Source organism: Thalassotalea litorea, from assembly GCF_005843925.1.
Lineage (GTDB): Bacteria > Pseudomonadota > Gammaproteobacteria > Enterobacterales > Alteromonadaceae > Thalassotalea_A > Thalassotalea_A litorea_A.
The window spans coordinates 1-57,671 of record NZ_VCBC01000016.1; the positions used below are offsets into that span (position 1 = coordinate 1).

Consider the following 57,671-nt stretch of genomic DNA (forward strand, 5'->3'; position numbering starts at 1 on the left):
GCGCATTTTAGGGATTTTCAGCGCTGCGTCAACACCTAATTCAATAAAAATCGCAAAACAATGTTTGTTTGTTCAAAAATTCCCCAGCGCTAACTTTTTAGCAACAGTGGCGCGTTATTCTATCTACATTTCACAGCGATGATGGTGTCAAATTAGCAATATCTTGTTGTATTAGCTTAGGGCTGCATTAGAAATCTTCTTGTAAATAGCGGGTGTTCTTATATAAGCCGCAGGGTTTTATTCTTGGCTTATCGTTTAATTGTTCTGGTTTCATCGTTTTGTTTAGATCGTTTTAACTGATGCGATGATTTAACGGCTTTGGTGTTTTTGATAAAACTTTGGTATAAAAGGAGGGTAAAATTTTTGTGGCCTGTGACCAGGTCTTGAGTAAATAAGAAGAAGCCTTCCTATGGATAGAAGAATTGTATTAATACCGGCATTGATGCTATTGGGTTCGATAGCGATACAAGCCAACGCAAAAGATGTGACTGTATATCGGTGGGTCGATGAAAATGGCAATATTCATTACACCCAACATGAGCCTATCGATAATGAATATGCCGAAGTAAAAATAGAAACGCCTTATAATAAAGCGAAACCGTCCTTGATGGATAAATCCATTGACACAAGCGTTAGCCAGAAAGTTGCCTCTGCTAAGCTCGCGAATCAGGCCGCGGAAAAATGTGCGAATGCGAAAAATAACCTTCGCGTATTAAACGATTTCCCGAAAGTGAAAGTAACCGAAGAAGATGGTAGCACTCGATTACTCACACCTGTGGAAAAACAACAACAACTTCGCATTGCAGAAAACGAAGTTGAAGTTTACTGCGATTAGTCAAATCTAATCACTTTAGTGAATTGAGATTTCGCCCCCACTAACGTCAACAGTAATGCTCGCCCCCGGAGCAAACTTACCTGCTAATATTTCCTGTGCTAACGGATTTTCAACGTTTTGTTGAATAGCCCGTTTTAAAGGTCGTGCGCCGAATACCGGATCAAAACCGGCTTGTGCTATTTTGGCAATTGCATCAGGCGTAACCACAAGCGTTAACTGACGCTCTTCCAGACGCTTGGTCAACCGCTGTAATTGGATAGCAGCTATCTGCGCTATTTGTTCAGCATCCAGTGGATGGAACACCACAGTTTCGTCAATTCGATTAATGAATTCAGGTTTAAAGTGTTGCCCCACGACCGCCATTACGGTTGCTCGCAACTGTTCATAACTCGATTCGGTCGCCATTTCCTGAATCAGATCTGACCCCATATTCGACGTCATAATGATCACAGTATTACGAAAATCCACAGTTCGCCCTTGGCCATCGGTCAGTCGGCCGTCATCCAGCACCTGTAGCAATATGTTGAAAACTTCTGGGTGCGCTTTTTCTATTTCATCCAACAAAATGACCGAATAAGGCTTGCGTCTGACCGCTTCCGTAAGATAACCGCCTTCCTCATACCCCACATACCCCGGAGGCGCGCCGATCAAACGGGCGACACTGTGCTTTTCCATAAACTCGGACATATCGATTCGAACCAACGCATCTTCGCTATCAAACATGAAGTTTGCTAACGCTTTGGTTAATTCCGTTTTACCGACACCGGTAGGTCCAAGAAACATAAAAGATCCAATAGGTTTATCGGGATCGGATAACCCGGCTCTTGAACGACGAATCGCATTGGATACTGCCGTCACCGCTTGCGTCTGACCAATGACTCGCTGTTGGATTTCTTCTTCCATCCTTAGCAACTTGTCCCGTTCGCCTTCCAGCATTTTAGCGATAGGGATACCCGTGGCCTTCGAAAGCACCTGCGCGATTTCAACATCGGTCACTTTATTTTTTAATAGTTGCATATCGACAACCGGATTTTCTTCTGCGTTTTCCAGTTGTTTGCTAAGGTCCGGGATCACACCATATTGCAGCTCAGCCATTCGTTCAAAATCGCCACTGCGTTGTGCTACCTCGAAATCTAATTTTGCTTGTTCTAGTTCGGCTTTGATATTTTGGGTTCCATAGAGTGCAGCTTTTTCATTCTTCCAAACCTGCTCCAGTTCGTCATACTGAGTCTGATTTTCCTGAATCTCTTCCTCCAGTAACTGCAAACGTTTTAATGATGCATCATCCGTTTCTTTCTCAACAACTTTCTGTTCCAGCTTAAGTTGGATCAAGCGCCTTTCAATACGGTCTAAATCTTCCGGTTTAGAATCCATTTGCATACGGATACTCGATGCAGCCTCATCAATCAAATCGATGGCTTTATCTGGCAATTGACGGTCACTGATATAACGGTGCGATAGCGTTGCCGCAGAAACAATTGCAGGATCGGTTATTTCTACACTGTGGTGCAATTCATAACGCTCTTTCAGGCCACGCAAAATCGCCACGGTATCTTCGACGCTGGGTTCATCAACCAACACTTTTTGGAAACGGCGTTCCAGAGCAGCATCTTTTTCGATGTACTGACGATATTCATCTAATGTTGTTGCGCCAACGCAATGTAGATCGCCACGTGCCAGCGCCGGTTTGAGCATATTACCAGCATCCATCGCGCCGTCTGTTTTACCCGCACCAACCATGGTATGCAGCTCATCGATAAATAGAATGACCTGGCCTTCTTCTTTGGCTAGTTCGTTAAGCACCGCTTTTAAACGTTCTTCAAATTCACCCCGATATTTGGCGCCGGCAATTAGCGCCCCCATATCAAGCGATAAGACTTGTTTATTCTTGAGACCTTCTGGCACTTCACCATTGATAATGCGTTGTGCCAACCCTTCAACGATCGCAGTTTTACCGACACCGGGCTGGCCAATCAACACGGGGTTATTCTTAGTTCGGCGCTGTAACACCTGCACGGTACGACGAATTTCCTCATCGCGGCCAATCACTGGATCCAGTTTGCCCTGCTCTGCTCGTTCAGTCAGGTTTACCGTATATTTGTCAAGCGCCTGACGGGTATCTTCCGCATTCGGATCGTTAACATTTTGACCACCACGCACTTGCTCTATCGCTTGCTTTAATAGTTTCTCTTTTAATCCCGACGATTTTAATAAACTTCCTAACGGGCCTTTATCTTCCAGCGCCGCCAATAAGAATGTTTCCGATGAAATAAATTTATCTTTTTGCTTTTGCGCAAGTTTGTCACAGAGGTTTAGCAAGCTTGCCAGTTGATTCGAGACCTGAACATCACCACCACTGCCTTCCACTTTTGGCAGCTCTGCTAGCATTTGATTTAGCTTGCTGCGCAGCGCGGTGACTTCTATCTGACACTGTTTAAGTATTGACGTTACAGAGCCATCACTTTGATTTAACAGTGCCAACATCAAGTGTATCGGCTCAATAAATTGATTGTCGTGACCAAGCGCCAATGATTGAGCATCGGCTAATGCTTGCTGAAATTTCTGAGTTAATTTATCCACTCGCATTTATCAATCCTCTTTGAAATTCTCGTTATCCACACTCATTATGTGGTTTTGTTACGTTATATTGTTTAAATAAGAACCACAGACGGAAAATTCAATAGTAAGTTAAAAAATAATTAGCAGCATTTTACTAAAATGCTGCTGCCACAGAGGTAGACGGCGTCGAGGAAGAAAACGATTTTGTTGCGACTCGTTTTCGGTGGGAGCTACCGCGGTGGATACTGACCTGCACTTTATTGCTTATGCACTCAAACCTACAAAACATTCACTATCATTGTCGCATTTTACCAAAATGCTGCTGCCACAGAGGTAGACGGCGTCGAGGAAGAAAACGATTTTGTTGCGACTCGTTTTCGGTGGGAGCTCTCGCGAAGAGGAAACGTGGCTATTGCGTTACGCTACCCGCAAGCGAATTTTTCATGATCACCGTTGCCATGCGGCCCGTTCGGCCATCTCGGCGGTAAGAGAAAAACTCATTTGGATTAGAGACTGTGCAATAAGAGCTTTGGTAAATATTCACAACACCCAATTGTCGCAAGGCGTTTGTCGCCAACCGCGGTAAATCGGCGATAAATTTACCTGGCGCTGAGTTTTTGAAACAAGCACCATTATCGGCACTGAGTTCCATAAACTGCTCGCGTACCTCGCTACCCACTTCAAACGCTTGATTACCGATGCAAGGACCTAACCAAGCATGGATATTTCGTGATTGGCAGGAAAACTTCGTCACGGTATTTTCGACAATACCGGATGCTAATGGGCGCCAGCCGGCATGAATGGCGGCAATTTCAGTCTCATATTCGGAACTATGTTCTGAAGCTAATAGAATGGGTAAGCAATCGGCGGTTAGAACGGCGATGGGTTGATTGGCCATCCGTGTAAAGACAGCATCCGCAGTAATCGCGTTAGGGCTATATGACGTGAGCTCATGAACATGGTTACCATGCACCTGATTTAACCATTGAATCGGCTGTTCATCAAAATACCCGGACAGTTGCTGACGGTTTTGTTCGACATGAGAGGGGTGATCGCCAACATGGTCGCCGCAATTAAAAGACCCAAAGGGAGCATCGCTGTGCCCCCCTAGTCGTGTTGTGCTGACCGCTTTAATTAAGCGTTGTTGACCATCATTAACCGAAAATACCGGCTCAAGATTATGTTCTTTAACAAACACCACCCGCTCCCTCTAGCAGTGACTAATAGTCTTCCACCATATTCTGCTGCGCGTCTAAATGCAACGCATCGGCAATCGCCTGCATATCATCGGGAACCGGCGCATGCCAGGTCATCAACTCACCACTAACCGGATGATACAAAGATAGCATCGTCGCATGGAGTGCCTGACGTTTGAAATTGCGGAGCATATCCCTTAATTCATCGCTGGCATTTTTCGGTGGTCTTGGACGCCCGCCGTATACCGGATCACCAACCAATGGATGGGTAATATGCGCCATATGCACACGAATTTGATGGGTACGACCGGTTTCCAGTCGCAATCGTAAACGGGTATGTAAACGATACTTTTCGGCGACACGGTAATGAGTCACCGATGGACGCCCTGAGTGGGTCACTGCCATATGTGTACGTTTCGTGGCATGGCGACCTATCGGCTCATCAACAATACCACCTGCGGTCATAATGCCATTGGCAATCGCTTCATATTCGCGGGTAATTTCCCGGTGCTGCAAAGCGTCGACTAAATTCGTTTGCGCAGCTATCGACTTAGCGACAACCATTAGACCCGTGGTGTCTTTGTCCAAACGGTGCACAATTCCGGCCCGAGGTAAATTTTCCTGATCTGGGTTGTGATGCAGCAAGGCATTTAAGACGGTACCATCCGGATTTCCTGCACCGGGATGTACCACTAGACCCGCGGGTTTATTGATTACCAGGATATCGTCATCTTCGTAAACAATATTTAACTCGATGTCTTGTGGCTCATAATGAACTTCAGCCTCAACTTCCGCGTCAAGGTTTATCACCTCTCCACCATACATTTTTTCTCGAGCTTTTGTGGTAACCTGCCCGTTAACACTGACATTTCCAGACAGGATCCAATCTTTTAGTCGGGATCTGGAAAAATCCGGGAACATTTGGGCAATTGTTTGATCTAAACGTTTACCTAAGCAGGAATCGGGAACCGTTTCCTCTATTTGTATTTTCTCAGCCATTAAGGTCTCTATGAATTAGCACTGTGCAATACAGATAAGCTGGGTTAGAATGCAATAACCTTTATTTTACCCGCTTTGTGTCGGGCTTTCATAATTATTTTAACTGGGTATTAGCCAGACGCGGAAAACCTATGCAGAAGTTAGCTTTAAAAACAATATTATTAACAGTAGTCGTTGGAGTGGCCGGTTGCTCATCGGCACCTAAAGAAATTCAAAAAGTTCCAGACAAATCCGCTCAGGCACTTTATCTTGATGCAAAAGGTGCTCTTGATAACGGTTTATATCAAAAAGCCATTCCGATTTTATCGGCAATCGATTCTCGTTACCCCTTTGGTGCAGTATCGCATCAGGTACAACTGGATTTGATTTACAGTTACTACAAGACTGGCGATTCGGCTCAGGGCATTGCCCTAGTGGATCGTTTTTTGCGATTAAACCCCGGACACCAGAACGTTGATTATGTGCATTATATGCGCGGCTTAATTAACTTGTCTGAAGAAGAAAACCTATTCCAGCAAATGGCTGGCATTAACCGAAGTGACCGCGATCCAAGCCATGCTCGCGACGCGTTTAAAGATTTCAAAACAGTAATGACTCAGTATCCTGACAGTAAATATGCTGCGGATTCTCGAGCGCGAATGATTGCTATTAAAGGTCGCCTTGCGGATTATGAATTGTCGGCAGCGAAATTCTTTATGGAACGTCAAGCCTACGCAGCAGCCGCTAATCGTGGTCGTTACATCGTTGAATATTTTGCACCGAGCGCCCAGGTTGAAGATGCTTTGGTGATCATGATTGAATGTTATCAGAAGTTAGGGTTATCGGATTTAGAACGTAATGCAAAACAGGTTCTTGCGTTAAACTATCCAAACAATGCAATGGTGAAGAATCTATAACTGAATAGCCTTTAGCAGGTGTTGAGTATTTAAAGTACCACCTTGCGTGATTGAACAAAAAAGCCGGGATATCCCGGCTTTTCTTTATGCAAAATTAACACAGCATTAAATTGCCGATTGCCCTTCTTCTCCGGTGCGAATACGAATAACACGTTCGATATCGGTTACGAAAATTTTTCCGTCGCCAATTTTACCGGTTTGAGCGGTTTCAATAATTGCATCAATACAACGCTGCAGGTCTTCTTCTGCGACAACAATTTCAAGTTTTACTTTGGGGAGAAAATCCACCATGTACTCTGCACCACGGTACAGTTCGGTGTGCCCTTTCTGACGACCAAAACCTCTTACTTCTGATACGGTCATGCCGTTAATGTTCACCCCTGCCAGAGCTTCTCTGACATCGTCCATTTTAAAAGGCTTAATTATGGCTTCAATTTTTTTCATTGCAGATCCTTTCAATTTTTCAAAACAGCAGACATAACCATTGCCAATGATTTACGACCTGTTGAGCAATATACGTCACAAATCGCAAAGATGCATGTTAGCTTGCCAATAGCGGCATCTAATGAAATGGCTGTCCAAACAATTTTTACATGTGTTTATCGAGTTAACTAAAGGTTATCTGTAATTCCCTGTCAGGTAAAGCAAAGGTGCATCGCAAATGCCATAAAATGGCTTCGCCGATCCCCCCCGAACAGCAGTGTTAAGTGCCTGTTTGGCTTTTACCCGTTTGCCCGTTTGGCCGATAAGGACATTAATACATAAGTTTCGTTGCCCCACATAAAATTTTATTGAAGATTTTGGCAAGCGAAATAGGACTTTGCTGGATTTATAGGACGTAACGAACTAGCGTTTTATTAGGTACATTCGTTACTCGCGCCCGGAGGCAAACCAGTATGTTAAGTAAAGTTACCTTAATCCTTGTTCTTTTATTTTCAGTTTCGGCATGCAGCTATTTTGAAGGCAGCGAGCGAAAATCCGATGATTTCAATTTTGATCAAGATATGGTCACCGGAATACGGTTGGTTGAGTGCACGGAGCAAGATGACGCTGGTTTTTGCGTTTCGGCACAATGCGATGCCGACGATCTCGACAATTGTGAACAATGGCTGCAACAGTGCAAAGACCAAGACTTACAAAGCAAAGGCAATAAAGAGTCGGCAAATTGCATGAGTCGTTAAATGCAATGCACATATAGTCACTGGCCAATAACATTGATAAACTAGAGTTTTTACTGCATTTTTTGAGGTTTACCATGGATCGCCAGGCAATCATTGATGAGATGAAAGTGTTACCAGAAATCGACACACAATTTGAAATCACTCGACGAGTGAACTTTATCAAGGAACAATTGGTTAAATCTGGCCTTAATCATTTGATCCTTGGAATTAGTGGTGGCGTTGATTCATCAACCTGTGGACGGCTCGCACAACTTGCCGTTAACGAGCTAAATCAAGAGCATGGTGGTGGTTATAAATTTATCGCCGTAAGATTGCCTTATAACGTACAAGCTGATGAAGACGATGCGCAACTGGCGCTAACCTTTATTGAGCCAAGCGAAACCTTAACCACAAATATTATGGCAGGTGCTGAAGGTATCCATGAAGAAGCCGTCACTGTGTTAGAGCAATCGGGTTTGTTAAATGCGGATAATAATCGCCTGGATTTTTCAAAAGGCAATGTCAAAGCCCGGGCTCGCATGGTAATGCAGTATCATCTGGCGGGGATTTTAGGTGGATTAGTGATTGGTACTGATCACAGCGCCGAAAACATTACTGGGTTTTTCACCAAGTGGGGTGATGGTGCTTGTGACTTAATCCCATTATTTGGTTTGAGCAAACGCCAGGTTAGACAATTGGCCACAGCACTGGGTGCTCCCGAGAAGTTAATTGTTAAGGCCCCAACCGCGGATTTAGAAGAACTGGAACCGGGTAAAACCGATGAAGACGCACTGGGTCTGACCTATGACAATATCGATGATTTTCTTGAAGGCCGAGCCGTTTCGCCCGAAATAGAAAAAACGCTGATTGATATCTATTTGCGCACCCAACATAAGCGTCAACCTATCCCCTGCATCTACGATTAATGCACCGTTAACCAAAAAAAGCCGCGTTTATCGCGGCTTTTTTACTTATAAAGTGACCTAATCACTAGGTTCCCGGGCAGCTAGCATTGTGTGCTACAACATGCAGATCCAACTGATAATCCCCTAATACCAGCGAAGACAAGACTACTGCAGTAGAGCCCCTGTTTACATCAACAATCACGTTATCTGCCGCAGCGTTAACCGCACTGACATCTGTTAAGCAAACTTGAGGCTGATTCCCGCCATTGCCAGAGGCAATGTTGATGCTCAGGTTGCCAGTAAAACTTTCGGTTAAATCAACAGGACTCGTTCTACAGGTATAGGTATCAAAACCAGACGAGATGCTACAAGTACCATTAGTTGAGTCCGCAAACACCGCTTCGAGGTAACTAAAGCTCGTGGCGGTGGTAATATTGCCACTAAATGTCACCTCACCATAAACTGAATAATCCACAGCAGAACAATCAAAGCTATCCAAGTTGCTGTCAGAGCTAACACTCGTTAAAAACTGACGGTTGCGATCGCAGGTAAATACGCCGGCATTGTCATCGAACTCAATATAACCATCCCAACCATTGCCCCAGTCATAAACATCACAGCTGTATTGAAGCTGATACCCATCGAGAACCGTTGTAAAGCCTTGATAATGGCAATTATCGGCACCGTCAGAGGTATTGGCATCGGGGTTGAACTTAGTTAACGGGTGTGTCGTGTCAATATTCGCGATAAAACTGACTTCATGACGCATCGCCGGTGGATCACTGGGGTCAAATGGGCAATACGGATCCATTTGATATCCAAATGCATTCATTTTGGTTGCATCAATAAAGCTGGAGTTGGTATTTAAACAGAAAAAATCTGTCGGAACACCGGCAAATAATTTTCCTGGCTCGCCATTGATGTAACTATCTGCTCGCACCATAATATTTTCAAGCATGCACAATTCACCCTGGTTACTTCCCGGTGCCATGTCTGAAACCACAAAGTCATGAGATGCTTGTCCCTCTGCAGGTAACTTCAAAGCATCGGAGACGCCAACTGAATAGTATATGGTGTCACCGCTTAAATCCGTGATCGGGTTACCATTAGAAGTTGCAAAAGCCATGCCCCGATAGACGCGTCGCGCGGCAATTCTCGGGTCGGCAAACGCATCTAGGGAAGTGGGATCCCCCTGACATATTTTGTCGCGCTGGCTAATACCATCCGCTAACATCACACCAATATTGCCGTGCCATCCACCACCAAGATAGCAGGTGTAATCAAAATAATGATAATCACCATTCGCGGTTAGGGTTGCAGTTGCCGTTGAGTCATCAATTTGCAATGCTTGCGGGTTGCCATCTGCATCCAATCCATTTGTATAGTACCGCTGACAGTAAGCGGCATCCGAGGCTTTTATGTAAACATCACCCGGTTTCAAATTATTTTGTGTAGAAGTATCAATGTACACTTTGCCGGATATTTCAACAAAACCTGTGCAAGGCAAGGTCGAGCGTTGACCATCGCTATCTAGTTCACAAGCATCTTCTAAAGTGAGAACCACATCATCTCCAGCTTTGTCACCGTTGGTCAGACGCAAATCACCATCGCCTCGATCTAATAATCCGGTTAGATCGCCATTACTGCTAGTGTCTACCTGATCACCGGCTTCAACTTGGCCGGCACCTAAAACGGCTCGTCCAGTCGCCGAGCGCACCAAAGGATCATTGCTTAAGTCCATACCAAGCTGACCGGTCAATGATGGGGATTCAAACCCGAGTTCCGTCTCCAGAACAACCTGTTCGGTCTCACCGGCACTGCTCTCCCAGCTGACCATCACCGTAATGTTTTTTGTATCAGCACTTTCACTGATGTCTTCTTGACGGGTAAATTGCGCATTATTACCGGTAATATTGGTCTGATTACTGTAACCAGTGGTGGCCGTGAATAAGGTATTAAATTCATCAGCATCGCTGGCTAACGTCGTGTAATTTCGCATCTGCTCAAGGCGCTGCTGCGCTAACGCGATCGCTTCTGCTCGCGCTTTATTGTCATTGCTATCTTCAATGATTTCAGATTGAAACGCCGCTACGGCTAATAACCCTACTGCTAAGATCGCCAATGCAATCAGAACTTCAACTAAGCCAAATCCTTTAATTCTTTTCACCGCTCTCTCCTAGAAATCTTTCCAGCTACCTGCAGCCACTGTGCGAGGTCCATTACTGCGAGTCTTTTGCAAAAGCCCGGTATTAAAATGAATATCAAGGCTGCCGCTGGTGGAATTAAATGTACCACCCGAGATAACCGCGCCGTGGAATGTTGAATTACCGGAGGCTGTTGCCGTACCCATGATAAATACCACACCATAAAAATGCGGTGAACCTTTAAACTCGACATCACCATTTATGATTAAAATGGATGGCGCTTCATCAGCCGTTGCACATACATTCGAGCCATTTACGGCACTTCGACACCCTACGGTACCACCATTGATTTCGACATTTCCTTCATACCAAATGACTTTATTCGTGGAGCCCTGCACACATGATGCATAAGTATTGGCAGCGCACTCTCGTGTTTCCGAGGGGTTTGCAGGGTCAACAACAACCGTTGCCATTAATTCCCGATAAGCATCCGGTGCCATGCCAAAAAAATTTTCGAAAATACCTGCAGGACTTAAGTTGGATAAATCACTGTCATGTTCGAGAATATCCAGCCCTACAGTCTCTTTGTTTGAAGTCTGAATTTCACCACAAGCTCTCGGTACATCCATACAAGCGGGATAAGTTAAATCGGTGGGGTCGGCAACATACGTTGCGGTAGAGTTATTTGAACCAATATCTACATCGCCGCCACTCCAAATCGTCGAGTGTCCTTCTGGATTGTGAATTGTCGCGGAACCGTTAACATCCAATGCGCCACGAGTTGTAAGCGGGTTATCGGGATGATTGGGCAATGGATCTAGCGATTGCATGGTTACGGTAACGGTTTTGGTGGATGAGCGATCATCACTTACGGCCTGAGATACAACCCTTAAAGAAGAGATATCATCGGCGGTTATATCATTGACTGTCACCGTGACTAGCGCTGAGCCTACCAATCCACTCGGAGAATCACCAATGCCATCGGTATCGGTATCAAATACCGGATCAATAACACCGTCATTATTGCGATCAATTCCGTCGGCTAAATACTCAAGCGCAATCGCAAGTCCGCCTTCGGCCGCTTCAAATGTGGTTTTACCACGAAAATCGTTATTAACAATTTTTTGTTCAAACAACACGCTACGTGCCAGATACAAAGACACCATAGTGATCAACACCATCAAGACAATGGATATTGTCAAAACGGCCATTCCCTGTTGATACTTTTTAAATTTATACGAGGGGCTTACACTATCCATACTACCTTACCCTAATTAAGTCATTACGGACTCTTACGCTTTGCGTAATTTCCATGGTTACGTCCTTATCATTGTTCAAAGCCCCAGATACGGTAATTTCGATATCACGAGTTTCCACGGTAATATCACCACTACCGTTTGTCGGTATCTGGTTATAACAATTTGCTTCTGCTGCATCATCAATGCCATTCATGCCATCATCATCGACCCTATTCGGCTCCGATGAGTCCACACATTGAGAATTCTTTGGATTAAAAGTCAGCTTATCGATGGTATACAGATCACCATCGCTGAGTGCCATCCAATTGCCATTCGTACAACTATCACCATCGGTAACTGTCCCCGCGACTCGCATTTCAATCACACCGGACACCAGTCTAAATCCGAAATATTCTGTATCTTCGTCCACTGCGCCGTTCTCATTTTCATCATAAGAAAACAAAATACAGGAACCGTTGGCATCGGTATTTTCACTTAATAGAGCGTTTGAGTTAACGCTATTGATAACGGCAAGCGCCGTATCACCGAACTGATTAAAAGGGTTAATCGTGGGTGCTGAGGTAAAATCTCCCCAGTAACCGGCTCTGCGAATATCGTTACTCATCACTGACATTAACGACATTAACTGGGTATTTAACTTACTCGACTTTAACGTGTCGGCACTGGATTTCACGACAGCAACATAAATACTCAACACGCCGCCCAAGACCACCATCGACAACGCCATCGATAGGATCAAATCGATAAGAGTCACACCTTGTTGTTGATGCAACCTCATCACTTACATTCCTGATAGTCGTTCAAATCAGGTGAGCAGATACTGATATTGCCAAGTTTGGTTAACATGATCTGGGTTGATAAATTCGATGGCGAGGACAGAGTCAATATCAAGGGAGCACTGGCAAACCCTCTTTTTGGATCAAATATGGTTGTGGCTGAGGAAGACGTGGCGCTGGTGAGCGTTAAAATAACTTGTTCATATTGGCTGGATTGCAGGCGATTAAGAACATTGTCGTCTGCGGCGATAAAACTATCATCGCCATTGTCTATCATAAGCACACATGCCTGGGCGTCGGCATTACTGGAAATACTCGGGTCACAGCTACTATCGGCATTTAAACCATAGGCCCAATCGTTGGACCCCAAGCCGGTAAAATTCACGAAAATTGACTGAGAACGACTAAGAGATTCAACCCGAGCCTGTTGTAAAGAACTGTATAAATCTTCGGTTGCGGCAACCAGATGACGAGATTCGATACTGCGAACAAACGAAGGTGTCGCGATCGCGGCAATGATCGATATTATCGCGATAGTGATGATAAGCTCGAGCAGGTTAAACCCGAGCGCGATTGTTTGCGGCCGAAGTCGAAGGCCTTTTTCGCCGTTAGAAAGTGGTCGAAAAGTGAAGTCACTTGTTCGATAGTCGTTGTGGCGCGACCGAAAAGACGCATGGTCTGCGTTAAATTTATTAGCCATTTACCCTACCCCTTATTCAGGGTTACATCCAATGTATCAGCGAGTTACCGTGACAGGCACCTCTGCTATTCCTTTCATTTTTATTAGGAGTTAAACGACGACTACTGACTGTCTATTTTTTAATCTACCACCTTTCCCATGGGAATCGCAATATCTTTGTTTATATCTTAAACGCTTGATATATAAGTAAAGGGCCAATAAAAAAGGCCCAAACAGGGCCTTTTTTAAATAAGATTGAGCGTTACCAGCACCCGGTTGGTGCCTTAAGTCCTTTCGGATCAGATGCGTTCACCGTTAAGGTTATGCTGGTACAACCGGTGTCCTGTGCTTGTGGGCCAAGTGCGGTTGCAGTAATGGTATAGCTATTGCCACTGGCATTACTTAATGCAAATGAATAATACCCTTCCTGACTGGCGCTACTGCCTTTTACCGTTGTTGCACTGCCTGATGCTCCGCAGGTGTTTGCACTGCCCAAAGCCTGACCATAAAACGGACAGTTACCTCTCAGCTTTTGTTGTGCCAGCATCATCGACATCATGCCACTATGGGCATCGGTACGTCGGGCTTTTCTGACACTGTCTTGATAGGCTGGATACGCAATCATAGATAAAATACTAATAATTGCAACGACTACCATTAACTCAATCAGTGTAAAGCCCTGTAACTTTCCTTTTATCGTTCTCACTATCTATTACTCCCTAAAGTGCACAACCGGTACTACGGCCAATAACTTCAATATCAACATTGATAGTACCGCGGCCTACATCTGTAAATTCAATGCTGGCGGTTTTACCCGGAATAATATTTGGAGTGATGGCAGGAGCCGGAATTGCGGCACTCACGCAAACATCATTTTTATTCTTCGCCGCGGAATACATAATCTTACCAGACCATTGGTTTACCGCGTCAAATTCAGCACTAGTACAAGAGTAACCAGTTCCATCGGAGTTAGTCAAACAACTTCCTGTCGCATCAGAGATGGTAATTGCGCCAATCGCACCATCAGTTTTGGTGATATTACCCACGATGGTAACCGTACCTTTACCGGTATCATCATTGGCACAACTAAAGTCATTAATCGTAGTATCAGTGATCACATCGGAAAAATTTTGTTTCAGTGTGGTACAGGAGAATAAGGAGGTATCCGGGGTTATCTGCACAAATCCCGTCCAGCCATTGCCCCAGTCATAAATATCACAGGTATAGTGGAGCGAATAAAGATCATCCGCAGGTTTCGTCCAGTAATCTCTGCGACAATTACCAAGACCATCGGACGTATTAATTCGGGTCGCATAGACGTTATTTTCCCAGAAACTGGTTGACGCTAAGTTAACGACACCGCTAATTTCATGACGTTCCGAAGGCGGATCCGACGGATTAAACGGACAAAAATCTTCTATCCCATAGCCAAAGATATCGAGTTTTAGTTGATCGACATAGGAACTATCAATGTTTAAGCAAAAGAAATCCGTTGGTACCCCAGAGAAAAGACTTCCAGGGGTTCCAGAGACGTTAGCATCCGTTCGCACCATGATCCCTTCAGAGGTACAAAGCTCACCGTCATTATCCCCTGGTCCCATTCCTGCCAAAACAAAATCATGGCCTGCATCGCCTTCCGCCGGAAGAACCAAGGCATCGGAAACGCCGATGGAGTAATAAATAATATCATCGTTGGCATCGCGCAATTTCGTGGTATTGGTGTCATCAGTAAAGTCATGAGCCATACCTCGATAGACTCGACGACCGGCTATTTGCGTATCTTCCCATGGATTTACAGAAGTAGGATCTCCAACACAGACCTTATCTGTTCGGGTGATACCACCCTCCAATACTAAGCCAATGTTGCCATGCCAGCCACCACCAAGATAACAGGTATAGTCGAAATATTTATAGTCGGAGTTAGCCGTAATGTGGGCGTTAGTTGTAGAAGAATCAACGGCAATAGGTTCAGCATCCGCGTTGTAATAATAGCGCTGACAATAGGCGGCATCGGATGCTTTTACATAAATATCCCCCGGAGTCACTCGACTTTGGCTTGCGGTATCAATATACACTCGACCTGATATTTCGACAAAGCCAGTACAAGGCAACGTCGTACGATCCCCATTAGTATCCAGCTCACAGGCATCTTTTAAGGTTAAAACGACATCATCACCTGTCTCACCACCGTTGGTCAGGCGTAAATCACCATCGCCACGATCCAGTATTCCTGTATTATCACCGTTTTGCGTCATATCAACGGTATCGGTGACTTTTACTTCACCTTCACCCAATTCTGCTCGACCGGTTGCCGAACGAACCAATGGACCATTGGCGTCAAAGTCATCTAATTCACCGACTAAAGATGGTGATTTAAATCCAAGTTCGCTTTGAATAATCACTTCCTCGGTTTGACCCGAACCATCTTGCCAGCTGACTTTAATCGCGATTTCTTTGGTTTCACTACTTTGGGTAATGGCTTCTTGTCGAGAAAATACCGCGTTTACGCCATTGTGAGCTGTTGTACTCCCGAACCCTGTTGTTACGGTAAACAGAGTATCGAATTCACTGACATTTTTTACCGTATCGGTGTAATTTCGCATTTCTTCGAGCCGAGCCTGAGCAAGCGCCAACGCTTCTGCACGGGCCTTATTACTGGCACTGGAATTGATCAGCTCACCTTGAAATACCGCAACCCCTAACAGGCCTACCGATAATATTGCCACCGCAATCAAGACTTCGATTAAGCTGAATCCAAATGATTTTTTATTATTTTTCATCGTGCTTCCTTATTTGCAATCCTGTCCATTAGAAATCATGCCAGCTACCTGCTGCCACGGTTCGTGGGCCATTCTCGCGCGTTTTTTTCAATAGTCCGGTATTAAAATGAATATCCAAACTACCACTTGTTGAGTTCAAACTGCCGCCGGTGATTACCGCTCCGTGGAATGTAGAGTTACCACTGGCACTGGCATCGCCCATAATAAAGACCACCCCATAAAAATGCGGGCTTCCTTTAAATGTGGCGTTACCGTCAATAATTAAGATTGTTGGCGCTTCATCACTATCTGCACATAAATTACTACCGGTAACGCTTGAACGACAACCGACAGTACCACCATTAATTTCGACATCGCCTTCAAACCACACCACTTCATTGGTAGAACCGGCGACACAGGCATCATAGGTATTGGCCGCACAACCAACCGACTCAGCAGGTGAGCTAGGATCGACCACGATCGAAGCCATCATTTCTTTATAAGCGTCAGGCGACATACCAAAAAAGTTTTCGAAAATCCCTGCTGGGGTGAGATTGATCAAATCCGAGTCATGTTCGAGAATATCCAAACCGACGGTTTCTTTATTGGATGTCTGAATTTCAGCGCAGCCTCTAGGAATATCCATACAACCGGGGTACGTGACATCGGTGGGATCGGCGATATAGGTTGCGGTTGAGTTATTTGAACCAATATCGACATCGCCACCACTCCAGATGGTACTGTGACCTTCGGGGTTATGGACTGTCGCCGAACCGTTGACATCAAGACTGCCTCGAGTCGTTAACGGGTTATCGGGGTGATTCGGTAGTGGATCTAAAGACTGCATGGTAGTGGTAACACTTTTTTCCGATGCTGCATCAAAACTTGTTGCCTGAGATAACACACGTAACGACGTAATATCGCCAGCAACAATCTCGCTAACCGTGACCAGAACATTGGCTTGCCCAACCACGCCTGTCGCTGAATCGCCAATTCCATCGCTATCCGAATCAAAAACAGGATCAATCACGCCGTCATTATCACGATCCAGACCATTGGCTAAATACTCCAATGCAATCGCTAACCCCGCCTCTGCGCTTTCAAACGTTGTTTTTGATTTAAAATCGTTATTCACCATTTTCTGCTCAAACAAAATGGTTCTTGAAAGATACAGGGAAACCAGGGTTACCAGAATGATTAAGATAATGGATACCGTAAGCACGGCCATACCGGCCTGCTTTTTAGGATGTTGAATGTTGGTGGGGGACTTTACTGTGTATTTACTGCGACACATGAAAATCTACCTTATTCTTATCCAGTCATTTCTAACTCTGACTGATTGAGTTATCGACATTGTCACTTCCGGATCTGCAACGAGTGCAGCACGCATGGTAATTTCAATGTCTCGGGTTTCGACTGTGGTGTCACCGCTGCCTGCGGTTGGGACCTGCGAGTAACAATCTCGTTCATCGTCATCGTCTTCGCCATTGGCACCATCATTATCCTGGCCATCGGGCTCGCGAGTATTAACACAGGCAGAGTCGCCACTGTTAAATGACAACTGCGTTATCGTATAAAGATCAGAGTCGCTGAAAACGGTCCAAGTGCCGTTATTACAGCTGTCGCCGTCGGTAACTGTTCCGACCGTGCGCATTTCAACATTACCGTTGTTTAAGCGATAACCGAAATATTCAGTGTCCGCGTCAACGATACCATTTTCGTTTTCATCATAGGAATAAGTGATGCACTGCCCACTCGTCGTGCTTCCCAGCGTTAATTCCGTATCGCCGGACATCGAGTTAATTACTTCGATTGCAGTATCATCTTGCTGACTAAAAGGGTTGGAAGAAGGTGTTTCGGTAAACGTAGACCAATATCCTGCCCGACGAATATCGTTGACCATAATACTCATCATGCTCATCATCTGCGTGTTGAGCTTACTGGACTTTAAAGTTGCCGCACTACTTGAAACAACGGTGACATAAATATACGTCGCACCGGATAAGACAATCATACCGAACACCATGCCGAGCAATAGTTCGATGATGGTGAATCCTTTGACCTTACCAATTTTATTCATTAACTACAGCTCCTGTATTCACTCAGGTCGTTTGAGCACAGCTTGACATTGCCGATTAAAGATAAAGAAACACTGACATTGACGCCGGACTTATTCGTTAAGGTATAAAGACGAGCACCATCGGTTGTGCCCCGGGCGGGATCAAAGGTGATGGAATTTCCTGCCGTTCCACTGACGGTAGAGGCCTGCATGGTGATATTGTCAAAATCGCTGGCACTAAACTGATGCAATACATTGTCATTCGCCGCGACAAACGCACCATCGCCATCATCGATTTGTAGCACACAGGCGCTAGCCGACGTGTTATCGGTAACTGTAGGATCACATGCGGTTTCTTGATTGATGCCAAATGCCCAGGAAGTTGAACCCATACCAGAAACAGAAAAGACAACATCATCAGAACGCAGTAAAGATTCAGAACGCGCTAACTGCAATTGCGAATACAGAGCTTCTGCAGCACTGGTTAAGTGGCGGTTCTCAATACTGCGGACAAAACTTGGGGCAGCGACAAGCGCAAGAATCGACATGATTGCCAGCGTTATCATTAATTCTATGAAGGTGATACCACGTATTTTTTTCATTATTATTAACGTCTTAGATCCCAAAAATGGAAATCAATTTAGGTATTAATGTTTATTGCGTTGTGACAGAAACGACTTAGTTTATGCAGTTTCTATCAACCAAAAGTCGTGGAATTATCGAAAGTACAGAGGGGGGGTTTACTATCTTAATGCACGTATTCTGACCATTGTTGTTACAGCATTCGCTACAAAACCTCAGTGAAAATATGTTATTAACCAAGATGATAATAAACAATTTACCAACAACTCTCGCTAATTCCAACTAAAAATCGCGAATAGTTTCAATTTTGTTATTTGAAAGTCGCTCCTCCATTGTCACCATTTACGGTTTTGAGCTCAAGAGTTTTATGAAAATCTTGCTGAAAATCTACTACAAAGATTAAACAGGTATCCGGAGCGCTAAATCGCTCGTTTTGTAAACCACGCCTCGCCCCTTTAATAGAGTGCGTTTGTCGCATTCAATGGCGTTATTTTTACGATGTTGATTAAAAACATATTGGGTGCACTACATTTTGAATGGTTGGTGATGCGATTACCACGGTAAATTAAAAATGGGATGAGATCCTAAATCCTGGAAAGTGCAGTATTGGGCGGATTATCAATACGTCGTTTAGGTTAAAAGCGTGTAAATCCGCGCTTTTACAATCTCTAGACTCAAATACATCGCTTAATTTACATCCATTATTTTGAAACGGGTAATTAAGAACACTGAAATAAAACACGGACGTTTGTATGAAAAGTACTGACAAATTACATGACGAATACACCAACAGCTACCATGCCAGAGGGCGAGTTCGCGGGTTTAGCCTATTAGAATTGCTAATCGCTCTGGCCATTTTTTCCTATGTATTTTTAGGCATCGCCAAGTTGCAATTGCTATTAGCGCATAACACTCAAAGTAACTATCGACAATTATACGCCGCGCAAATTGCCGACGACTTGCTCAATCGTATCGACCGTAACTATGTCGCCATCAATGATTACGTCACTCTGGCAACAAGTAATATCAACACCAGTTACGATTGCGAATCGTCTACCTGTAGCAGTGCCGACATCGCCAGAAACGATCTGTTTACCACTCAAAAGCAATTAAAGTCATTACCCTTTGCCTTGTTAAAAGTCGAAAGCAATAGCAATGGTACAAATGTCAGTATCTATTGGCACCCCAACCCTCCAGTGGGCGCAAACATCTCATGTCCACAACAGTCTGAAGCCGATTACCACTGCTTGGTAATGCACCGATTTATGACCCCACAATCTTTGGAGGTGAACCCGTGACTCTGCATAATCGTCGCCTCCACAAAATGAATCCGTTAAAGTTTAAGTCATATCAAAATGGGTTAACACTGATAGAAGTGATCATATCCTTAGCCATCGCATTACTGGTTCTGTCGTTAGTTATCAACTCATTACTTTCCTTAAACCGAGCATTCGTGATGACAGAGCAGCAAGTGCGCATTCAAGAAAGCTTAAGGTTTTCGCAGCATCAGTTGCAATTCGCACTCAATCAAAGTCAGTTTTGGTTTCACCTGCAATCTTCAATCGCTTATGCCGGTAGTGTTACCTTGAACCAAGAGCAAAGCCCGAGTTGCCATAAAGATCAAAGCCTATGGGCATATCAGGTCTGGCAACCAATCGTCGCTCAAAACAATAAGCGAACGAATTATGATTGCATCAGTGCAAGTAGCTACCGGAACTCGGATATATTAACGATCCGTTATTTACAACCGGCCACCTCAATTGACACTGCGGTGAACCCTTACATCCGATTACATCAGACTCAGGCTAAGGTGTTTCGCGGCGAAGACGAGCGCTATGAGATTAATCAGTTCCCCGGAATTGACGCTAAAACCTATGCGGTTATTTCTCAGACGTTTTACATCGCCAGTACCGGACGAACATGTAACGGTGCCGCGATACCTGCGCTCTATCGAAAATACCTGGTCAATGGATTGCCAAAAACTGAAGAAATAGTCAGTGGCATAGAGCACCTTGAATTGCTGTTTGATATCGACCAGAACCTTGATGGAATAATAGATAACCAGCTGCCCGCTGATCATATTAGCAACTGGAATTTCATTAAAAGCGTCAGTATTCACCTGATTGCCCGCAGTGAATGTGAACTTGCCGGCCCTGCCACCACCAGGAAATTCAATGTTGCCGACACCCAATTCGAATTCTCGGACTCGTTTTTACGGGAGTCATTGGTGTTTACAGTAGCGCTATAGATAAGGGTAAGGAAAACGAATGCAACTTCAAACGTCGGCGTTCCATATAACGAGCATAAGTACAGTTAGCTTAAATACTCTTAACGTAAATACTGCTAACGTAAATACTAATAAATCATCAACGTCTGCTGGCAAACAACCTTCGCCACAAAAAGGCTTTATTTTGATCACCACCCTGGTATTTCTCCTTATTTTAGGCGTGGTCAGTGGCGCTTTATTTACGCAAATAGTCGCCACACAACAACAAGCCAATTTATCTATCAGGCACATTCACCAACTCAATACTCAAAGGAATCTATTTAATCGTGCAAAGCAACACGCACAACAGCTTATTATTCAAGGCCATGATTTAACGCAACGAACCACAGGCTATACGCCAGCGGCGTTACAAGCACAACATGACATTTCGCAATGGATCCAAATTCAGTCTAATCACTGGCAACATCAGGATGAAATCAGCTATCGCCTTGTCTATATGGGGATGGTCACAAACAGTCAGGCTCAGATCGTGCATTGGTTTACCGTCGAGCAATCTCATCCATACTGGCAGTCAACGTCTTTACCGGCCTATTCCGTATCAGTAGTCACTCCGAGTATCTAACAACATTTTTCAGGTTTACATATGACAAGGCACTTACCACACAGACATCTACCACACAGACATCTAGCACAAAGACATCTAACCCAAAGACATCTATCCCTTAGCAAGATACAGAAACAACCAGTAACTTCACCGCCCTTAGTCGCTCAGAAAATACTTAGTGGGATGTTTAAAGCAAAGCCCCCTTTGAAGGCAACATCTTTAGGATTTAATCTGATAGAGCTGATGATATGTTTGTTAATCATGGCGATTATTTTTCTTATCGCACAAGCAAACTTTAATCAGTTATGGCTAAAAAGTCAGCGCCAGCAGGCATTACAATCCTTGTACTCACTCGCCGCGATTGAACATGAACTGCTACTTCGAACTGGCCAGTATCAGCAAGATTTAAGCTCACATTTAAGCCAGGCTAGTACCAGGAGTTATCAGTTTGAGATTGCAGTGAAAACGAAACAATCCCATGGTCACGATCAGTTCATTATCAATGCGATGGCGATAAACGGTCAGCAAAAAGATACCGAGTGTTTACGATTTAGCCTGGATTCAAGCAATGCCCGGCAAGCTTTTAACAGTGAAGGTTCACTCAATATGGCATGCTGGCAACCTTGATAATAACCTACGGGGTCAATGGCATTGAATGGGACTGCCGGGGCTTGTTTCGTAAATACCGTCGGCATCATAATCTCTGGCGATACGCACTCGCCCTGAACGACTAATGACAATTGCCCGGTGATATTTTGATGAAATGCTTGAGCACAAATACAAGGAGCCATTATGAGCATGAGTAAAACCACTGGCTTCAAATTGCAGGTAATCGGTGCCCTGAAAAGAACGCCAATTCACAGAAAACACCGGTGGGGATTGATGTACGGTTCTTATTAAGGTGTCACCCTCGGTAAACTGATGATCTAAGTCTTTATCAACGAAGAGCAAACCACCGTGCTGCCATGGACCGGAACAACTCATTTTATCGGCGCTCGGGCACAAGGTCACTCGCTGTTGGTAACTCATCGCGCTTTGTCTGGCGAGCTGTAAAATGCTTCGCCACCGTTCCATCTCGGTTCTCGATAATTGACTTTGATAGATGCCTTTAACACTGGGTACGACAATCATCGATAAAATCATTACCAGAGCAATGACCACCATAAGCTCAACCAGATTGACGCCTTTGATGTTGCCACGATTCGTTTTCATCCAGCAAATCCTATTCCTAAGGGTTTCTAACTAACTTAGCCCAAGGAAATAAATTCGTTGTAAAAACACAAAACCACGCAGTTTTGCGTGGTTTTAGAGAAGACTCCGGAGCCTCGGCACCTTGTCTAATGAGGTTTTTGATTTTGGTTTTGGTCTGTTAGCGTAGTTCGGCCGGCACGGCAAACACCGTGGTTTCTTCTCGACCTGGGTTTTCAACAACCACAGTACCACCGAATTCTTTCAATTTATTGACGACATTGGCCACTAAAACTTCTGGTGCAGAGGCACCTGCAGTTACGCCAACTTTTTCGATATCTTTCAGCCAGGAAAGCTCAATATCGTCTGCGCCGTCAATCAGGTAAGACGTGGTGCCCATTTTCTCCGCCAATTCCCGCAAGCGATTAGAGTTGGAGCTATTTTTCGCACCTACCACTAACAGCAAATCCGTTTTACTGGCAATTGAACGTACCGCATCCTGACGGTTTTGCGTGGCATAGCAAATATCGTCTTTGCGAGGACCAGCAATCATCGGAAATTTCGCTTTTAAGGCATCAACCACTTCTGACGTGTCATCAACCGACAAAGTTGTCTGACTGCAGAAAAACAACACATCCGGGTTTTTCACTTCCAATGTTGCCACATCAGCAACGGATTCGACCAGATAAATACCACCTACGTCACTTTCGTATTGTCCCATGGTGCCTTCCACTTCGGGATGACCGGCATGCCCAATCAAGATACATTCATGATTTTTACGCGACGCGCGGGTCACTTCCATATGGACTTTGGTTACTAAAGGACAGGTGGCATCAAAGACTTTCAAACCGCGATTTTTGGCTTCTTGACGAACCGCTTTAGAGACACCATGAGCGGAGAAGATCACGGTATTGTCATCGGGTACTTCGTCGAGTTCATCAACAAAAACTGCACCGCGTTGTTTGAGGCCATTGACCACAAATTTATTGTGAACCACTTCATGACGCACATAAATAGGCGCGTCAAATAAATCTAAAGCCCGATCGACGATGCTGATTGCACGATCAACGCCGGCACAAAAACCTCTGGGGTTCGCTAGAATAATTTCCATAATGGTCTCGTTACCCAACCTTATCTTTGTTTTATCTTAATCAATGGATCTCGACCACATCCACTGCGAACGTTATCGCTTGCCCGGCAAGTGGGTGATTAAAATCTACCGTGACAGACAAATCATTCACTTCACGAATAATGCCCGGTAATTCACCGCCTGGTTGGCTGAAAGTAATAATACTTCCCACTTCCGCTGGGGTGTCACTGTTAAACTTGGTGCGATCCAAATAATGAATGTTATCGGGATTCACTTCACCAAAGGCATCTTTTGCCTCTAATGTGAATTCTTTACTGTCGCCAGCCTCGAGACCAAGCAGCTCAGCTTCGAACGCCGGTGACAGGCTATTGTCACCCATAATCACCTTGGCGGGTTTGTTATTCACCTTAGTGCTGTCGGCTGCAGAGCCATCTGCTAGTTTCATCGTAATGTGCATCAACACGGTAGAATCATTGGCAATACTACTCGCCATACTTATCTCCACTAAATCTTTTATTAAGCGTTTTTCGCATTACTCTTATTGTCATTGTCGCGGTTGTCACTGTCATTGGTAAATGCTTCGAAGATCATTAAAGCGGCACCGACAAATATCGCAGAATCGGCTATATTAAACGCCGGCCAATGCTTGTTTCCGACATAGAAATCTAGAAAATCGATGACATAACCAAACGCCATGCGATCAATTAAATTGCCCAGAGCACCTGAAATAATCAAGGCATAGCTAATACAGATCAATTTCTCTGAAGGTTTAGCTTTTGCCATCCAATACACTAATAGACTACTGACACCAATGGCAATCGCACTGAAAAACCAGCGCTGCCAGCCACCGGCATCTGCCAGAAAGCTAAATGCCGCGCCAGTGTTATGTACGTACGTAAAATTAAAAAATGGCAAGACTTCAATGGACTGGTATAAGCTCATTGATGCCACAACTAGCTGCTTGGTTAATTGATCCAACACTAACATCACAACGGCTAGCCACAACCATTTCAGGCCAGAATCCTTAATATTCATCATATTTCCCTGCAAAATCCTTTAACGAATCACTACGCAAATTCGCGAGTTTCGCCTTCTCCATCGACGTTTGTAATACAACGGCCACATAAATCGTTATGTTCGTCATGCGTGCCTACATCATCGGTGTAATGCCAACAGCGCTCACACTTCTTGCCGTCAGAGGCTTTAATGCTGAGCCACAGGCCATTCAACTCTGTTTCCAGTGCATCTTGCGGTGCACCAACCACTTCGTTTACCGTTGCATTCGAGGTAATTAACACAAAGCGTAACTCATCGCCCATGGCATTTAACTGCTGTGCCAGTTTTGCTTCTGCATAAAGCGTCACATCCGCTTGCAAGGTTGCGCCGACGACTTCGTCACGACGAGCTTGTTCAAGCGCTTTGTTCACTTCGGTACGGACAGCGAGCAATGTCAGCCAGTAATCATTGTTTAATTCGGTATCTTCAGGTAGAGCCTGTAAACCCGTAAACCATTCGCCGGTGAATACAAATTCATCTCGTTCGCCTGGCAGAGCCTGCCAGATTTCCTGGGCGGTGAATGACAATACCGGCGCCATCCAACGTACCATAGCTTCTGCAATTAAGTGCAATGCCGTCTGACATGAACGACGGGCATTACTGTCTTCCTTGGCGGTATACTGACGATCTTTGATGATATCCAGATAGAACCCACCCAATTCGGTAGTACAGAAGTTCATGATTTTTTGAACAACCGCATGGAACTCATAGTTTTCGTAAGCTTCGATGATTTCATCTTGTAACTGTGCGGCTTTGCCCACAACCCAGCGATCCAGTGCCACCATATCGTCAAACGCGACGGTGTGCTTCACCGGATCGAAACCACTCATGTTCGCTAATAGGAAACGAGAGGTATTACGAATTCGGCGATAAGCATCGGCCTGACGTTTGAAAATCTCGTCAGAGACGGTGATTTCCTGAGTGTAGTTTACCGAAGCTACCCACAAGCGCAGGATATCAGCACCCAACTTATTGGTAATTTCTGCCGGGGTAATGACATTGCCTAAGGATTTAGACATTTTGTGGCCTTTAACATCCACGGTAAAACCATGGGTCAAAACCTGAGAATACGGCGCGCTGCCATTCATCGCGACCGAAGACATCATCGAAGACATAAACCAACCACGATGTTGGTCACTACCTTCCAGATATAAATCGGCTTTCTTATCAAATTCTTCGCGGGCATCGACAACGGAATAATGGGAGACACCGGAATCGAACCAGACATCAAGCGTGTCACTGATTTTGATGTAATCCTGAGCTTCGCTGCCTAGCAGCTCTTCCGCTTCCAAATCAAACCAGGCCTGGATCCCTTCTTTTTCAACACGCAATGCCACTTGTTCCATTAACGCGATAGAGTCTGGGTGCAATGCATTGGTGTCTTTGTGAACAAACAACGCAATGGGTACGCCCCAGGTACGTTGACGGGAAATACACCAGTCTGGACGCCCTTCGACCATGCTTTCGATCCGGCTTTTACCCCAATCTGGGATCCACTCAGTTTTTTCAATCTCGGCAATGGATTGTTTGCGTAATCCATTTTGGTCCATGCTGATAAACCATTGTGGTGTGGCACGGAAGATGATTGGTGTTTTATGACGCCAGCAATGCGGGTAAGAATGCTCATAGGCATGATGATGCATTAACGCACCTTTGTCTTTTAGCACTTCAACAACATTGTCATTGGCTTTAAATACGTGTTGATTGGCAAATAATTCCGTATCGGGTAAATACACGCCATTCGCACCCACCGGGTTTGCCACTTCCAGATCATAGTGTTTGCCAACGTTAAAATCGTCAACACCGTGGCCAGGAGCGGTATGAACGCAACCGGTACCTGAGTCCGTTGTGACGTGCTCGCCTAAGATAATCGGCACGGTAAAATCGTAGAATGGATGTTGCACATGCACATTTTCCAAATCTTTACCGCTACAAAAACCCAACGCGTGGTATTTATCAATACCGAAACGATCCATGCAGTCTTTAACGAGATCTGTTGCTAAAATCAAACGCTGCGGACCGTGTTCTGTTTCCGTTTGTACCAGTGAGTATTGCAACTCAGGGTGCACGGATACGGCACGGTTTGCTGGTAATGTCCAAGGGGTTGTGGTCCAGATAACGATACCGATTGCACCTTCACCACTGTGATCCTGTGGGTGTGAGAATTTTTCGGCGATATCATCGCTGACAGTAAACTTCACATCGATGGCAGGAGACACTTTATCTTTATATTCAACTTCCGCTTCAGCCAATGCAGAGCCACAGTCTGTACACCAGTGCACAGGTTTAAAGCCCTGATGCAGGTGACCGTTTTCGGTAATTTTTGCTAACGCACGGATGATATTTGCTTCGGTGCCAAAATCCATGGTCAGATAAGGCTTGTCCCAATCGGCAAAAACGCCAAGGCGTTTAAAGTCTTCGCGCTGACCATCAACCTGCTTTAATGCATAGTCACGGCACTTTTGGCGAAATTCCGCAGAATTTAATTTCTTACCTGGCTTGCCAAACTTTTTCTCGACCACCAACTCAATCGGCAGACCATGACAATCCCAACCTGGAACATAAGGAGAATTAAAGTCAGACAAGGTCTTGGCTTTAACAATAATATCCTTAAGGATTTTGTTCACCGCATGACCAAGGTGAATATTACCATTTGCGTATGGAGGGCCATCATGCAAAATGAATGATTTTTTACCTTTTTTGGCCTGACGGATCTGACCATAGAGATCTTTCTCAGCCCATTCTTTTAATGCTTTGGGTTCCCGCTGTGGCAAGTTGCCACGCATTGGGAATGCAGTTTCAGGTAAGTTTAATGTATGTTTATAATCACTCATTGACTTCATTATCCGTTTAGTTCGGCATTTACCAGACTCAGCACAACGCTGCGAGCCTGCTCACTATCTTTTTTAATCTGCTGACCCAATTCGTCGACCGAATTGAATCGCACTTCCTGTCGCAATTTCTGCAACAGAGCTACTTCGATTTGTTGACCATAAAGGTCACGCTTAAAATCAAAAATATGGACTTCAAGCTGTTGTCGCTCGCCATTAATGGTAGGTCTGGAACCGATATTGGCAACCCCATAATGGGCTTGACCGGCGACATTGATTTTTACCGCATAAACGCCATTAACCGGCGAAACACAGCGCTTTAACAACACGTTCGCGGTTGGAAACCCTAACGTTCTGCCACGCTTATCACCATGAACAACCCGCCCCATAATCGAATATGGGCGACCTAACATGCGTTGCGCTTCGTTTAAATCATCGCGATACAGGGCTTCTCGGATCGCGGTGCTGGAAATTCGACAGTCAGCAACCTTATAACTCGCAGTATCTGTGACTGAAAAGGCAAACTGCTTACTTGCCTGTTGCAACATCGAAAAATCGCCCTGACGATTTTTTCCAAAACGAAAATCATCACCAATGATCAGGTGTTTGATCCCCAATTTGGCAACCAATAAATTTTCAATAAAATCGGCAGCACTCTGGCTGGCAAATTCACGATTAAAATTGACACATATCAGTCGCTTTACGCCCAATTGGCTTAACAGATGATATTTATCTCGTAATCGGGAGAGTCTCGCTGGTGCATGCTCAGGGTTAAACAGCTCCTGGGGTTGTGGTTCAAACACCATCACCGCGGGGATCGCATTCAGTTCACGGGCTTTTTCCACAAGCGCTGAGATCACTCGCTGATGTCCTAAATGAACACCATCAAAGTTCCCAATCGTTAACACACAACCATGGTGCTGCTTACGAATATTGTGAATGCCTCGAACCAACTGCATCTAAACTGTTTACCTTCTCGCGCCGGAATTTTCTCCGACTCAGCGCCTTTACCGTTAAAAACCGACGAATTATATATCAGTGTGCACTAATAATCAGCACATTGGACAAACTAATTCTTACTAATTTACGCGCTTCGAACCAGAAAATGGCGAAGTCGTATGCCAAGTAGCAGCAGAGAAAGTAAATAAACAAATGCGCCGAGAACAATTAGCCCAGTCAGCCAAAGTATCTGCGTCAATATCTGGGCATGCAGCCAAGCATTAAAATCTGGAGTTAATAACCATAACGCGGCGCTCATCAGTAAGGTTGCCAGGACCATTTTAACGATGATAGTGACCGTGTCTTTGGACATTTGATATACCCCAAGGGATTTTAACCCTCGATATAACAAAAATGCATTTAGGGTTGCCGACATCGCGGTTGCCAGTGCCAGACCGACATAACCAAGTACCGGTGCCAACGCCAAATTAAACGCCATATTGGCAACCATAGCTTTGATGCCAATTTTAACTGGGGTTTTGGTATCCTGACGGGCGTAATAGCCAGGTGCCAGTACCTTGATAAACATGAAACTTAGCAAGCCACACAAGTATGCATATAATGCCATCGATACCTGGAACACATCGTGTTGACTAAATTCCCCGCGCATAAACAACACCATAATGATTGGTTGAGCCAAAATCATCAGGCCCGCTAATGCCGGCCAGCCCAGAAGACTAACCACGCGCAGTGCCCACGACAAAGTCTGAGAAAATTCTGCGGGGTTTTGTTTGGAATGGAGTCTGGATAGGCTTGGCAATATCACGGTGGCAATCCCGATCCCAAACAAACCTAACGGAAATTCCAGTAAACGGTCCGCGTAATACAGCCAACTGATTGAACCGGTTACCAGGAAACTGGCAATCAGGGTATCGAGTAATAAATTTATCTGGGTAACCGACACGCCAAACAGTGCAGGGATAATTAACTTTCGTATTTTTTGGACACCGGGATGTTGCCAGCCCCAACTTGGAGTAACCAATGCGTTTGCTTTTAACAGGAAAGGGATTTGAAACAGAAACTGAACCAAGCCACCAAGGAATACTCCCCAGGCCAGAGCAAACGCTGGTTCCTCGAAATATTCAGCGCCAACCATTGCCGCAATAATGATACTTACATTCAGTAGTACCGGTGTAAATGCCGCCGCGGCAAACTTACCCAGAGTGTTGAGAATAGCACCGGACAATGCCGTTAAACTGATAAACCACAGATACGGGAAGGTAATCTTTAACAGTAGTGACGCCAGCTCAAATTTTTCAGCCCCCGGCTCACCATTTACCCAGTCAAGAAACCAGCCAAAACCAAATAATGCCACTAAAACCGGTGAGGCTATCACCCCAATTAAAGTTACGATAGTCAGTAAAACGCCCAAAGTACCGCTGGCCTTGGCGATTAACTCCCGGGTTTGTTGTTCGGAGTCAGGTTGTGATTGATATTCACTTAATACCGGGACAAATGCCTGTGCGAAGGCACCTTCGGCAAACAGGCGGCGCAAGAAATTCGGGATTTTATTGGCAAAGAAAAATACATCGGCGCCGGCATCAGTCCCCATAAAACGGGCGATAACCACATCCCTGACCAACCCAAGAACTCGTGAGATAAGGGTCATGGCACTGACAATCATGCCCGATTTTAATAATCGCTTACTCAAACGATTACGCTCCTGTTGTTATTGTTGTGGCGCCTCTCGCCCCGTCTATAGCAATATGCTACCACGCCTTGAATCAAAGCCAAACTGCACTTTTGGGTTAGGCGTATCGTTCGGCATTGTATTGATAAGCGAATGCGGTAGTGCTTATGTTATTTTTAATTGTCCCCAATTATCACAATTATCACAGCAACCCAGTTTCAGTTCACGAAAACGCCAATTCCTGAGCTTATTACCGTGGTGACCTAAAATAAAAGTTAGGGAATGGTAACAAGCGCTCGAACCTAGCGAGGCTTTGCAGTATAATGCGCTCATCTTGGGTGTTGTGATCCCTGTTTGGACCTGGTTTGGTCCGGATTGGATAACGTTTATTAATCGTCCACGGTCACCGGTATCGTCCTGTTAAAGTACTACACCTGACTAATTGTTTACGATTATTCAGTGATTACCATAAAACATTTGACACACGCCGAAAAAACAGGCATATTTCACCGCCTTAAATTATGGCTATCTTATTTGAATATTTAGGAGTTCACCTTGGCTAACTCTAAGTCTGCTAAGAAGCGCGCTATCCAAGCTGAGAAGCGTCGCCAACACAATGCAAGTCGCCGCTCTATGATGCGCACCTACATGAAAAAAGTTATCGCTGCTATTGAAGCGGGTAACAAAGAAGTTGCAACTCAAGAGTTTGCCGCTGTCGCTCCAATCTTGGATCGTTTGGCTGGTAAAGGCTTGATTCACAAAAACAAGGCTGCTCGTGCTAAGAGTCGCTTGAATACTGCTATCAAAGCATTATAAGTTTTCGTGATTGAAAAAACCGGCTTTATTGCCGGTTTTTTTATGCCTGAAATTTAACAAAAGGGTTGTTTCGAGTACACAATCGAAGATTGTTTCGGGTACATGAATCAAAGATTCATTTCGGGTACACAATCGAAGATTGTTTCGGGTAAACGCTTTTAACTCGGAGTAACTCTTTGAGTTGCGTACCCGGAATAAAATTTTTAATTTTATGTACTCATAGCCAATGTTAGGCATTGGCGTACTCGGAGTGTCGCAATCTAGATTGCGACACGTACTACTTTCCGTCGATTAAACGGAAAATGGATATTGAATCGGGTCATGGTGCTGATAGCCCACCACTTCAAAATCATCCATAGTCACCCAGGTTTCCAGGTCTTTTAACGACTTGATTTTTGGGTTTATTTTAAGCTCTGGAGATGGGAATGGCTCACGTTTTAACTGCACATCTCGCATCAGTTCTAATTGATCTTCATAAATATGAGCATTAACGATTTTATGATACGCCTTACCCGGCTTCTTACCGGTAATTTGTGCCATTAACGCCAGGAACGTGAAAACCTGAATTTGGTTAAAATTCAAACCTAGGGGCACATCACAGGAGCGTTGAAAGCTGGTCAGGTATAACGTATCTCCCAACAGGGAAAAGTTATGCGTGTGCATGCACGGTCGCAAGCACCCCATATGAAACTCACCGGGGTTATAAAAACTTAAGATTTCACCGCGATCATCGATACCGTTTTTCAGGTTTTCGACAATTTTGGCTAGCTGATCAACATGTCCGCCATCAGGCTTTTGCCATGAACGCCCCTGAACCCCATAAACACGGCCCATATCATCTTCACCTTTGCGGTGAGGATTATTCAGCCAGTCACTGTTTTCGTTAGCGTTAGCATTCCAGGTCGGCGTGCCCAGCGCACGGAAATCTGCCGCATTATCATAGCCACGAATGTAACCAATAAGCTCAGCAATCGCCGCTTTATAAAAGCTTTTACGCGTTGTGATTAATGGAAATTGATTGGCGCTAACATCATAAGTCAAATCCGCATCAATTACGGTCAAACAGCGCTTTCCGGTGCGTTTGTTTTCTACCCACTCACCTTCATCAAGTATGCGTTGACATAAATCTAAATACTGGTTCATTTTGCCACCCCTTTGACTTTCTTTGACTTTTTATTCTTCACTGGTTGTTCTGGAATGCTCGACTTGGTCAATGACCACACAATCAACCCGATGCCCACAATAACCATCGGCAGGGATAATAGTTGCCCCATAGAAAGCATCGATACCAGCAAGCCTAAATGCGCATCGGGCTCGCGGAAAAATTCGATAAACATTCTAAACAGACCATAGCCGGCTAAAAACAGGCCAGACGCTAAACCGGTCGGACGCGGCTTTTTACAAACCAGATAGATAATTGCGAATAGGACAACGCCCTCTAAGAAGAATTCATACAGCTGCGATGGATGACGAGGCACCTGCTCCGGATCATTTGGGAATACCATTGCCCAAGGTACGTCGGTTTCACGCCCCCACAGCTCAGAATTAATAAAGTTACCTATACGACCGGCAGCTAAGCCCAGAGGCACTAGTGGCGCAACGAAATCCCCCACTTCAAGAAAAGATTTATGTTCCTTACGGGCGAAAAATGCAATTGCCACTAATACACCGATTAAGCCGCCATGGAACGACATGCCGCCTTTCCAGATTTCAAATAAATAAAGCGGATCGGAGATAAAGTGCTGCCATTGATAAAACAATACGTAGCCTACGCGGCCACCAATAATTACACCGAGAAACCCGTAAAACAGCAGGTCACCGACTTGATCCCGCGTCCAAAGACCGCGACTTCTATCCGCCGCTTTATTGGCGATAACTAAGGCTAAGATAAAGCCGATGAGATACATCATGCCATACCAGCGCAACGCTACCGGCCCGATACTGAATATAATCGGGTCAATTTCTGGAAATTGAATCGCCGCAAAACTCATAAAAAATCCCTGTTAAATCATCATTTCAATTGCTACCACAATGAGAAAGGCAGCAAATACTTTTTTTATTGTTTTCACTGGTAACTGTGTCGCCAGCTTCACCCCGTATGAGGCGAGAATTGTTGATGTCAGGGAAATACCCAACACCGCTGGTAAATATACATAACCAATACTCCAATCCGGAATATTGTCATGGCCCATGCCTGCAAATATATAGGCGACGGTTCCAAATAAGGAAACAATCATACCACAGGCTGTTGAAACGCCAATGGCTCTAAGAATATTTACACCACAATAGGTCAAAAACGGTACCATAATTGCGCCACCGCTGATCCCCATCAGGCTCGCGATTACACCGGTTATCGTTGCAACACCTCTTAAAAACTTCTTCTGGGGAAGGTTTCTATGCACCGTTTGACGAATGGAAAACAACATATAACAGGCAAGTAAAATGACAAAACTGGAAAAAAACACGGTGAGAACTTTGGTCGACAGCTCGTCAGCAATTACGGCGCCCATAATTGCGCCAATGGCGACAAATGGCGCTAGTACTTTTGCTAACGGTAAGGGAATGTTACCAATTTTGTAATGATTAAACGCAGCGGTAGACGAGGTCACCACGATTGAAGCGAGGGAAGTCGCCAGGGCAATATGCAGGGCAATTTCACCTTGAATATCTAACATTGGCAAAACGAACACAAGCGCAGGAACAATAATCAACCCACCACCAATGCCTAGCAGACCGGCGAGGAAGCCGACTAGCATGCCAAGAGCCATGCATATAAGAAAAACGGTTAAAAACATCAGATACCAATTACGAAAGAAGACTGATCACTTTGCGACAGTTTAATAAGCCCATTATCTGCATTACATCTTGAGCCGTTATCCTGACCAAGATAGCGACAAAATGGTTAACCGGCGCCCATACGAAATGCCCGTGAAGCATTTCTGTTGCGGTGTTGCTGTTAGCAATGCCAAGGCCATAGCTAAGACTGTGCTAAGCCTGTACTATGCCTGTACTAAGCCATCAATAAACAAGTACTAAGCATGTTAAGACATTGCTATGCGTTCACGAATACTGCATAAATAACGACAGCGACACGTTATACCGATACTCAAACTGATATTCTCAATAGGTCTTTTCATACTCATTTGAATCAAATGAGTATGAAACTGGCGAACCAGGACTATCGAGCGCGCAGCCTGCATCATTATTTACCCGCGCGTATGAAACCACCAAAGCCTAATTGCTCAAGTTGGCGATTAATATACTGGTGAACCGCATCCGCTGTGTCTAATTGTAAACAAGTTTCTAACATCTGTCTGGCATGCTGCAGAGATATATGTCGAATTACCCATTTAATGCGTGGGATATTAAAGCTATTCATACTAAGTTTGTCGTATCCCATTGCCAGTAACAAAATCGCACCACCGGGTTCTGCGGCCAACTCCCCGCATAACGATAGGGACATGTTTTTCTCGCCAGATTGTTTTGCGATAAAATTCAGCGCCCGTAAAACCGCAGGATGATAGGCATCGTATAAAGAGGCTACCCGCTCATTATTGCGGTCGACCGCCAATAAATATTGCGTTAAATCATTACTGCCGACGGAAAAAAAGTCGACTCGCTCAGCCAATTGGGAAATTTGAAATATCAATGATGGTACTTCGATCATCACCCCAACCTGGGGTTTTTGAATGTCAACAGACTGTTCCTGAGCGATTTCCAGAAATGCCTGTTCAATTAAACGTAACGCTTCATCTACCTCTTGTAATGAGGTGATCATCGGTAACAGAATTTGTAAATTTTCCTGGCCAATATTGGCACGGATCATCGCCCTTACCTGAACCAAAAAGATTTCAGGGTGATCTAAGGTCACGCGAATACCGCGCCAGCCGAGAAAAGGATTGGCCTCATTTATCGGGAAATATTCAAGCGTTTTATCGCCACCAATATCGAGCGTGCGCATGACCACAGTTTGCCCAGGGAAAGATGCCAGAACATTTTGATAGGCAGAAACTTGTTCCTGTTCCGATGGAAAGCTGGTGCGCTCCATAAAAGCAATTTCGGTACGATACAAGCCGATGCCGCTCGAACCATGTTTCATTGACTGATCAAATTCCGCCACTAACCCTGCATTCATCAACAGCTCTATGGCATGACCATCTTCCGTTACGGGTTCAAGTTCAGTAACCTCGCGAACTTCTTGTTGCAGCTCACGTTCTTCATCCATAAGCCTTTGATAGTGCGTGACTTGTTCAGCTGAAGGCGAGAGAAAAACTTCTCCGGAATAACCATCGACAATTGCCGGGCGCTCGGCAAAGCTGGTTAGTGGTAAATCGCCAACCCCCATAATCGCTGGAATACCCAAGGCCCTTGCCAGGATCACGGCGTGAGAATTGATGGAACCGGATAAAGAGATAATTGCTCGCAAGCCTTTATGCTGATATTCCGCCAGCATGGATGCAGTAACTTCCTGAGCGACCAGAATTAAATCGTCGGGTAACCGGACATGTTTTTGCTGATAATCCTGTAAGTGCAGCAGAACACGATTTCCAAGATCACGAATGTCCACCGCTCGCTCTCGGATATAACTATCTTCAACCGCTTCAAATTGCGCGACATAGCGGTCTATCACTAATTTCAAGGCACTTTGTGCGTCCCAACCAGCATCAATGTTCGCTTCAATATCATCGCCAATGCTGGCACTCGACAGCATCTGTTGATACATATCGAAAATATCCAGCGTATCTTTAGGGATCGTACCGCTCATGCGATTTCGCATTTGACTCATATCCCGATAAGCTCGGGCTATCGCCAGTTGTAAGCGTTTTTTCTGTTTTGATTTATTACCCTGTTTAGTAAGTGTGATGCGACGTAAATCCGCCAATGGGCGACTCACGAAACACTGCCCAGACGCCAAACCACTGGCGCCGGGTATCGCCCGCAAATGGGTTTTATCCACCCGTTTGCACATCGCCGAAATCATACCTCTTGATTCCGCGCTACTTAACGTTGTCGCTAATTGCGCCGCTAAGGTAACCAGAAATGCTTCTTCGTTTTCGTTAAACTGTCGAGATTCTTGCTGTTGCACGGAGATGATTCCGAGCACACGGCGTTGGTGAATAATAGGTGTGCCAAGAAAGGCGTTAAATGCCTCTTCTTTCACTTCCGGGGCATGTTTAAATCTGGGATGTCGTTGCGCATTGGCAATATTGATCGGCTCTTCGCGCTGACCAACCATGCCGACCAGGCCTTCATTAAAGGCAATTCTGACCTGACCCAGTGAATCCTTAGCTAACCCGTCGGAAGCCATTAACAAGAAATGTTGCAACTCTTCATTGGCCAGGTAAATTGAACAGCATTGTGTCGCCATGGCTGTTTTTACTTGCGACACTAAGGATTGCAAAGCCGAGTCCAAATCTGGCTCCTGCCCAAATGCTAATACAATTCGTCTTAGTGTGGTTAACATAGCTTTCCTTGGTTTTGCAATCTAGTACGCGATAAACGGCATGGCTCCGATTATACAGTTTAAGACAATCAAAGATTGTTTCGGGTACGCGATACACATCATCGCTCCGTGAACTCGATAAACAAAAAGCTGTGAAACTCACGTTACACAGCTTTCTCAAAAACATAATGATCACTTGTAATGTCGGCGTTTTCCATCACGTTTCGACGAATCTCGACGATTGGAATTCTCTTTTCGCATCACCGGTAAAGCCACGGGCGCGAATTCTTTCATAACACGACGATATACTTCTCTTTTAAACGACACTACCTGACGGACAGGGTACCAATAACTTACCCAACGCCAATCATCAAACTCCGGATGTCCGGAATGAAGTAAGTTAACTTCCTCGTCTTTGCAGATCAGTTTCAGTAAAAACCATTTTTGTTTTTGACCAATACAGACAGGGTTACTGTCGTGGCGAATTAAACGTTTCGGTAAGCGGTACTTTAACCAATGTTTCGTGCTCGCCATTATTTCTACTTGATGAGGTTTTAGTCCAACTTCCTCGTATAACTCCCGGTACATCGTTTGTTCGGCGGACTCCCCTTTATCAACACCACCTTGTGGATACTGCCAGGAATGTTGCCCGTAACGGCGTGCCCAAAAGACGTGCCCTTTGCCGTTTGTAATCACTATGCCGACATTGGCTCGATAGCCTTCGGCATCAATCACATGAACTCCCGTTCAAAAAAATACTCTATAATCTGATTCTTCCACAATACTCATCGTTGAGCAAATATTGCTTGTAATTATTTATCGCATTTACGTCTTGAATATAATAGTTGCCTGGCTCATCAATCCTCTTGATAATAACCACTATCATTTTGTTGAGTATCATATACGTGTTAACACCTGAATCTGAACAACAGCTTATTCAAACGGCGCAACGCTTATCCGGCATAACCTTGGGCGACCTTGCCGCACAACTTGGCATTGCGGTCCCTGAAAATTTGAATAAAGAAAAGGGCTGGATTGGATTGCTATTAGAGCGTGCTTTGGGGGCCAGTGCGGGTTCGAAGCCTTTACCGGATTTCCCGGAATTAGGAATAGAATTAAAAACTCTGCCAATCGATAGAGATGCCAAAGTTCTGGAAACCACATTTGTCAGTGTTGCACCATTAACCGGTATGTCAGGAGTTACCTGGCAAACCAGTCATGTCAAAAACAAAATGGCAAAAGTGCTCTGGGTACCGATTATTTCCGAGCGACAATTACCCGTTGCAGAGCGTCTGATATGCACACCATTTTTATGGCAACCCAATCCTGAAGAGGAAGCCCTGTTGCAAGCCGACTGGCAGGAATTGACCGATATGATAGTGCTGGGCGAGGTGGAAAAAATCAACGGCAAGTATGGGGAAGTCTTACAATTACGCCCCAAAGCAGCGAATAGCAAAGCCAAAACCAAGGCCTTTGATAAAAATGGCAGACCGTTTCAAACCTTACCCCGAGGCTTTTATTTAAAGACAGGATTTACCCAGCAGCTGCTTAATCGTCATTTACGGGTGAATTAACGCTAAACGCGGGAGACTCAATAAACCCATATAGGAAGAATATAGTCTTACCAATGTAGCAAGTGCTTACTCTATTTTTCTGTTTATAATGGTCAATGTACTCACACCTACGAGTGAAAAACAGAAGGAAACACGATGTCGTTATAAATTGTAGACTTTGATTTCTTGGCCAACAGTTAGAGCGCCATTTGCCTCTAACGATAGCCATTGAGTATTTGCCGCTTCCAGACATACAAATTCCTGTTCGCCGTGTTGGTGTACATCATCCATTGATGATGCGGTTATGCTACCTGGATTCCATAACACCCACTGACTGGCATTGCTTTTGTTGATTTCAATGGCTCTATCCCAGCCTTTATCAATAATAGTCGCAGATTTACTGTTGTAGTAAATATTGTCTATTGGACCTAGGCCGTTAACAGGTTCAAGTTGTTTGATTTGCTTTGTACCAGCAATTTTATTTTCAAATGAACTCCCCACTAAAGCCGGAATAGTCGCATTTTCTGGATGGCTCACTTTAAAGTAACTATGCAATGCAAAACTTAAATTAAGCGGTTGAGCGGATAAGTTTTCCATCATCATCGATTGGGTAAAGACATCACTAAAGCTCAAGGTCTGAGTTAACCTAAAATTCCCTTTCCACTTCGGATGTTCTGTTGTGTCAAGTGTGATAATAATGTTCACTGCATCCGGACCAATTTTTAGATCGGATAATTGCCACACACTGTTTCTAGCAAAACCGTGACTCGACTCGTTGACTAACAAACCAAACCAAGGCCAACAAATTGGGATCCCACCTCTGATTGGACGCGACTGATCGAAAGCACTCTTTCGACTCAGCCAAAAAACTTCTTGCTGGCCATTCGGTTGCCAAGATAACACCTGTCCTCCGAATAAGGACAGTTTTGCTTCACAAAGCCGATGGGAAATTGTCAGATACGTAAGTTGGTCGTTGACAAATTGCTGGCGAACCGTCCCATATTCCGATTCAGAAATTAATTCTTTACCCTCTGTTACCAGTTGCACAACCATTGTTTTCATTCCTATTTTGTAATTGACGCTCATCATTACAGAGTTACAAAATAAATCAATATCCTCACCCCCTAGAAATGAGAAAAATAAAGACAAATAGCGCAGATCAAAAGTTGTCAACCGTATTTAATTTTTAAACGCTTATTCCTTATAATTGTGATTAAGAATTTCCTCCGTCGAGCCTTTGTTTACCTCTCTAACTGAAGAACCATTAACAGGTAAAGCCTGAGCTTTTAATAAACGTTCTCGTTTTAGCAGCTGCACTTGCTCGAGATTTAGATTGGCCTTTTCAAAATAGATAGGAGAGGTATTAATAGCTTGAGTAAAGTAGCGCTCGGCAAGGTCGAGATTATCCTCAAGCAAAAGGAAATACCCCAAATCATTGAATGCATCATGCTCAGGCATAATCTGTTTTAAGGTTTTGATTGACCGCTCATAATGCCCTTGCCTCGCATAAACCAATCCAAGGTTACTCCAGGCTCGGGCAAATTGTCGTTTATAGTTAATCGCTCTCTTATAATAGCCTTCTGCATGCTCATAGTTACCTGTTAAATAAAATGAGTAACCAATATTGGTCAGATAAGGAGCAGATTTTGGGCGATGTTGCAACGCTAGTTGATAGTAACGACGAGCCAAAGCGTGATTTTCCTGAATATCTTCAATAACGCCTGCCACCACATATGCATTTACCGGAGAGTTGTCGTCAAGAGAAAGGTAAACGGATTGCAATGCTACCTGACCTGAAGAAGATTTGTTTTCGACAGTATGCTTTCGTAAACGCTGTTGATCAATGGTAATTGCTTGCTGTAAATGTTGCTTTGCTGTTTGGTAGTCACGTTCAGCCATACTTATGCCTCCTAAAGCTTGTAAAGCACCGCTGTGTTCTGGTTCATACTTGAGAACATTTTGATAAGCTCGACTCGCAACATCCGTGTTTTTCAAACGACGATGGATCTCACCAATTTGAAAATAGACATCAGCATCAGCTTTATCAAACTCTAGGGCCTGAATGTAATAATATAAGGCTCGTTCATAATCATTATTACTTTTTGCCTCGTCCGCTCGCTCCAGCGCCTGTGCTTTGTTTTGAACGCTGATGCCTTTATTGGCCTGGCTTGAACTAAATTCCCCACCAACGCTTGTGGGCGCCGAAGTACTAGTCTGCGGCTCTGTGGTTTGACACCCTAATAAAGTCGATATCATGAGTAAACATACCGAAGTGACTCTAACTTTATATTTATGCATTTTTAGCCTCTTAAAACGCGACATCCCAAACTGACAAGACTTTTAAGATTGCAGGACCTACCGCAACGATAAAAAATGCAGGCCAGATACAGAAAATCATAGGGAAAACCATCTTTACAGCCAACTTTGCGGCTTTTTCCTCAGCTTCCTGGATTCGTTTATCACGATATTCTTCCGCGTAAATTCTTAAGGTGCTGGCAATCCCAGTACCCAATTTCAAGCTCTGTACGATCACGGAATTAAGGCCGCGAATATCTTCTAGACCAGTGCGCTCTGAAAACTCATGCAGTGCTTCTTGTAAGGAGTAACCAACCCGGACCTTACTGCACACCAAGTTAAGCTCATGAGACAATACTGGGTGTGCAACTTTCAACTCATTACTAACCCGTTGAAATGATTCCATTAAACCAAGCCCTGACTCACAGCAGACCACCAGTAAATCGAGAGCATCCGGAAAATGCTTGCGTAATCCCTGCATTCTTTTATCCGCTAGATAAGTCAAGATCGTCCCAGGAAGTAAATAGGCGACACCAACAATAAGCGCGAGTAAATAAACCGTCCACATCAGTGACAAATCGGGAAGTAGTCTTAACACAACGGTGCAAATCCCCGCACTAATTAACAACAACAATAACTTTAGAGCATTATATATTTTAAGGGCGCTCTCAGAATGAAACCCTGCATGAATCAATAAACGTTTGGCTTCACTATCCCCTGCAAAGGAGCTTTTGATAAATGGGACTTTGTTTAAGCCATGTTCTAAAGACTGACCAAATCCAGCATTTTCCTCAAAACCCACACCTTCGCTTTGTATTTTCTTTAATTCCGCTTTCGCGGGCGAAAGTAACCCAGACAACAAATAACTCATCGCCAACGCTAATGTGATACCCGTAGCGGCAGCAAGCCCAATAACAACCCATTGAGATGCCGCTGGGTTTTCAAAAAGGCTGTAAATCAGACTATTTATATACTCCACAAGACCTCCTAGACATCTAGTTGAATCAAACGGTTAATCCAAGCAATACCGATTAGCATTGCCAAAGCACCCCATTTAAGTAGTGAGACACCGTCTTCACTGCTAGTCAGTAAAGTCAGATATTTGGGTGAACTTATATAAAGTACCGCGAATAAAGCAAATGGCGTCAACACGAGAATCCAGGCTGACATACGACCTTCAGCAGACAATGTCCTTACGCGTCGCTTAAAGGCGAAACGCTGACGAATAACTCGTGCCAAAGTCTCTACTTTTTCAGCAAGATTACCACCGGTTTCTTTTTGAATACTGATTGCACTGGCGAAAGCCATTGCTGAAGTAATAGGAACCCGTTGCACAAACAGCAATAATGCTGTTTTAATGTCAGTACCGTAATTAATCAGGTGAAACAGATAATTGAATTCTTTCGTTAATTCTCCTTGGGTTTCATCACACACCAGTTTGAGCGATTCCGAAAACGCATAACCGGCTTGTAAACCACGTTTTAGCACATCCAGTGCTTCAGGAAACTCTTCTTCAATTTTTTCTAGCCTCTTACCTATATCGCGATTTAGTTTGATGATAAATAGTGAAAAAACCACTGCAAAAACAATAAAAACATACAGTACGTCTCTCGTTAAATACCAAACTAAGGGTGATATGGCCAATGCAGAAATGATTGCCAGAAAAAAATACTGATGACCCAAGTATTTATAATCCGCCAATTCCAGCTTATAGGTTAAGTTTTTAATAAACCCCCACTCTTCCATTGCTCGAAACAGAAAGGGAAGTTTATTAATTTTATTATCGAGAATTAAATCTGAGTGCTGAAACTCTTGATTTTCTGACAATTCAATTAAGTGCTTTCGCAGTTCCTTAGTTTTCGCTCTTTTCGGGTTATACACAGAAACCAATAATGACTGCGACAAAAATATTACCGTGGCAAATATTAACAATAGAAAAATTACTTCATTACTCATTCTTGTGCTCCTGGAGACTTACCACTGTTTGCTGGCATGAAATGGAATACACCTTTGACCTTACAGTCTTGCCAGCTCAAAATCCGCACCATAAATTGAATTAGGTAGTACGATGCCCCTGGCCTGCAAATGGCCGTTGAAGTTGGGGATCACACCTGTTGCTTTGTATCCGCCAAGTACATTACCGTCTTCATCTCGCCCCCGACGTTCAAATTTAAAAATTTCCGACATGGTAATGATATCCCCTTCCATACCGTTGATTTCTTGAATGCTGACGATACGACGCTTGCCATCTTCATGACGTTGTAATTGCACAACCACATCAATTGCAGAAGCAATTTGCGAACGAATATTCACGACGGGCATATCAAACCCTGACATGCAAACCATGTTTTCCATCCGTGATAATGAATCTCTTGGGTTGTTGGCATGTAATGTTGTCAGGCTACCTTCGTGCCCTGTATTCATCGCCGCCAGCATATCTATGGCTTCAGCACCGCGAACCTCACCAACGACAATTCTATCTGGTCGCATCCTTAGGCTATTAATCACTAACTCTCGTTGCTTTACCTCTCCCTTCCCCTCAATATTTGCAACTCGCGTTTCAAGACGCACCGTATGAGGTTGTTGCAATTGCAGTTCGGCCGAGTCTTCAATAGTAATAATGCGTTCATCTTCTGGTATATAGCCGGATAAAATGTTTAATAAGGTGGTTTTACCGCTACCCGTACCGCCTGAAATCAGTACATTCAACTTTCCGAGAACGATGGCCTTGATAAAGGCTCCCATGTCTTGGCTCATAGTGCCGTAGTCAATCAACTGAGCTGCATTTAATTTTTCAACGGTAAAACGACGAATTGAAAGGCATGGACCGTCTAGCGCCAGAGGCGGAATGATGGCATTGATCCGTGACCCATCTTCAAGTCGCGCATCAACCATAGGTGAGGATTCGTCGATTCTCCTGCCAACGCGAGAAACAATGCGATCAATGATATTTAATAGATGTTTGTCATCATAAAATGACACAGGAACCCGTTCGAGTTTCCCATGACGCTCAATGAAGATATTATCGTGATTATTCACCAGGATATCGGAGATAGATGGGTCGGCGAGCAAGGTCTCCAATGGCCCCAGACCAAGGATCTCATCAATGATTAATTGTGTGATTTTCTCTCGGGCATGCACATTTAATGGCCTGGGAACATCGTTGAGCAATTGCTGGCACAATTCTTTAATTTGAACTTCAGCTTGCTGCTCTTCGAGAGTTTCGAGAACGGACAAATCCAGCATCTTTACGATTTTTGCATAAGTTTGTTGCTTAGTTTCCTGATCCTGAGAATTTAATACCGCATATTCATTACTCGGTTGTAACGGATTCATAATCTAACCTTTATACATTTTTTGAAACATACGGGACCAGAATCCCGATTCATCATTGTTGCCCTGCAATTCGATAGCGGATAATCCTGCGACTAACTGAGTTAAATCTTCCACCAAACGCCGACCGCCCTCGACCTGGACAATGTTGCGGCCCAGATCATTGCATTCACTGGCGACAGAAAAGTTGTTTCGAATCACCTGGATACGCTCAATACCAAGGGTTTGCTGGATCTCTTTTAACGAGATCGGGGATTTTTTCTCATCAAAACGATTAACGACTAAGACCACATTACGCTTTGATTTACCCAAATTTCCATGAAGAAAATTTAGTACGTTCTGGGCTTCCCGAACACTGATGATATCTGCCTGAATCACCAGGAGGATATCTTGAGACGCTTCGATCAACGGTAAATTTACCGCTTCAATCCCTCGAGATAAATCCGCTAAAATCAGACCGTAGCCGCGCTGAATTTTGGCAAGCAATTTCGTTAGATTGGCCGCGTATTCTTGCTGTTGCAAAGTAAGGTGAGAAAATGGCTTTACCGGTAATACCCGCAAACTGCCTTTTTTCGTCAGCATATTTTGCACAGCTACAGCATCCAGGCTTTCTTGTTCACTAATTGCATCATCGAGAAAATATGTCGCATTAGAACAGAGCATTTTCGACAAGGTTGCATGTTGAAAATCTCCGTCAAACAACACCACTTCCATATTACTTTGCTGACACAACACATCCGCCAATGCATGGGTAATAAATGTTGCTCCACTTCCGCCTTTGCAGTTTAATACACTGACAATTGGCGCCAGACTGATTTGCGACTCAAGTTGAGAACTAATACTCTTTATGGCTTCAGTTAGCTCGCTTTTGAACGTTGCTGCAGGAACAACATCGCGGATCTGCAATTGAATCGCATAGCGCAATAAATCCGGAGGCAAATCATCACCGATTAGAATTATGGGTTTGTTGAGACCGCTTAGTTTTTCCAATTGCTCAAATACAAACTGACTATCATTTCGGTATGCGACAATGATCAAACCTTGCCCTGGTTCCGCTTGAGACAATGAAACAGTAGTGGAAATATTGATATTGTTAAACTGAGTCAAAAACTGCATTATTTCCTGACGAAACTGTTCATCACTGCAAATCAATAAACATTCGAGTAAGATCGACAAATTCATAGCAACCTCAGAATCCTCATCGGCGTATTCATTAGTCTTAGGGGTGACTTGATATAGACTTTCTCGCACCGTTTCATTCCCTCATTAACAACTTGTGATACCAGTGCGGGTAAAGCCTAAACTTTCCCGGGGGATCCCAGTCACCAGTGTTGGTGAATCTATCGTGATACTGACAAAGGGGATCACCAGATTGTGCTGGTAATTAATTATTTGGGTCTGTATCGAAGCAACATTGTTAGCATTCGTAGTGGATGTGCCACTTGCATCTAAGTATGTGATAACAATATTGCTCCGAGTTAAATTGGGTAACAGGTTGAACCCGGAAAAGGTGGCTAAATCTCCAATAGCGTCTTGCTGACTGACTGTATTTGCATCACTGCTATCGGTAAGAGGGCTGCAAACTGTGGCCAGTCGAGCCCCTCGACGAGTCACTTCGGTAAGCGCATTCCAGGTATAAATAAGTCTTCCGACTTCAATAACCAGAATAAGGACTAACAAAAACACCACGGCCACCAGACTAAATTCCACGATGTATATGCCTCGTTGCGACTTTTTCTTTAGATTATCTAATGCCACCGCTCTGCGCCTTTAATGTATAACTAACGACAAGTGGAAAACTAAGATTAAAGCCTCCACCATAACCAAAATCCGGAATAATGGTGCTAAATATGGGCTGAAAATTATAGCTGACACTTAAGGTGATAAATTGCCCGGAAACAGATACATTGGTTGTGCTGTTGGCAAGTCCAGGTAGAATTTCATTGCCGGTGTTAGTCGTCGCCCCATAATAGACAAGGTTGTCAACCTCGGTCCTTAAGGTGTTGCTAATATCAATCACATCGGATACACCGGGGGTTGCGTAAATATCCAAATATCGGGAAGCATCGCGAACCGTTTTCGTTAGCGCATTATATTGATACAACAAACGACCAAATTCGGCGACGGTAAACACTAACAACAACAGAATCGGCAAAACCAAGGTGAGTTCTATAGTTGCCAATCCAAAGACTTTGGAGCGTCGCTGCATGTGTCGGCTTTGCGTTTTAGAATGTTGCATGGTCATACTCACGAATCCTTGCTATCGGGAACGTGGTATAAAACAATCCGGTATGCACCGGAGCTATTTGGATCGCTGCCCGGTAAGCCGGAGTCATTATCATCGGTATCGCCCTGAAAAGGACAGACTCGAACCACCTCGCCAACGGCATAGCTTTTCTGGCCATTACCACCGCTTTGCTCTTTATCTTGACCGCCTGAATTCGATGGCACCTGCTGAGTAAGAAATACGCACATAAAATCGATAACGCTTAACACCTTATGCCCATTAGCTTCGCTATCGCACTCAACGACAACAACATTAAACATCCTTCTATCAGGCAAGCGCCCAGCTTTGGAAACGTCAAGGTTTCCCGGGACCGAGCAAGAGGTCTCCTCGGTATCGGTAAGGTAATCAGCATACCGGTAAGCCTTGGCTAAATATCCCGACTCCAATAGATTCGGACGGGAATCATCGTAAGCAATAGGCGGCCCCTGACAGGTATTCCAATCTTCCGCCATGGTCTCCTTATTGCCCTGTGCTGACCCTGTAAATCTGGCATCAAGGGCTTCGGTTGGACCCACGGCATCTCCAGGCTCTGTTTCAAACGAATCAATATCCAATTCTTCAAGGCAAAAGCTTGCACCATTGGCTAATCCATCGCGTACATCATTTTTACCGCTCATGCCGGGTAAGCGAACGAGTTGAAAATTTCCGGAACCGACTTTCGATTCGGTATTTGAACCAATTTTCATTACCGTGTGGTCACCCCAGGAAAACCCATAAGCACCATTATCAGAACGGGGGATAGTCTTATCACCGCAAATTAATAATGGCACTAAATCCTGAGTACAGTTGTCGCTGGTTAAATCCGTACTGGGCCCTGCCAGCGCCGTTGATGAGACCCCTTTATCATAACCAAATATCTGTGCCAAGAAGCTGGTTAAACCGACATTTTCAATGGTGACTTTGGCATAAAGTGCCTCGTTGGTTTCTACCGCATTAAACGGATCCGGACGGACAGAAAATTCGATATTAATCAGAGACGTTACTTGCGCCGCACTTGTATTGACGATATCCAAAGGGATTGATTCTTGCAATTCTCTGTTTTCCGAATGCGTCAAATTATTGGTTAAGATCGTTACTGCTTCTGCCCGGGCCTGAGCAAATGTACCACCCCGATCGCGACTTTTCGCCGCAGACAGAGCAGCGGCATCGGCCAGGTTTTGCAATCGAGACTTATTCAATAGCAAATGTCCGCCATCGAGTGCCAAAGCGCTCACTGCTAATATGGCCAGCAAGGATATGGTTGCCAGCACAATAATATTGCCTTTATGCTTATTTCGGTAATTCATATCAAACCTCCCTACAACGCTGTTATCGGTGCGTTATGAATGGTTATTAGTTTTTCCCCGAACCACTACCACTTTTCCCACTAAAACTGCCGGTGCCTTTTCGTGCAGTAGTTGGCGCATACACGCTTTTCTCATAACCCGTCATCACATTAGTCGCCACTTCCCCATTTAAGGTATTTACAATCCCCGCATTCGTTACCGGTGCTGCGGGGTCGAGAATTTGGCGTTCCCATAAATCATCGTAATGGCCAGACAGACGATACTCATACTCAGGGCCAACACTACAACCACTCAACAGCACAAACCCCGTCAGTAATGTTGTTCGACTTGCTCTTAATAAAGCTTTCATAATTACTCCTGGAATTCTTCGGTTGAAATTTCGTGTCCATAGGTTGCCTGGGTGCCACCATCATCCAACATCAGCTGGCTATTGTTGCTATCTGAAGAAGAGGATGCATTAGGATTAGCCTCATTGGTTTCATTCAATGGACGACTGGATGTGCGCCCCAATAAATAAAAATCCATATCGCCAGGCTCGACAAAACCATCGGTTGGCAATGGGACGCCGTCTCGATTAAACGGACGCACTAATCGCGGCGTCACCATAATGACCAATTCAGACTGACCTTTGATAAATTCCTGGCTTCGGAACAACTGTCCTAGTACGGGAATATCTCCCAAGCCAGGAATTTTATTTACGCTTTCGCGAAAATTGTCACTGATCAACCCACCAATGGCGATGGTTTGTCCGTCTCCAAGTTCAACCGTTGTCGAGGTCGTGCGTTTAATAATGGAAGGAATGACCAAGTTCGAATTGGTTTCATCTGGAGAAATCGCCACCGTATTCGTAGAGCTCAGTTCGCTTACTAATACCTCCAGATTAAGGTTGATTTTTCCCGAATCGAGAATGGTTGGTACAAAGCTTACGCCAACGCCAAAATCTCGATACTGAATGGTGATGCCATCACGATTTGGTACTGGAATAGGAAACTCACCACCGGAGAGAAAATCCGCTTGCTGGCCACTTAAGGCGGTAATATTCGGCTCGGCCAAAATTTTTGCTAGACCATTTTGCTTAGCAATATCTAACGCGAAGTTTAATAACAGATCACCATCAAGGTAAGAGCCAAACAACCCCCTATCAATCCCCTGCGTTAAGCCTAATGAATTTAAGAAATCCGACCCTGATGTGATACCTATCGTGCCATCATTGCCGTCTACTGCTAATAACATTTTACTATCCAGACGTCGGGCAACTTCACTTTGTACTTCAGCAACCGTTACTTCCAGCATGACCTGATGACCGCCGCCAACGGACATCATATTCAATACCTGCGAGTTACTTTTATTGCCTCCTGCAGCCTTGGCATATCCCTCGGCAAGCCTTACTGCCATTGTCATTTTCTCTGTCGATGACGCTTCACCACTTAGTACCAAGTGCCCTTGAGAAGATTCAATGCCGATAGTCTCTTCAGGCAGATAACGATGAAAGCGCTCTCGTAACGTTGCTAAATCATGGGTTACTTCCAGATTATAAATTTCGATGATTTGATCTTTTTCATCCCACACCATGACATTGGTAGAACCTAGTTTTTTGCCGACAATGTAAATCTCATCTTTACGGATAATCAAAATATCCGCGATCTTTGGGTTAGCAATGGAAACCCGATGAACGCTTTGAACCATTGCGACATTTTTGGATTTATGAATCGGAATTTTAATGGTCGGATCCGGTTGTTCGAGGCTCCCGCCCGCCTGAACCGATGCACCAATATTTGCGATTAGAAACATCACTGAGATGACGATGGACCTTAAATTCGCATATTTGCTACGATGAGCTACTGCTTTCATCACACACCTCTTAGTTTTTAACCTGAACGGTTTGTTGTTGTACACCACGGATCACTTCAACTTTATTATTGGAGTAAGCGGAACGACGAGGCGCACTTGCTGCAACCTCTTGAGAAGAATTTGACTGAGTCGAGGTCTTTGCCAGACTTACCTGCTCAGTTTGTTCATCCTTGCTTACCTCATCACTCGCTGAAGACTTCGCATCTTGCCCCTGCAATTGATTATCTTTCTCTGCCAAAATAATTGAATTCGTTTCATCATTAGGATTTCTCAATGCTAATTGAATAGAACCTCTCTTACGTGAATTCAATAAAGTCTCCGCCTGATTCAAACCAAGTTCCAAAGTTACTGCTCTTACAACTTGAGGTTTATTTTCGTCATTAGAAGCTCGTTGATCTATCGCCAATATTTTTACATTCGATAAAACCACCTGCGTGGTAGGACGACCTCCTTGTCCAAATGTATTGAGAACATCAACTTTGTTACCGGGTAGCAAAAAACCTGCAACCCCGACCACATCATTAACGCGAAGTGTAATCGCTCGCTTATTTTTGCCAATTAGACTCGCTAGGCTGCTTCCTTCGCCTTTTTTCACAAGACGTTGTTCGCGTACAATATCTCCAGGATATAAACGCTGTTTCACCAGCATATCTTTCGCCTGTTTTTTATCGGTAAATGCGCCTTGAGGTACTGAGTTTTTAGGAATAACTTTCATCGACAAATATTTGTCTTCAAGCATGGTTCCCGTCGGTAGTTCAACATTAACCGTTAACACGGCCACCTGATCGGCTCCGACATCTTTGGGCTGGTTTTCCTCCAGCCAGTTGCGCGCGATAAACACAGCACCAACACCAAAGACGACGGAAAGAAGAATAAACAACACACTGTTCCGGTTCATACTACCTCCAGAAACATTCAATCGAAGCGAAGTTCCGGTTATTCCTTAAAGGGTTCGCTAGTTACGCGACAAAGTAACTGTGCCAGGCAAAGTTAATGAGATCCTTTGTCACTCTATTGGGTAAATTTTTAAATAAAACCTGATCCCGAACAATGGATAAGATATCCCTTGGGTAACAGGCCAGATAAGGTTTTTCTCTTGTTTTATGTAAAGAATTGATCAAATAGACAAAACAGTCGGAATCGCATTCAAGCTCGAAACGCTCACATTCCATAAACCATATTTGCTCATACAACTTCTGAGATAAGGGTTGGAATTGGATTTTATATCCTAGGCGCCTTAAAAAGGCATCATCAATTAATTCTTGGGGCGTTAAGTTAGTAGAAAACAATAACAGTAATTCAAAGGGTATTTCGAAATGCTGACCATTTTGCAGAGCGAGAAAATCGCGGCGCTCCTCTAAGGGTAGGATCCAGCGATTAAATAACTCTTTAGGAGTGACTCGTTGACGACCTAAATCATCCAAAAATAAGATTCCGTTATTCGCTTTCAGCTGAATCGGCGGTAAATAGCAACGTGATGCATTATCGAATTGCACTTCTAGCATGGACAAAGTCAATTCCCCGCCGGTAACCAATAAAGGACGTTCACAGGCCAACCAACGAGGATCGTATCCGTCGGCAATTTTCAATGCGCTGATGGTTGGGTCGTTAAACATTGATGCAGCCTCTTGAACATGATGCAGTTCAGGATCGAAGACTTGTATAATCTCATTGTTGATTTCAATAGCATAAGGAATGAGTACTGTTTCACCAAATAACCGGTTTAAATGTCTGCAAAAATAGCTTTTACCGGTACCGGCACCACCATAAATCAAGATTGGTTTAGTGGAATTTAAGGCTGGCCCTACGCTACCAATAACTTCATCCGGGAAAACTAAATCAGCGAAACCGTCTCGCATTTGTTGCTCCGTCAGGGCTTGGGTTCGATTCGACTGAATCTGTGTAACTCGTTGATATTGCTCCAATGGAATTGGAGCCGGCCCCAGGTAGCCCCGTTTCAAAAAAGCTTTTTCCGCTTCAAGCACACCAATATTGCTTAACGTATAGCGAAACTGACCATTATCAGCTGAAGATGGATTTTCCACCCAGGTTTTTTGTTTAGCTTCATCTAACAACAGCTTAACGATACTTCCAGAGAGAGATAAATCTTTGGATAACTGTTGCAAGTCAATAACCCCTGCACGATAGATATGTTTAATTAGTAGCTCAAGTAATAGGTTAATGCTTAGACCGGTTTCTTCGATATTCCCAGGACGTGGCGCATAAACCGAAAATTCATTGTCAATCGTTTCAGAAGATTCGTTCGAGGATTTATTCGCCACATTTTCCTCAGGTTGCGATTGTTGAGAATCTTTTTCTTTGGCTTCATGCAGTGGCACATCTTGTTCACTCAGATTATTCGGCGGCGTCGAATCAGATTGAGAATCAGTATGTCTATAACCGCCTGATGAGGACTGTTCATGTGACTCGAATGTTTCTGAGTTGCCCGATGGATGAGCTTGAGACTCTTTTTGTTTGGAAAAGCCAAATAATCCCATGCTCATACTCCCCAAGTGTACCTTAACGACGAAACTAACCATTGAACATCTTCACTATGCCATGAGGCCCAGCCCCAGCCGAAGGCCAATGCAGGCGCATAAGGGACCTGCATTTTAAGCAAGCCACCATTTTCAGGCTTGATATAGACTCGATACCAAAGACATTTGCCATAGTGAAAAACCAAGTCAATGCAGCGCTTGAGTCCAAATCGATACAATGCAATTGCAACAGAACTTACCAGCCCGAATACCAAGCCATATAAAAGAGACCAAACAAGCATTTGCGGCGTAAGAAATGCGCCAATGGCAATCATTAATTTCACATCGCCGGCACCAATCATGCGAAACATAAATAAGGGAAACAACAAAGCAAAGGCAAGGCCTGCTCCCATAAGCGCCGAAGCGACGCCACTTAACCCTAAAAATCCAGTTTGCACGGCGATACCCGCGATAAATCCAATAAGACACAGGCTATTAGGGATGCGCTGATATCGAAGATCAAAATACAGCGAGACCGAAAATATCAGCGTAATAGAAATCATTTCCACAAGCAGAAATTTATCTATCATCTTACACCCCTACGCCTGTCCCATTGTTCGCTACTAAGAAGAACAATCGGTGCTTTGCTCACCATTAACAGCGCTGGTTAAGCAGTTAATGGTGCCACTAACGGCTTCACCCAGGTCTGTGAAAGCAACAACTAAAGTCCCTGCCACCAGAGCACCAGCAATCGCGTATTCAACCGTAGTTAAACCGCTTTCATCTTCGATAAAATCGGAAAATAACGTGTTTAGGTTTCTCATATGAAATAACTCCAACTTGTTAATCTTGCAGGGCAAATACAACTCAGCCTTTGCCCTGCATTAAGTACAGCAACATTTTGGTGTATTACTGAACGGTTAAAAGATTAGAGGTTAATCTGAGAAAGGGTTATCACTGGATTGCTTAGTATGTTCTTAAATTGCGTGAGCAAAGCAGAGTAGTTGTCGAGATTGTAGATATCCTGATTAAAATTCATTTCCCCTGAATCATCAACCCAGGCAGTATGGTAGGTAACGTAAACGGGAACGGGGCTCGCAAGATAAAGCATACGCGTATCAGATTGTTTTTTGGCTTGGTTAATGATTTCGCGTTCAGTATCAGATTTTTCAGATTGACTGACCAAAATTTCCGCGAGCAATTCAGGCTGTTCCAAACGAATACAACCATGGCTCAAGGCTCGGTAAGGTTTACGAAACATCCATTTACCTGGCGTGTCATGAAGATAAATTGCATATCCATTTGGCATGTTAAAGCGGTACTTTCCTAGCGGATTAAAACTGCCAGGAGCCTGGACTAGTCGAAAATCATTCGGTAAATTTAACAAATCGTAATCAGGAGAGTTAATCTCTTTAATAACTTTATTTTTCCAATAACCTTTAACGAGCTGGAAATCTTTACGTGATAGGTAGCTAGGATCTTGTTTATACTCTTCTACCAAATCATCCATGATGATCTTAGGCGTTGGCGTCCACGTTGGGTTAACCGTGAGTCGATTTATTTGCGTTGAAAGTACGGGTGTTGGGTTATTTTTGTTGCCAACAATCACCTTCATTGATGTTAGTGTCCGACCATTGTTTCGATACTGCAGTTGATAACTGGGAATGTTGACATGTACTGACTGCCCTTTAAAACTTCGAGGTAACTCAAACCAACGTAATAAATTAAACTTAATTTGTTGTGTTCGTTGCTTAGGAGAGATGCCTAACGCTAGGTGAGTTACTGGACCAAGTTTGCCATCAGCAACCAAACCATGTCTGGCTTGAAAGCGTTGCAATGCGTCTTCTGCCACGACATCAAAAACATCAAACCGTGCTTGTGTCTGATATTGGCTTGGTAAATCTCCCAACAAAACTAACTTGTGCCTCAAATGACCAATTTGTTGATGACGTTGGCCAAGTTTAGGCACAAAGTCCGGATCCAAAGAAGGCCAGTCATATTGTTGCAGCTGCTGGTAATAGTGAAGGTGTTTTCGAAGTTGCCAAAAACCTTTTTGTCGGGGAAGAACACGATAAATCAGGTCAAGTTCCTGATCCAGTTTAAACGATCGCACCAAGGTATTAACGGGGTTTTCATGCATATTCCCTTGATCAAACCTTGAAGACTGAAGTAGAAAATAAATCCCCTGAGTCAGTATTCTATCCCTGCTCACCTGATCAACGGGTAAGGATTCCCAATGATTATCACCTAACCAGCCGATATCTTTTAGAATGTTTAACAACATTAAGCCCGACTGAGTTAATTCATTGCCGTGATACCAAAGTCTATTTTGGGATGTTCGTAGCAATATTTTCGGGTACACCCGATCCGACAAATCTCGATCATGATAAACAAATGAGTTTAACGGGGCGGCATCGACGTTAACGTTCAAACGAATATTCTGAACTTGAACTGGGATCTCAAACCCCGAGTGAAGTTTTGGCAGAAAGGGCTTTGCAAATGAACGGGGCGATAACATCAACAGAATAATCGCCAGCAGGCCAACTACAACATAGCCTGAGCACAAATGAACCATATTTCGACTAACACTTAACTGACCGATTAGACTGTCGTGTAGATTGAATTTCAATCGCTTTTTCCTTGTCCGCACTATTCACATTACCAGCAGATAAACTATTGAGTGTGTTAAGTAAATCACACCGCAATCTTAAATAGTGTAGATAGGTTTCGCTATTTTGCATGGTACGATTATCTTCCGAGTAAGCCATGGGGCTCAGGCCAAAATGCTCTTTAAACACCCGACAAAAATGCGATGGATTTGAAAAGCCCAATTCAAAAGCAATCGTTGTGCTGCTTGCTGACTCCGACGTGAGGATGCGCTCCGCTTCTTCGAGCCTTCGACAAATTAAATAATGACTGAAATTCATCCCGGTTACATCTTTAAACATATGGCTTAGTCGTGACTGGCTTAGATGTATATCATGAGAAAAGTCTTGTAGTGAGCTAGCATGAGAAAAGTTTTTCTCAATGAGCTCCAATAGCTCGACCACAGCACCGTAGCGAACCCACTTACTTGAGCGTATGGCACTGATGTCCACCAATGTTGATTCGCGAGAATATTTTGCGTCTGCAGACCTGAGTTCACCAATTACTGACAAATAAGATTCTAACTCGAGCTCTGATGGTGGGTATAAGTAAAGCTCCCTTACACCACAGTGTATAGCATGCTGCAATAGAGGAATAGACAAGGATTGGCTAAATACCACCACGCCTATTCCTGCAAATTTTTGGGTGATAAATTCAATATTGTGCAAGTGATCTGTATTAATGTGATTCATTAAATACACTACAGATTTTGGATTACCTAAAAAATTTTCTAGGCTCTGCATAGTCGGAATTGACAAGACTTGACAAGAAACATTAACAGTTTCACAAAAATCATTTGCTAAGGCCTCATCAAAGGCAACCAGCAATAACGCGCCGGTTTGATTGGCTGATAACATAACCTCGACCCTGATTTACAACATCCATTTTTGTCTTGAAGCCATCCTCGAGCTTAAAGCGACGATAAATGGCAGGAAAGAACACGTTTAAATTAGAAGTGAAGAACTCGAATGTCAAACTTACGCGAGTAAGTTTTTACACTTGAGCTGTAAAATTCAAAACAATTTTGTTGTTTTTTTCGACAATACAGCGTTACCCTCTATACTTTTTTAGCTGATTCTCCATGATGTGGTCAGGTTAAGTAGAAGTATGATTAAGCGGATTGAATTAGTTGTCCTATCGACGAGCGGTTTAACTGTCATTCTCTTGTTATTGGCAGGAGTACTCGGCTCTTATTCTCTGTCCGCTTTATCCCAAAGAAATGCACTTCAAGATCAAGAACTGCCGATGGACATATCTGCTAATCGTTACCTACAAGTGGGCGACTGGCCAGAATCGGATCCAAACAATTCACTGATTCGCGATTTCCAAAGCTTTATAGTTAAAGACGATGCGGAAAAAACAAATGCAAAATCGAAAAGTAACCTCAATCTCACTCTAACCTACACCGAAACTAAAAGCGAAACTAAAAGCGACAACCGCGGCACAAATAGGGACAAAGATCAGCCAACGACAGAGATACAGGTTAAGCATGATGAATAAAGTGACCTTACGTCGAACGTTTTATCGTTCCATAGCTATTTTGATCTTATCCATGGTTTTAGTGTTCGACTATCGCAGTGCATTGCAGCCTATCCCCCGCCTTTCGTTACTCAACATACTTGCCCATGAAAAGGCGGATGAATACCTGACGCTAGGAGTTGTAATTGACCTTTTATATTTTATTGTGGTGATTCTGGTCTTGCACGTATTATGGGCTTACATTATTACCATAAGTTGCTCCAGTTTTTATCGCAAAATGAAAAGTGATAATCAGCGCACAATATTGTGGTTGATTTTGGTCGTGTTGCATTGGATATTGGTTTTGGCCATCAATTCCTACATTTATCCTACGTCTTTATTGAGTATTTACAGACATAGTTTTTTGGCGACATTATGGTTTATTACCCCGGTGGTGGGCGCCCTGCTATTTCTATTTTTTCAAGGGTTATGGCAACGCAATCAAAAAATACAGATCGCAGTATTTGCAACCGCTTTTCTCTTTTTAATGACACCACCGATATTTTGGAAAAATGAAGACAAGTACAAAGACAAGCCAGACGTCATATTGATTGGTCTCGATGGTTTACGCCCGGACCATCTACAATATACCAGCAGGCATAATACCCGCAATCAGGCTGTCAGCTACATGCCAAACCTTGACGACTTTCTCGATAAAACAATTATTTACGATAGGGCTTATACGACATTGCCAAGAACCTTTGTTGCCTGGCAAAGCTTACTCACCAGTCAATACCCCCACCAGCATGGCGGCCGCTTCAATATTCCTCACCCATCCTTAGTGAATAAGGATGTTGCCCCGTTAGAGTCATTGAAAAAGGCAAACTATCAAACTATCTATGCGCTAGATGAGCGCAGGTTTAACCATATAGACAAAGATTATGGATTTGATGAGATTGTTGGTCCAAGTATCGGTATAGCCGATCAACTCATTACTGGAGTATCAGATATTCCACTCATTAATATTCTAACCAATGTATCTTTTGGAAAGTATTTCTTCCCATTTCTTTACCTAAATAGAGCTCAAGGGAAAACCTACGCTCCTGAGCTATTTAACAACGAAGTCATTAATCGATTAGATCCAATGCAACCCAACTTTATGGCAGTCCATCTGTGTATGCTCCACTGGCCTTATACCTCGAAAGATTTTATCAATGTAAAACCCGAACTTTGGAACAATAACTACCCACACTTTATGTATGCTTCACTACTGGAAAAACTGGATCAGCAATTCGTCCATTTGATAAGTGGATTACAGCGACTGGGGTATCTAGACAACGCCATAGTTTATGTGTTTTCGGATCATGGCGATGGCTTTCGCTTGGAGCGTGATAAAATAATGCCAGCTCCCAAATCTCCAGAATTGAAGCTCAGAGTGACCTCTTGGGGACACGGGACTAACATCCTAGACCAAAGTCAGGCTCGAATATTGCTAGCATATAACCGGTTTAAAAATGGCCAACCAGTCCACACGGCAAAAGTCGTGAACGGCGTTTTTTCAATCACCGCGATCATGCCTAGTATTTTGCAACAATTAAACCTTAGCGCTGGTAATATGCAAGGCAAGCCTTTTCCGATTGATGAGCCACAAAAACCTAAAGAGAAAATTGCATTTGTCGATTCCTCCTTACCAATGAAGTCAATCGATACCAGTTCCATTAATGAAACCAGTCTGCTATATCGCTCCATGGATCATTATCAGGTCACCGCTAACGGGCATTTGGTAATGACCC

Annotated in this window: 54 protein-coding genes (1 of these 54 running past the window's edge); 12 read left to right on the forward strand and 42 right to left on the reverse strand. The window is 44.0% G+C overall.

The window, feature by feature from the left end:
• Positions 1-409 precede the first annotated feature (409 nt).
• A complete protein-coding gene (locus tag FE810_RS14435) occupies positions 410-835 on the forward strand; it encodes a DUF4124 domain-containing protein (protein WP_138320908.1) in 426 nt (141 codons plus the stop codon).
• Positions 836-850: 15 nt separating this feature from the next.
• Here FE810_RS14435 and clpB read toward each other — a convergent pair whose 3' ends face one another.
• The 3 genes from clpB to rluD form a co-directional block, all read right to left on the reverse strand.
• Positions 851-3,421 carry an ATP-dependent chaperone ClpB gene (clpB, locus tag FE810_RS14440; RefSeq protein ID WP_138320910.1) on the reverse strand — a complete coding sequence of 857 codons (2,571 nt, stop codon included), beginning with the start codon at positions 3,419-3,421 and terminating at the stop codon, positions 851-853.
• A 382-nt stretch (positions 3,422-3,803) separates the two neighbouring features.
• On the reverse strand, positions 3,804-4,592 hold the full coding sequence (gene pgeF, locus FE810_RS14445) for a peptidoglycan editing factor PgeF (protein ID WP_246037068.1): 789 nt from the start codon (positions 4,590-4,592) through the stop codon (positions 3,804-3,806).
• Between the two features lie 22 nt (positions 4,593-4,614).
• A complete protein-coding gene (gene rluD, locus FE810_RS14450) occupies positions 4,615-5,589 on the reverse strand; it encodes a 23S rRNA pseudouridine(1911/1915/1917) synthase RluD (protein WP_138320912.1) in 975 nt (324 codons plus the stop codon).
• A gap of 131 nt (positions 5,590-5,720) precedes the next feature.
• Here rluD and FE810_RS14455 point away from each other — a divergent pair, with 131 nt between their 5' ends.
• Positions 5,721-6,485, forward strand: coding sequence for an outer membrane protein assembly factor BamD (locus FE810_RS14455; protein ID WP_138320914.1), 765 nt, complete (start codon positions 5,721-5,723; stop codon positions 6,483-6,485).
• A gap of 105 nt (positions 6,486-6,590) precedes the next feature.
• Here FE810_RS14455 and FE810_RS14460 read toward each other — a convergent pair whose 3' ends face one another.
• A complete protein-coding gene (locus FE810_RS14460) occupies positions 6,591-6,929 on the reverse strand; it encodes a P-II family nitrogen regulator (RefSeq protein ID WP_138320916.1) in 339 nt (112 codons plus the stop codon).
• A gap of 452 nt (positions 6,930-7,381) precedes the next feature.
• Here FE810_RS14460 and FE810_RS14465 point away from each other — a divergent pair, with 452 nt between their 5' ends.
• Both FE810_RS14465 and nadE read left to right on the forward strand, forming a co-directional pair.
• Entirely contained in the window at positions 7,382-7,666 is a 285-nt protein-coding gene (locus tag FE810_RS14465) for a hypothetical protein (protein WP_138320918.1), read from the forward strand.
• A 74-nt stretch (positions 7,667-7,740) separates the two neighbouring features.
• Positions 7,741-8,571, forward strand: coding sequence for an NAD(+) synthase (nadE, locus tag FE810_RS14470; protein ID WP_138320920.1), 831 nt, complete (start codon positions 7,741-7,743; stop codon positions 8,569-8,571).
• A gap of 64 nt (positions 8,572-8,635) precedes the next feature.
• Here nadE and pilV read toward each other — a convergent pair whose 3' ends face one another.
• The 9 genes from pilV to FE810_RS14515 form a co-directional block, all read right to left on the reverse strand.
• Positions 8,636-10,717: a type IV pilus modification protein PilV gene (gene pilV, locus FE810_RS14475; protein WP_138320922.1), complete on the reverse strand. Its 2,082-nt coding sequence runs from the start codon at positions 10,715-10,717 to the stop codon at positions 8,636-8,638.
• A 9-nt stretch (positions 10,718-10,726) separates the two neighbouring features.
• Complete coding sequence (locus tag FE810_RS14480; RefSeq protein ID WP_138320924.1) at positions 10,727-11,953, reverse strand: PilX N-terminal domain-containing pilus assembly protein; 1,227 nt, start codon at positions 11,951-11,953, stop codon at positions 10,727-10,729.
• Between the two features lies 1 nt (position 11,954).
• A complete protein-coding gene (locus FE810_RS14485) occupies positions 11,955-12,731 on the reverse strand; it encodes a PilW family protein (protein ID WP_503169876.1) in 777 nt (258 codons plus the stop codon).
• Positions 12,731-13,429, reverse strand: a complete 699-nt coding sequence (locus tag FE810_RS14490; RefSeq protein ID WP_138320928.1) for a GspH/FimT family pseudopilin — start codon at positions 13,427-13,429, stop codon at positions 12,731-12,733. The genes FE810_RS14485 and FE810_RS14490 overlap by 1 nt, the downstream gene beginning before the upstream one ends.
• 241 nt (positions 13,430-13,670) lie before the next feature.
• Positions 13,671-14,114, reverse strand: a complete 444-nt coding sequence (locus FE810_RS14495) for a type IV pilin protein (RefSeq protein WP_281278337.1) — start codon at positions 14,112-14,114, stop codon at positions 13,671-13,673.
• A 13-nt stretch (positions 14,115-14,127) separates the two neighbouring features.
• Entirely contained in the window at positions 14,128-16,188 is a 2,061-nt protein-coding gene (locus FE810_RS14500; protein ID WP_138320930.1) for a type IV pilus modification PilV family protein, read from the reverse strand.
• A gap of 28 nt (positions 16,189-16,216) precedes the next feature.
• A complete protein-coding gene (locus tag FE810_RS14505; RefSeq protein ID WP_138320932.1) occupies positions 16,217-17,461 on the reverse strand; it encodes a pilus assembly PilX family protein in 1,245 nt (414 codons plus the stop codon).
• A 6-nt stretch (positions 17,462-17,467) separates the two neighbouring features.
• Positions 17,468-18,247, reverse strand: coding sequence for a hypothetical protein (locus FE810_RS14510; protein WP_138320934.1), 780 nt, complete (start codon positions 18,245-18,247; stop codon positions 17,468-17,470).
• Positions 18,247-18,828, reverse strand: coding sequence for a GspH/FimT family pseudopilin (locus tag FE810_RS14515; protein WP_138320936.1), 582 nt, complete (start codon positions 18,826-18,828; stop codon positions 18,247-18,249). The genes FE810_RS14510 and FE810_RS14515 overlap by 1 nt, the downstream gene beginning before the upstream one ends.
• Before the next feature lie 732 nt (positions 18,829-19,560).
• Between FE810_RS14515 and FE810_RS14520 the strand changes: the two genes are divergently transcribed.
• The 4 genes from FE810_RS14520 to FE810_RS14535 all read left to right on the forward strand — a co-directional run bounded on the left by FE810_RS14520 (position 19,561) and on the right by FE810_RS14535 (position 22,266).
• Positions 19,561-20,106, forward strand: a complete 546-nt coding sequence (locus tag FE810_RS14520) for a type IV pilus modification PilV family protein (protein WP_138320938.1) — start codon at positions 19,561-19,563, stop codon at positions 20,104-20,106.
• The gene (locus FE810_RS14525; protein ID WP_138320940.1) at positions 20,103-21,056 is read left to right on the forward strand and encodes a PilW family protein; all 954 of its coding nucleotides are present in this window, start codon (positions 20,103-20,105) and stop codon (positions 21,054-21,056) included. Before FE810_RS14520 ends, FE810_RS14525 begins: the two co-directional genes overlap by 4 nt.
• A 19-nt stretch (positions 21,057-21,075) precedes the next feature.
• Entirely contained in the window at positions 21,076-21,657 is a 582-nt protein-coding gene (locus tag FE810_RS14530) for a type II secretion system protein (RefSeq protein ID WP_138320942.1), read from the forward strand.
• A 186-nt stretch (positions 21,658-21,843) separates the two neighbouring features.
• Entirely contained in the window at positions 21,844-22,266 is a 423-nt protein-coding gene (locus FE810_RS14535; RefSeq protein ID WP_171022384.1) for a type IV pilin protein, read from the forward strand.
• A 15-nt stretch (positions 22,267-22,281) separates the two neighbouring features.
• Here FE810_RS14535 and FE810_RS14540 read toward each other — a convergent pair whose 3' ends face one another.
• The 7 genes from FE810_RS14540 to murJ form a co-directional block, all read right to left on the reverse strand.
• A complete protein-coding gene (locus tag FE810_RS14540) occupies positions 22,282-22,851 on the reverse strand; it encodes a GspH/FimT family pseudopilin (RefSeq protein ID WP_138320945.1) in 570 nt (189 codons plus the stop codon).
• Between the two features lie 157 nt (positions 22,852-23,008).
• Positions 23,009-23,938, reverse strand: a complete 930-nt coding sequence (gene ispH / locus FE810_RS14545) for a 4-hydroxy-3-methylbut-2-enyl diphosphate reductase (protein WP_138320947.1) — start codon at positions 23,936-23,938, stop codon at positions 23,009-23,011.
• A 40-nt stretch (positions 23,939-23,978) separates the two neighbouring features.
• Positions 23,979-24,410, reverse strand: a complete 432-nt coding sequence (fkpB, locus tag FE810_RS14550) for an FKBP-type peptidyl-prolyl cis-trans isomerase (protein WP_171022385.1) — start codon at positions 24,408-24,410, stop codon at positions 23,979-23,981.
• A gap of 23 nt (positions 24,411-24,433) precedes the next feature.
• Entirely contained in the window at positions 24,434-24,955 is a 522-nt protein-coding gene (gene lspA, locus FE810_RS14555) for a signal peptidase II (RefSeq protein ID WP_138320949.1), read from the reverse strand.
• A gap of 29 nt (positions 24,956-24,984) precedes the next feature.
• Complete coding sequence (gene ileS / locus FE810_RS14560) at positions 24,985-27,807, reverse strand: isoleucine--tRNA ligase (RefSeq protein ID WP_138320951.1); 2,823 nt, start codon at positions 27,805-27,807, stop codon at positions 24,985-24,987.
• A gap of 8 nt (positions 27,808-27,815) precedes the next feature.
• Complete coding sequence (ribF, locus tag FE810_RS14565; protein WP_138320953.1) at positions 27,816-28,763, reverse strand: bifunctional riboflavin kinase/FAD synthetase; 948 nt, start codon at positions 28,761-28,763, stop codon at positions 27,816-27,818.
• 125 nt (positions 28,764-28,888) lie between these two features.
• Positions 28,889-30,454: a murein biosynthesis integral membrane protein MurJ gene (gene murJ, locus FE810_RS14570; RefSeq protein ID WP_171022386.1), complete on the reverse strand. Its 1,566-nt coding sequence runs from the start codon at positions 30,452-30,454 to the stop codon at positions 28,889-28,891.
• A gap of 534 nt (positions 30,455-30,988) precedes the next feature.
• Between murJ and rpsT the strand changes: the two genes are divergently transcribed.
• A complete protein-coding gene (rpsT, locus tag FE810_RS14575; RefSeq protein WP_138320955.1) occupies positions 30,989-31,249 on the forward strand; it encodes a 30S ribosomal protein S20 in 261 nt (86 codons plus the stop codon).
• Between the two features lie 291 nt (positions 31,250-31,540).
• On the opposite strand, the gene FE810_RS14580 is transcribed toward rpsT, so the two are convergent.
• The 5 genes from FE810_RS14580 to rppH all read right to left on the reverse strand — a co-directional run bounded on the left by FE810_RS14580 (position 31,541) and on the right by rppH (position 37,427).
• Entirely contained in the window at positions 31,541-32,392 is an 852-nt protein-coding gene (locus FE810_RS14580) for a thymidylate synthase (protein ID WP_138320957.1), read from the reverse strand.
• Positions 32,389-33,240 carry a prolipoprotein diacylglyceryl transferase gene (lgt, locus tag FE810_RS14585; RefSeq protein WP_138320959.1) on the reverse strand — a complete coding sequence of 284 codons (852 nt, stop codon included), beginning with the start codon at positions 33,238-33,240 and terminating at the stop codon, positions 32,389-32,391. The genes FE810_RS14580 and lgt overlap by 4 nt, the downstream gene beginning before the upstream one ends.
• 12 nt (positions 33,241-33,252) lie before the next feature.
• The gene (locus tag FE810_RS14590) at positions 33,253-34,044 is read right to left on the reverse strand and encodes a sulfite exporter TauE/SafE family protein (RefSeq protein WP_138320961.1); all 792 of its coding nucleotides are present in this window, start codon (positions 34,042-34,044) and stop codon (positions 33,253-33,255) included.
• Between the two features lie 407 nt (positions 34,045-34,451).
• Complete coding sequence (ptsP, locus tag FE810_RS14595) at positions 34,452-36,713, reverse strand: phosphoenolpyruvate--protein phosphotransferase (protein ID WP_138320962.1); 2,262 nt, start codon at positions 36,711-36,713, stop codon at positions 34,452-34,454.
• A gap of 171 nt (positions 36,714-36,884) precedes the next feature.
• Positions 36,885-37,427 carry an RNA pyrophosphohydrolase gene (rppH, locus tag FE810_RS14600; RefSeq protein ID WP_138320965.1) on the reverse strand — a complete coding sequence of 181 codons (543 nt, stop codon included), beginning with the start codon at positions 37,425-37,427 and terminating at the stop codon, positions 36,885-36,887.
• Positions 37,428-37,597: 170 nt separating this feature from the next.
• Here rppH and mutH point away from each other — a divergent pair, with 170 nt between their 5' ends.
• The gene (gene mutH, locus FE810_RS14605; RefSeq protein WP_212744523.1) at positions 37,598-38,266 is read left to right on the forward strand and encodes a DNA mismatch repair endonuclease MutH; all 669 of its coding nucleotides are present in this window, start codon (positions 37,598-37,600) and stop codon (positions 38,264-38,266) included.
• Positions 38,267-38,407: 141 nt separating this feature from the next.
• Here the strand turns inward: mutH and FE810_RS14610 are convergent, their stop codons facing one another.
• The 17 genes from FE810_RS14610 to FE810_RS14690 all read right to left on the reverse strand — a co-directional run bounded on the left by FE810_RS14610 (position 38,408) and on the right by FE810_RS14690 (position 55,277).
• Positions 38,408-39,298 carry a D-hexose-6-phosphate mutarotase gene (locus tag FE810_RS14610; RefSeq protein WP_171022387.1) on the reverse strand — a complete coding sequence of 297 codons (891 nt, stop codon included), beginning with the start codon at positions 39,296-39,298 and terminating at the stop codon, positions 38,408-38,410.
• A 141-nt stretch (positions 39,299-39,439) separates the two neighbouring features.
• Positions 39,440-40,543 (reverse strand): tetratricopeptide repeat protein, encoded by a 1,104-nt coding sequence (locus FE810_RS14615; protein WP_171022388.1) that lies wholly within the window; start codon positions 40,541-40,543, stop codon positions 39,440-39,442.
• A 10-nt stretch (positions 40,544-40,553) separates the two neighbouring features.
• Entirely contained in the window at positions 40,554-41,519 is a 966-nt protein-coding gene (locus tag FE810_RS14620) for a type II secretion system F family protein (RefSeq protein WP_138320971.1), read from the reverse strand.
• A gap of 8 nt (positions 41,520-41,527) precedes the next feature.
• Positions 41,528-42,496: a type II secretion system F family protein gene (locus FE810_RS14625; protein ID WP_138320973.1), complete on the reverse strand. Its 969-nt coding sequence runs from the start codon at positions 42,494-42,496 to the stop codon at positions 41,528-41,530.
• A gap of 60 nt (positions 42,497-42,556) precedes the next feature.
• Entirely contained in the window at positions 42,557-43,876 is a 1,320-nt protein-coding gene (locus FE810_RS14630) for a TadA family conjugal transfer-associated ATPase (RefSeq protein WP_138320975.1), read from the reverse strand.
• Between the two features lie 3 nt (positions 43,877-43,879).
• Positions 43,880-45,124, reverse strand: a complete 1,245-nt coding sequence (locus tag FE810_RS14635) for a CpaE/TadZ family protein (protein ID WP_138320977.1) — start codon at positions 45,122-45,124, stop codon at positions 43,880-43,882.
• Positions 45,125-45,139: 15 nt separating this feature from the next.
• Positions 45,140-45,631, reverse strand: coding sequence for a TadE/TadG family type IV pilus assembly protein (locus FE810_RS14640; protein ID WP_138320979.1), 492 nt, complete (start codon positions 45,629-45,631; stop codon positions 45,140-45,142).
• Complete coding sequence (locus FE810_RS14645) at positions 45,618-46,118, reverse strand: TadE/TadG family type IV pilus assembly protein (RefSeq protein ID WP_246037069.1); 501 nt, start codon at positions 46,116-46,118, stop codon at positions 45,618-45,620. The genes FE810_RS14640 and FE810_RS14645 overlap by 14 nt, the downstream gene beginning before the upstream one ends.
• Before the next feature lie 2 nt (positions 46,119-46,120).
• Entirely contained in the window at positions 46,121-47,446 is a 1,326-nt protein-coding gene (locus FE810_RS14650) for a Tad domain-containing protein (protein WP_138320981.1), read from the reverse strand.
• Between the two features lie 46 nt (positions 47,447-47,492).
• Complete coding sequence (locus tag FE810_RS14655) at positions 47,493-47,795, reverse strand: hypothetical protein (RefSeq protein ID WP_138320983.1); 303 nt, start codon at positions 47,793-47,795, stop codon at positions 47,493-47,495.
• Positions 47,796-47,797: 2 nt separating this feature from the next.
• Positions 47,798-49,297, reverse strand: a complete 1,500-nt coding sequence (locus FE810_RS14660; protein ID WP_138320985.1) for a type II and III secretion system protein family protein — start codon at positions 49,295-49,297, stop codon at positions 47,798-47,800.
• 10 nt (positions 49,298-49,307) lie between these two features.
• Complete coding sequence (gene cpaB, locus FE810_RS14665; RefSeq protein ID WP_138320987.1) at positions 49,308-50,195, reverse strand: Flp pilus assembly protein CpaB; 888 nt, start codon at positions 50,193-50,195, stop codon at positions 49,308-49,310.
• Positions 50,196-50,256: 61 nt separating this feature from the next.
• A complete protein-coding gene (locus FE810_RS14670; RefSeq protein WP_246037070.1) occupies positions 50,257-51,795 on the reverse strand; it encodes a DUF8689 domain-containing protein in 1,539 nt (512 codons plus the stop codon).
• A 2-nt stretch (positions 51,796-51,797) separates the two neighbouring features.
• Positions 51,798-52,364, reverse strand: a complete 567-nt coding sequence (locus FE810_RS14675; protein WP_138320990.1) for an A24 family peptidase — start codon at positions 52,362-52,364, stop codon at positions 51,798-51,800.
• Between the two features lie 33 nt (positions 52,365-52,397).
• Entirely contained in the window at positions 52,398-52,598 is a 201-nt protein-coding gene (locus FE810_RS14680; protein ID WP_138320992.1) for a Flp family type IVb pilin, read from the reverse strand.
• A gap of 104 nt (positions 52,599-52,702) precedes the next feature.
• On the reverse strand, positions 52,703-54,403 hold the full coding sequence (locus tag FE810_RS14685) for a L,D-transpeptidase family protein (protein ID WP_138320994.1): 1,701 nt from the start codon (positions 54,401-54,403) through the stop codon (positions 52,703-52,705).
• Positions 54,357-55,277, reverse strand: coding sequence for a helix-turn-helix domain-containing protein (locus tag FE810_RS14690; protein ID WP_138320996.1), 921 nt, complete (start codon positions 55,275-55,277; stop codon positions 54,357-54,359). The genes FE810_RS14685 and FE810_RS14690 overlap by 47 nt, the downstream gene beginning before the upstream one ends.
• A gap of 250 nt (positions 55,278-55,527) precedes the next feature.
• Here FE810_RS14690 and FE810_RS14695 point away from each other — a divergent pair, with 250 nt between their 5' ends.
• Complete coding sequence (locus FE810_RS14695; protein WP_138320998.1) at positions 55,528-55,920, forward strand: hypothetical protein; 393 nt, start codon at positions 55,528-55,530, stop codon at positions 55,918-55,920.
• A protein-coding gene (locus FE810_RS14700; protein WP_138321000.1) for a sulfatase-like hydrolase/transferase crosses the window boundary here: on the forward strand, positions 55,910-57,671 show its 5' portion. 272 nt of this gene lie beyond the right edge of the window; the window shows 1,762 of its 2,034 coding nt (coding positions 1-1,762); the start codon lies at positions 55,910-55,912; the stop codon falls past the right edge of the window. The genes FE810_RS14695 and FE810_RS14700 overlap by 11 nt, the downstream gene beginning before the upstream one ends.

Bases quoted from the DNA above. Each gene is read 5' to 3' on its own strand.
- FE810_RS14435 (WP_138320908.1), top strand. From the start codon at position 410: ATGGATAGAAGAATTGTATTAATACCGGCATTGATGCTATTGGGTTCG.
- clpB (WP_138320910.1), bottom strand. From the start codon at position 3,421: ATGCGAGTGGATAAATTAACTCAGAAATTTCAGCAAGCATTAGCCGAT.
- rluD (WP_138320912.1), bottom strand. From the start codon at position 5,589: ATGGCTGAGAAAATACAAATAGAGGAAACGGTTCCCGATTCCTGCTTA.
- FE810_RS14455 (WP_138320914.1), top strand. From the start codon at position 5,721: ATGCAGAAGTTAGCTTTAAAAACAATATTATTAACAGTAGTCGTTGGA.
- FE810_RS14460 (WP_138320916.1), bottom strand. From the start codon at position 6,929: ATGAAAAAAATTGAAGCCATAATTAAGCCTTTTAAAATGGACGATGTC.
- FE810_RS14465 (WP_138320918.1), top strand. From the start codon at position 7,382: ATGTTAAGTAAAGTTACCTTAATCCTTGTTCTTTTATTTTCAGTTTCG.
- nadE (WP_138320920.1), top strand. From the start codon at position 7,741: ATGGATCGCCAGGCAATCATTGATGAGATGAAAGTGTTACCAGAAATC.
- FE810_RS14480 (WP_138320924.1), bottom strand. From the start codon at position 11,953: ATGGATAGTGTAAGCCCCTCGTATAAATTTAAAAAGTATCAACAGGGA.
- FE810_RS14485 (WP_503169876.1), bottom strand. From the start codon at position 12,731: ATGAGGTTGCATCAACAACAAGGTGTGACTCTTATCGATTTGATCCTA.
- FE810_RS14490 (WP_138320928.1), bottom strand. From the start codon at position 13,429: ATGGCTAATAAATTTAACGCAGACCATGCGTCTTTTCGGTCGCGCCAC.
- FE810_RS14500 (WP_138320930.1), bottom strand. From the start codon at position 16,188: ATGAAAAATAATAAAAAATCATTTGGATTCAGCTTAATCGAAGTCTTG.
- FE810_RS14505 (WP_138320932.1), bottom strand. From the start codon at position 17,461: ATGTGTCGCAGTAAATACACAGTAAAGTCCCCCACCAACATTCAACAT.
- FE810_RS14510 (WP_138320934.1), bottom strand. From the start codon at position 18,247: ATGAATAAAATTGGTAAGGTCAAAGGATTCACCATCATCGAACTATTG.
- FE810_RS14515 (WP_138320936.1), bottom strand. From the start codon at position 18,828: ATGAAAAAAATACGTGGTATCACCTTCATAGAATTAATGATAACGCTG.
- FE810_RS14520 (WP_138320938.1), top strand. From the start codon at position 19,561: ATGAAAAGTACTGACAAATTACATGACGAATACACCAACAGCTACCAT.
- FE810_RS14530 (WP_138320942.1), top strand. From the start codon at position 21,076: ATGCAACTTCAAACGTCGGCGTTCCATATAACGAGCATAAGTACAGTT.
- FE810_RS14540 (WP_138320945.1), bottom strand. From the start codon at position 22,851: ATGAAAACGAATCGTGGCAACATCAAAGGCGTCAATCTGGTTGAGCTT.
- ispH (WP_138320947.1), bottom strand. From the start codon at position 23,938: ATGGAAATTATTCTAGCGAACCCCAGAGGTTTTTGTGCCGGCGTTGAT.
- fkpB (WP_171022385.1), bottom strand. From the start codon at position 24,410: ATGGCGAGTAGTATTGCCAATGATTCTACCGTGTTGATGCACATTACG.
- lspA (WP_138320949.1), bottom strand. From the start codon at position 24,955: ATGATGAATATTAAGGATTCTGGCCTGAAATGGTTGTGGCTAGCCGTT.
- ileS (WP_138320951.1), bottom strand. From the start codon at position 27,807: ATGAGTGATTATAAACATACATTAAACTTACCTGAAACTGCATTCCCA.
- ribF (WP_138320953.1), bottom strand. From the start codon at position 28,763: ATGCAGTTGGTTCGAGGCATTCACAATATTCGTAAGCAGCACCATGGT.
- FE810_RS14580 (WP_138320957.1), bottom strand. From the start codon at position 32,392: ATGAACCAGTATTTAGATTTATGTCAACGCATACTTGATGAAGGTGAG.
- lgt (WP_138320959.1), bottom strand. From the start codon at position 33,240: ATGAGTTTTGCGGCGATTCAATTTCCAGAAATTGACCCGATTATATTC.
- FE810_RS14590 (WP_138320961.1), bottom strand. From the start codon at position 34,044: ATGTTTTTAACCGTTTTTCTTATATGCATGGCTCTTGGCATGCTAGTC.
- ptsP (WP_138320962.1), bottom strand. From the start codon at position 36,713: ATGTTAACCACACTAAGACGAATTGTATTAGCATTTGGGCAGGAGCCA.
- FE810_RS14610 (WP_171022387.1), bottom strand. From the start codon at position 39,298: ATGGTTGTGCAACTGGTAACAGAGGGTAAAGAATTAATTTCTGAATCG.
- FE810_RS14615 (WP_171022388.1), bottom strand. From the start codon at position 40,543: ATGCATAAATATAAAGTTAGAGTCACTTCGGTATGTTTACTCATGATA.
- FE810_RS14625 (WP_138320973.1), bottom strand. From the start codon at position 42,496: ATGAGTAATGAAGTAATTTTTCTATTGTTAATATTTGCCACGGTAATA.
- FE810_RS14630 (WP_138320975.1), bottom strand. From the start codon at position 43,876: ATGAATCCGTTACAACCGAGTAATGAATATGCGGTATTAAATTCTCAG.
- FE810_RS14645 (WP_246037069.1), bottom strand. From the start codon at position 46,118: ATGACCATGCAACATTCTAAAACGCAAAGCCGACACATGCAGCGACGC.
- FE810_RS14650 (WP_138320981.1), bottom strand. From the start codon at position 47,446: ATGAATTACCGAAATAAGCATAAAGGCAATATTATTGTGCTGGCAACC.
- FE810_RS14655 (WP_138320983.1), bottom strand. From the start codon at position 47,795: ATGAAAGCTTTATTAAGAGCAAGTCGAACAACATTACTGACGGGGTTT.
- FE810_RS14660 (WP_138320985.1), bottom strand. From the start codon at position 49,297: ATGAAAGCAGTAGCTCATCGTAGCAAATATGCGAATTTAAGGTCCATC.
- cpaB (WP_138320987.1), bottom strand. From the start codon at position 50,195: ATGAACCGGAACAGTGTGTTGTTTATTCTTCTTTCCGTCGTCTTTGGT.
- FE810_RS14670 (WP_246037070.1), bottom strand. From the start codon at position 51,795: ATGGGATTATTTGGCTTTTCCAAACAAAAAGAGTCTCAAGCTCATCCA.
- FE810_RS14675 (WP_138320990.1), bottom strand. From the start codon at position 52,364: ATGATAGATAAATTTCTGCTTGTGGAAATGATTTCTATTACGCTGATA.
- FE810_RS14680 (WP_138320992.1), bottom strand. From the start codon at position 52,598: ATGAGAAACCTAAACACGTTATTTTCCGATTTTATCGAAGATGAAAGC.
- FE810_RS14690 (WP_138320996.1), bottom strand. From the start codon at position 55,277: ATGTTATCAGCCAATCAAACCGGCGCGTTATTGCTGGTTGCCTTTGAT.
- FE810_RS14695 (WP_138320998.1), top strand. From the start codon at position 55,528: ATGATTAAGCGGATTGAATTAGTTGTCCTATCGACGAGCGGTTTAACT.